The organism is Polynucleobacter sp. AP-Melu-500A-A1, assembly GCF_018882125.1.
GTDB lineage: Bacteria > Pseudomonadota > Gammaproteobacteria > Burkholderiales > Burkholderiaceae > Polynucleobacter.
Genome location: NZ_JACVOZ010000001.1, coordinates 1 through 57,377, shown reverse-complemented (window position 1 = coordinate 57,377; position 57,377 = coordinate 1). Strand labels below are relative to the sequence as shown.

General features: G+C 45.1%; 58 protein-coding genes, 1 tRNA gene and 1 other RNA gene (1 of these 60 running past the window's edge). 31 read left to right on the top strand and 29 right to left on the bottom strand.

The annotated features are described in order from the left end of the window. The 13 genes from ICN38_RS00300 to rnpB all read left to right on the top strand — a co-directional run. Positions 1-190 carry the end of an FAD/FMN-binding oxidoreductase gene (locus ICN38_RS00300; RefSeq protein WP_216253650.1) on the top strand. It extends 3,650 nt beyond the left edge of the window, so the window shows 190 of its 3,840 coding nt (coding positions 3,651-3,840); its start codon lies off the left edge, out of view; it ends in the stop codon at positions 188-190. Next, complete coding sequence (locus ICN38_RS00295; RefSeq protein ID WP_216253646.1) at positions 191-589, top strand: gamma-butyrobetaine hydroxylase-like domain-containing protein; 399 nt, start codon at positions 191-193, stop codon at positions 587-589. It abuts the gene before it with no gap. Then, complete coding sequence (ubiE, locus tag ICN38_RS00290; RefSeq protein WP_216253643.1) at positions 589-1,332, top strand: bifunctional demethylmenaquinone methyltransferase/2-methoxy-6-polyprenyl-1,4-benzoquinol methylase UbiE; 744 nt, start codon at positions 589-591, stop codon at positions 1,330-1,332. The genes ICN38_RS00295 and ubiE overlap by 1 nt, the downstream gene beginning before the upstream one ends. A gap of 67 nt (positions 1,333-1,399) precedes the next feature. Beyond that, positions 1,400-2,314 (top strand): Tim44 domain-containing protein, encoded by a 915-nt coding sequence (locus ICN38_RS00285; protein ID WP_216253640.1) that lies wholly within the window; start codon positions 1,400-1,402, stop codon positions 2,312-2,314. A gap of 53 nt (positions 2,315-2,367) precedes the next feature. Further along, positions 2,368-2,988 (top strand): SCP2 domain-containing protein, encoded by a 621-nt coding sequence (locus ICN38_RS00280; RefSeq protein WP_216253637.1) that lies wholly within the window; start codon positions 2,368-2,370, stop codon positions 2,986-2,988. Positions 2,989-2,991: 3 nt separating this feature from the next. Further along, entirely contained in the window at positions 2,992-4,581 is a 1,590-nt protein-coding gene (gene ubiB, locus ICN38_RS00275; RefSeq protein WP_216253634.1) for a ubiquinone biosynthesis regulatory protein kinase UbiB, read from the top strand. Between the two features lie 40 nt (positions 4,582-4,621). After that, positions 4,622-5,275, top strand: a complete 654-nt coding sequence (locus ICN38_RS00270; protein ID WP_216253631.1) for a DUF502 domain-containing protein — start codon at positions 4,622-4,624, stop codon at positions 5,273-5,275. A gap of 15 nt (positions 5,276-5,290) precedes the next feature. Further along, a complete protein-coding gene (gene aspS / locus ICN38_RS00265; protein ID WP_216253628.1) occupies positions 5,291-7,090 on the top strand; it encodes an aspartate--tRNA ligase in 1,800 nt (599 codons plus the stop codon). Positions 7,091-7,112: 22 nt separating this feature from the next. Continuing rightward, positions 7,113-7,556, top strand: a complete 444-nt coding sequence (nudB, locus tag ICN38_RS00260; RefSeq protein WP_216253625.1) for a dihydroneopterin triphosphate diphosphatase — start codon at positions 7,113-7,115, stop codon at positions 7,554-7,556. A gap of 37 nt (positions 7,557-7,593) precedes the next feature. Then, on the top strand, positions 7,594-9,417 hold the full coding sequence (locus ICN38_RS00255; protein WP_216253623.1) for an ABC transporter ATP-binding protein/permease: 1,824 nt from the start codon (positions 7,594-7,596) through the stop codon (positions 9,415-9,417). A 15-nt stretch (positions 9,418-9,432) separates the two neighbouring features. Then, positions 9,433-10,761, top strand: coding sequence for a glycerate kinase (locus ICN38_RS00250; RefSeq protein WP_255562653.1), 1,329 nt, complete (start codon positions 9,433-9,435; stop codon positions 10,759-10,761). Between the two features lies 1 nt (position 10,762). Then, complete coding sequence (gene pyrC, locus ICN38_RS00245) at positions 10,763-11,818, top strand: dihydroorotase (protein ID WP_216253615.1); 1,056 nt, start codon at positions 10,763-10,765, stop codon at positions 11,816-11,818. 56 nt (positions 11,819-11,874) lie between these two features. Then, positions 11,875-12,181: RNase P RNA component class A (gene rnpB, locus ICN38_RS00240), an RNA gene on the top strand. Here rnpB and ICN38_RS00235 read toward each other — a convergent pair. Continuing rightward, positions 12,182-12,604: an OsmC family protein gene (locus ICN38_RS00235; protein WP_216253612.1), complete on the bottom strand. Its 423-nt coding sequence runs from the start codon at positions 12,602-12,604 to the stop codon at positions 12,182-12,184. Between the two features lie 406 nt (positions 12,605-13,010). Between ICN38_RS00235 and rplM the strand changes: the two genes are divergently transcribed. The 4 genes from rplM (at position 13,011) to erpA (ending at position 15,512) form a co-directional block, all read left to right on the top strand. After that, positions 13,011-13,439 (top strand): 50S ribosomal protein L13, encoded by a 429-nt coding sequence (gene rplM / locus ICN38_RS00230; RefSeq protein ID WP_071466969.1) that lies wholly within the window; start codon positions 13,011-13,013, stop codon positions 13,437-13,439. A gap of 9 nt (positions 13,440-13,448) precedes the next feature. Beyond that, positions 13,449-13,850, top strand: coding sequence for a 30S ribosomal protein S9 (rpsI, locus tag ICN38_RS00225; protein WP_216253609.1), 402 nt, complete (start codon positions 13,449-13,451; stop codon positions 13,848-13,850). 137 nt (positions 13,851-13,987) lie between these two features. Further along, positions 13,988-15,046 (top strand): N-acetyl-gamma-glutamyl-phosphate reductase, encoded by a 1,059-nt coding sequence (gene argC / locus ICN38_RS00220; protein ID WP_216253607.1) that lies wholly within the window; start codon positions 13,988-13,990, stop codon positions 15,044-15,046. Between the two features lie 91 nt (positions 15,047-15,137). Then, positions 15,138-15,512 (top strand): iron-sulfur cluster insertion protein ErpA, encoded by a 375-nt coding sequence (gene erpA, locus ICN38_RS00215; RefSeq protein WP_068319574.1) that lies wholly within the window; start codon positions 15,138-15,140, stop codon positions 15,510-15,512. An 18-nt stretch (positions 15,513-15,530) separates the two neighbouring features. On the opposite strand, the gene ICN38_RS00210 is transcribed toward erpA, so the two are convergent. After that, entirely contained in the window at positions 15,531-16,661 is a 1,131-nt protein-coding gene (locus tag ICN38_RS00210; RefSeq protein ID WP_216253605.1) for an anhydro-N-acetylmuramic acid kinase, read from the bottom strand. Between the two features lie 86 nt (positions 16,662-16,747). On the opposite strand from ICN38_RS00210, the gene tyrS reads away from it, so the two are divergent. Then, the gene (gene tyrS, locus ICN38_RS00205; protein ID WP_216253603.1) at positions 16,748-17,980 is read left to right on the top strand and encodes a tyrosine--tRNA ligase; all 1,233 of its coding nucleotides are present in this window, start codon (positions 16,748-16,750) and stop codon (positions 17,978-17,980) included. A gap of 5 nt (positions 17,981-17,985) precedes the next feature. Here tyrS and ruvB read toward each other — a convergent pair whose 3' ends face one another. The 10 genes from ruvB to ICN38_RS00155 all read right to left on the bottom strand — a co-directional run bounded on the left by ruvB (position 17,986) and on the right by ICN38_RS00155 (position 27,529). Further along, on the bottom strand, positions 17,986-19,056 hold the full coding sequence (gene ruvB, locus ICN38_RS00200) for a Holliday junction branch migration DNA helicase RuvB (protein ID WP_216253601.1): 1,071 nt from the start codon (positions 19,054-19,056) through the stop codon (positions 17,986-17,988). A gap of 17 nt (positions 19,057-19,073) precedes the next feature. After that, positions 19,074-19,655 (bottom strand): Holliday junction branch migration protein RuvA, encoded by a 582-nt coding sequence (gene ruvA, locus ICN38_RS00195; RefSeq protein ID WP_216253599.1) that lies wholly within the window; start codon positions 19,653-19,655, stop codon positions 19,074-19,076. A 29-nt stretch (positions 19,656-19,684) separates the two neighbouring features. Further along, positions 19,685-20,203 (bottom strand): crossover junction endodeoxyribonuclease RuvC, encoded by a 519-nt coding sequence (ruvC, locus tag ICN38_RS00190; protein WP_216253597.1) that lies wholly within the window; start codon positions 20,201-20,203, stop codon positions 19,685-19,687. A 15-nt stretch (positions 20,204-20,218) separates the two neighbouring features. After that, a complete protein-coding gene (purH, locus tag ICN38_RS00185) occupies positions 20,219-21,799 on the bottom strand; it encodes a bifunctional phosphoribosylaminoimidazolecarboxamide formyltransferase/IMP cyclohydrolase (protein WP_216253594.1) in 1,581 nt (526 codons plus the stop codon). A 47-nt stretch (positions 21,800-21,846) separates the two neighbouring features. Next, positions 21,847-22,086: a helix-turn-helix domain-containing protein gene (locus ICN38_RS00180; protein WP_216253591.1), complete on the bottom strand. Its 240-nt coding sequence runs from the start codon at positions 22,084-22,086 to the stop codon at positions 21,847-21,849. A gap of 50 nt (positions 22,087-22,136) precedes the next feature. Beyond that, positions 22,137-23,153 (bottom strand): tRNA dihydrouridine synthase DusB, encoded by a 1,017-nt coding sequence (gene dusB, locus ICN38_RS00175; protein ID WP_216253588.1) that lies wholly within the window; start codon positions 23,151-23,153, stop codon positions 22,137-22,139. A 152-nt stretch (positions 23,154-23,305) separates the two neighbouring features. After that, on the bottom strand, positions 23,306-24,460 hold the full coding sequence (locus ICN38_RS00170) for an FAD-dependent monooxygenase (RefSeq protein WP_216253583.1): 1,155 nt from the start codon (positions 24,458-24,460) through the stop codon (positions 23,306-23,308). A gap of 1 nt (position 24,461) precedes the next feature. Next, on the bottom strand, positions 24,462-25,817 hold the full coding sequence (pepP, locus tag ICN38_RS00165) for a Xaa-Pro aminopeptidase (protein WP_370624340.1): 1,356 nt from the start codon (positions 25,815-25,817) through the stop codon (positions 24,462-24,464). Continuing rightward, a complete protein-coding gene (gene murU, locus ICN38_RS00160; RefSeq protein WP_216253577.1) occupies positions 25,810-26,532 on the bottom strand; it encodes an N-acetylmuramate alpha-1-phosphate uridylyltransferase MurU in 723 nt (240 codons plus the stop codon). Before murU ends, pepP begins: the two co-directional genes overlap by 8 nt. Then, the gene (locus ICN38_RS00155; RefSeq protein ID WP_216253573.1) at positions 26,525-27,529 is read right to left on the bottom strand and encodes an aminoglycoside phosphotransferase family protein; all 1,005 of its coding nucleotides are present in this window, start codon (positions 27,527-27,529) and stop codon (positions 26,525-26,527) included. Before ICN38_RS00155 ends, murU begins: the two co-directional genes overlap by 8 nt. Positions 27,530-27,562: 33 nt before the next feature. Here ICN38_RS00155 and ICN38_RS00150 point away from each other — a divergent pair, with 33 nt between their 5' ends. The 4 genes from ICN38_RS00150 to rsmA are packed head-to-tail and all read left to right on the top strand — an operon-like array spanning position 27,563 to position 33,303. Next, the gene (locus ICN38_RS00150) at positions 27,563-30,067 is read left to right on the top strand and encodes an LPS-assembly protein LptD (protein ID WP_216253570.1); all 2,505 of its coding nucleotides are present in this window, start codon (positions 27,563-27,565) and stop codon (positions 30,065-30,067) included. Then, the gene (locus tag ICN38_RS00145) at positions 30,064-31,542 is read left to right on the top strand and encodes a peptidylprolyl isomerase (RefSeq protein ID WP_216253567.1); all 1,479 of its coding nucleotides are present in this window, start codon (positions 30,064-30,066) and stop codon (positions 31,540-31,542) included. Before ICN38_RS00150 ends, ICN38_RS00145 begins: the two co-directional genes overlap by 4 nt. Continuing rightward, positions 31,520-32,524, top strand: coding sequence for a 4-hydroxythreonine-4-phosphate dehydrogenase PdxA (pdxA, locus tag ICN38_RS00140; RefSeq protein WP_216253565.1), 1,005 nt, complete (start codon positions 31,520-31,522; stop codon positions 32,522-32,524). The genes ICN38_RS00145 and pdxA overlap by 23 nt, the downstream gene beginning before the upstream one ends. Positions 32,525-32,526: 2 nt before the next feature. Further along, positions 32,527-33,303 (top strand): 16S rRNA (adenine(1518)-N(6)/adenine(1519)-N(6))-dimethyltransferase RsmA, encoded by a 777-nt coding sequence (gene rsmA, locus ICN38_RS00135; protein ID WP_216253562.1) that lies wholly within the window; start codon positions 32,527-32,529, stop codon positions 33,301-33,303. A 22-nt stretch (positions 33,304-33,325) separates the two neighbouring features. Here rsmA and ICN38_RS00130 read toward each other — a convergent pair whose 3' ends face one another. From ICN38_RS00130 to ICN38_RS00090, 9 genes are read right to left on the bottom strand one after another with little or no spacing between them, the layout of a single operon-like run. After that, positions 33,326-34,060 (bottom strand): 1-acyl-sn-glycerol-3-phosphate acyltransferase, encoded by a 735-nt coding sequence (locus tag ICN38_RS00130; protein ID WP_216253559.1) that lies wholly within the window; start codon positions 34,058-34,060, stop codon positions 33,326-33,328. A gap of 7 nt (positions 34,061-34,067) precedes the next feature. Continuing rightward, entirely contained in the window at positions 34,068-34,640 is a 573-nt protein-coding gene (gmhB, locus tag ICN38_RS00125; RefSeq protein ID WP_216253556.1) for a D-glycero-beta-D-manno-heptose 1,7-bisphosphate 7-phosphatase, read from the bottom strand. Further along, entirely contained in the window at positions 34,637-36,775 is a 2,139-nt protein-coding gene (gene glyS, locus ICN38_RS00120) for a glycine--tRNA ligase subunit beta (protein ID WP_216253553.1), read from the bottom strand. Before glyS ends, gmhB begins: the two co-directional genes overlap by 4 nt. 13 nt (positions 36,776-36,788) lie before the next feature. Further along, positions 36,789-37,667, bottom strand: coding sequence for a glycine--tRNA ligase subunit alpha (gene glyQ / locus ICN38_RS00115; protein ID WP_216253550.1), 879 nt, complete (start codon positions 37,665-37,667; stop codon positions 36,789-36,791). A 60-nt stretch (positions 37,668-37,727) separates the two neighbouring features. After that, positions 37,728-39,251, bottom strand: a complete 1,524-nt coding sequence (gene lnt, locus ICN38_RS00110; RefSeq protein WP_216862677.1) for an apolipoprotein N-acyltransferase — start codon at positions 39,249-39,251, stop codon at positions 37,728-37,730. A gap of 8 nt (positions 39,252-39,259) precedes the next feature. Next, positions 39,260-40,099 carry an HlyC/CorC family transporter gene (locus ICN38_RS00105; RefSeq protein ID WP_216253546.1) on the bottom strand — a complete coding sequence of 280 codons (840 nt, stop codon included), beginning with the start codon at positions 40,097-40,099 and terminating at the stop codon, positions 39,260-39,262. Between the two features lie 56 nt (positions 40,100-40,155). Further along, positions 40,156-40,626: an rRNA maturation RNase YbeY gene (gene ybeY, locus ICN38_RS00100; RefSeq protein ID WP_216253544.1), complete on the bottom strand. Its 471-nt coding sequence runs from the start codon at positions 40,624-40,626 to the stop codon at positions 40,156-40,158. Further along, a complete protein-coding gene (miaB, locus tag ICN38_RS00095; RefSeq protein ID WP_216253541.1) occupies positions 40,610-41,962 on the bottom strand; it encodes a tRNA (N6-isopentenyl adenosine(37)-C2)-methylthiotransferase MiaB in 1,353 nt (450 codons plus the stop codon). The genes ybeY and miaB overlap by 17 nt, the downstream gene beginning before the upstream one ends. A 56-nt stretch (positions 41,963-42,018) precedes the next feature. Next, positions 42,019-43,281, bottom strand: a complete 1,263-nt coding sequence (locus ICN38_RS00090; RefSeq protein WP_216253539.1) for a putative Na+/H+ antiporter — start codon at positions 43,279-43,281, stop codon at positions 42,019-42,021. Positions 43,282-43,339: 58 nt separating this feature from the next. Here ICN38_RS00090 and ICN38_RS00085 point away from each other — a divergent pair, with 58 nt between their 5' ends. Beyond that, on the top strand, positions 43,340-43,741 hold the full coding sequence (locus ICN38_RS00085; protein WP_216253535.1) for a rhodanese-like domain-containing protein: 402 nt from the start codon (positions 43,340-43,342) through the stop codon (positions 43,739-43,741). A 28-nt stretch (positions 43,742-43,769) separates the two neighbouring features. Next, a complete protein-coding gene (locus tag ICN38_RS00080; protein ID WP_216253533.1) occupies positions 43,770-44,159 on the top strand; it encodes an OsmC family protein in 390 nt (129 codons plus the stop codon). A gap of 50 nt (positions 44,160-44,209) precedes the next feature. On the opposite strand, the gene ICN38_RS00075 is transcribed toward ICN38_RS00080, so the two are convergent. Together ICN38_RS00075 and ICN38_RS00070 are read right to left on the bottom strand one after the other, a co-directional pair. Beyond that, positions 44,210-44,497: a glycine zipper domain-containing protein gene (locus ICN38_RS00075; RefSeq protein WP_216253530.1), complete on the bottom strand. Its 288-nt coding sequence runs from the start codon at positions 44,495-44,497 to the stop codon at positions 44,210-44,212. Positions 44,498-44,543: 46 nt separating this feature from the next. Next, on the bottom strand, positions 44,544-44,906 hold the full coding sequence (locus tag ICN38_RS00070) for a Rap1a/Tai family immunity protein (RefSeq protein ID WP_216253527.1): 363 nt from the start codon (positions 44,904-44,906) through the stop codon (positions 44,544-44,546). Positions 44,907-45,043: 137 nt separating this feature from the next. On the opposite strand from ICN38_RS00070, the gene ICN38_RS00065 reads away from it, so the two are divergent. The 4 genes from ICN38_RS00065 to ICN38_RS00050 are packed head-to-tail and all read left to right on the top strand — an operon-like array spanning position 45,044 to position 48,420. Next, positions 45,044-46,246 (top strand): ammonium transporter, encoded by a 1,203-nt coding sequence (locus tag ICN38_RS00065; protein ID WP_216253524.1) that lies wholly within the window; start codon positions 45,044-45,046, stop codon positions 46,244-46,246. Positions 46,247-46,289: 43 nt separating this feature from the next. Continuing rightward, positions 46,290-46,814: a gamma carbonic anhydrase family protein gene (locus tag ICN38_RS00060; protein ID WP_216253521.1), complete on the top strand. Its 525-nt coding sequence runs from the start codon at positions 46,290-46,292 to the stop codon at positions 46,812-46,814. 3 nt (positions 46,815-46,817) lie between these two features. Continuing rightward, complete coding sequence (locus tag ICN38_RS00055) at positions 46,818-47,747, top strand: AEC family transporter (protein ID WP_216253518.1); 930 nt, start codon at positions 46,818-46,820, stop codon at positions 47,745-47,747. 43 nt (positions 47,748-47,790) lie between these two features. Then, positions 47,791-48,420 carry a trimeric intracellular cation channel family protein gene (locus ICN38_RS00050; protein WP_216253515.1) on the top strand — a complete coding sequence of 210 codons (630 nt, stop codon included), beginning with the start codon at positions 47,791-47,793 and terminating at the stop codon, positions 48,418-48,420. On the opposite strand, the gene ICN38_RS00045 is transcribed toward ICN38_RS00050, so the two are convergent. From ICN38_RS00045 to ICN38_RS00030, 4 genes are read right to left on the bottom strand one after another with little or no spacing between them, the layout of a single operon-like run. Next, complete coding sequence (locus ICN38_RS00045) at positions 48,407-50,005, bottom strand: gamma-glutamyltransferase family protein (RefSeq protein WP_216253512.1); 1,599 nt, start codon at positions 50,003-50,005, stop codon at positions 48,407-48,409. The two genes, ICN38_RS00050 and ICN38_RS00045, sit on opposite strands and share 14 nt — an antisense overlap. Positions 50,006-50,038: 33 nt before the next feature. Beyond that, positions 50,039-51,481 carry a TRAP transporter large permease subunit gene (locus ICN38_RS00040; protein ID WP_370624356.1) on the bottom strand — a complete coding sequence of 481 codons (1,443 nt, stop codon included), beginning with the start codon at positions 51,479-51,481 and terminating at the stop codon, positions 50,039-50,041. Beyond that, entirely contained in the window at positions 51,481-52,023 is a 543-nt protein-coding gene (locus tag ICN38_RS00035) for a TRAP transporter small permease subunit (RefSeq protein WP_216253507.1), read from the bottom strand. The genes ICN38_RS00040 and ICN38_RS00035 overlap by 1 nt, the downstream gene beginning before the upstream one ends. Before the next feature lie 18 nt (positions 52,024-52,041). Further along, positions 52,042-53,127 (bottom strand): TRAP transporter substrate-binding protein, encoded by a 1,086-nt coding sequence (locus ICN38_RS00030; RefSeq protein WP_216253503.1) that lies wholly within the window; start codon positions 53,125-53,127, stop codon positions 52,042-52,044. Positions 53,128-53,462: 335 nt separating this feature from the next. On the opposite strand from ICN38_RS00030, the gene ICN38_RS00025 reads away from it, so the two are divergent. After that, complete coding sequence (locus tag ICN38_RS00025) at positions 53,463-55,133, top strand: MFS transporter (RefSeq protein WP_216253500.1); 1,671 nt, start codon at positions 53,463-53,465, stop codon at positions 55,131-55,133. Between the two features lie 53 nt (positions 55,134-55,186). Here ICN38_RS00025 and ICN38_RS00020 read toward each other — a convergent pair whose 3' ends face one another. Continuing rightward, positions 55,187-55,798 carry an MOSC domain-containing protein gene (locus ICN38_RS00020; RefSeq protein WP_216253497.1) on the bottom strand — a complete coding sequence of 204 codons (612 nt, stop codon included), beginning with the start codon at positions 55,796-55,798 and terminating at the stop codon, positions 55,187-55,189. A 30-nt stretch (positions 55,799-55,828) separates the two neighbouring features. After that, entirely contained in the window at positions 55,829-56,608 is a 780-nt protein-coding gene (locus ICN38_RS00015) for a transporter substrate-binding domain-containing protein (protein WP_216253494.1), read from the bottom strand. 94 nt (positions 56,609-56,702) lie between these two features. Between ICN38_RS00015 and ICN38_RS00010 the strand changes: the two genes are divergently transcribed. After that, a complete protein-coding gene (locus ICN38_RS00010) occupies positions 56,703-57,110 on the top strand; it encodes a hypothetical protein (protein WP_216253491.1) in 408 nt (135 codons plus the stop codon). Positions 57,111-57,164: 54 nt separating this feature from the next. Further along, a tRNA-Met gene (locus tag ICN38_RS00005) sits at positions 57,165-57,241 on the top strand. Positions 57,242-57,377: the final 136 nt, after the last annotated feature.

Sequence of the window (57,377 nt, the reverse complement as noted above, 5' to 3'; positions counted from 1 at the left end):
TACTGGTGAGGTCAAAGTTCTCACCAGCTGCCCTTCTTGCTTACAGGGCCTGACCCGTTTTGATGCGGATAGCGATACAACAGCTGATTATATCGTCGTTGAAATGGCTCAAAAACTGCTTGGTGAGAACTGGATGAAGGACTATGTAGAAAAAGCCAATCAAGGCGGCATTGAAAGGGTATTGGTTTAAATGATTCCAAAAAATGTCGTCGTGCATCAACAGTCAAAAGTGTTAGAGCTGGCCTATGAAGATGGCAATACATATCGTCTGCCATTTGAGTTTTTGCGTGTGCTATCACCATCTGCCGAAGTGCAAGGTCATGGCCCTGGACAGGAAACTTTACAAACTGGTAAGCGAGAGGTCTTAATCGCTAATCTGGAACCAGTTGGTCACTACGCGCTTAAGCCTAGCTTTTCAGATGGACATGATTCTGGTTTATATTCTTGGGATTTTTTGCGTTACTTGTGTGAAAACCAAGAGCAGCTATGGAAAGAGCATTTAGATAAACTGCTTGCAGCAGGTCTGGACCGGGATGCACCGATGTCGAAAACTGGCCACTCGCATGATCATTCTTGTGGAAGTCACTAATGAGTAAAACCCACTTCGGCTATCAAAGTGTTGATGAAGCAGAAAAGGCTGGCAAGGTTGCCGAAGTCTTTCATTCTGTTGCCAGTAAATATGATGTGATGAATGATTTCATGTCATTTGGACTGCATCGACTTTGGAAAAAAATAACGATCGCTCGGGCCCAGGTTCGACCTGGTCAAAAAGTTTTGGATATCGCAGGTGGTACTGGTGACTTGGCGGCTGCTTTTGCGAAAGCTGCTCATTTTGGAAGCAATGCTGATGCGCAAGTTTGGTTAAGCGATATCAACGCCTCAATGTTGGGTGTTGGCCGTGATCGCTTGTTAGACCGTGGCTTAGCTTTGCCTTGTGTTCAGTTCGATGCTGAAAAGATCCCTTTTCCTCAAAATCATTTTGATGTGGTCACCGTTGCTTTTGGATTGCGTAATATGACCCACAAGGATGTGGCATTAAGTGAAATGCTGCGGGTTATCAAACCTGGAGGCCGTGTCCTGGTACTGGAGTTTTCTAAACCAGATGCGTTTTTGCAGCCCGTTTATGATACCTATTCGTTTAAGGTGCTTCCCTGGTTGGGGGAGAAAGTTGCCCAAGACTCAGAAAGCTACCGTTATTTGGCAGAATCGATTCGGATGCATCCTGATGCACAGGCCCTCAAAGAAATCATGCTGGGGGTCGGTTTTGACGAGGTAGAAACCCATAGAATGTCTGGGGGTATCGTTGCCTTACATATTGGTATTAAATACTGATAGTTGCATAGTTTTTAAACTTTTAAAAACTAGAGACTTATAGAAGTTATTAGGGGGGTTAAATAAAATGAATAAACATTTTTTTAAAGCAGTTGTATTAAGCATCAGCTTGATATTTGCATCTATTGCAACTGTGGAAGCTGCTCGTTTAGGGGGCGGAAAAAGTATTGGTAAAGCACCAAGTGCTCCCATGCAGAGGCAAGCTACACCTGCTCAAAAGCCAACCCAACAAGCAGCACCTGCTGCTGCACCTGCTGCAGCGCCAACACCAGCAGCTGCGCCTAGCCGCTTTGGTGGTATGGGTGGAATCTTGGGAGGTTTAGCTGCGGGGCTCGGTATTGGTTATTTACTCTCACATTTTGGTTTGGGTGAGGGAGCCTCTTCTTTGATTACCGGTTTACTAATTGCGATGTTGGCAGGTTTTGCGATTATGTTTGTGATTAGAAGGTTATTGCCAGCAATGTCAGGCGCTGGCAAAGGCCCTAATATGCCTAGTACCGCTACCCTACGTAGCGTGCAAGAACAGCCACGTCAGGAGCCCGCTTTTAATCCTGCTGCTAGCGCATTTAGCAGTGTGAGTGCAGAGCAAGAGAAATTTCAATCAACTCTTCCGCCTGGGTTTGATGAGCACACCTTTTTGGAAAATGCGAAGCAATACTTCGTTGGTCTTCAAAAGGCTTGGGATATAGGCGATCTTGCAGCATTAAGTGAATTCACTACACCTGAAATGTTTGCCACTATTCAACAGGATTTGGCTGGCCGCACAGATGGTTCTAACCAAACTGAGGTTGTGAGCATTCAGGCACAACTGCTAGGAATTGAGACGAGTGATGCACGCTACTATTGCAGCGTTCAGTTCACGGGCATGATTCGTGAGCAGATAGGAGCACCTGCTAGCAACTTCTCTGAAATTTGGAATCTCAGTAAGCCTGTAGAAGGCCCTGGGGGCTGGGTACTGGCGGGTATCTCGCAGTTGGTTTAAGCTTAAGGCACTTTCCATTGGAAAACCCGCACTAGTGCGGGTTTTTTACACTCATGAGCACACCTTTTTCTTCTACCCATACGATTGCAGCTGGCGCTATTTGCCGGGCGATTAACCATGTTCTCAGTGCTGAGCCTTGGGCAATGGGTGAGCTTTCTAAACATTCGGGCAAGTCAATCCTTTTAAAGCTTCCATTTGGTGACTTGTGTTGTGAGATTGCCCCAACTGGTTTACTGCTTGTTTTAAAAGCAGCGGAGAATCCTTCTCTGACTTTGGAAGTGTCATCACAAGCCTTGAGTGATTTGGCAGCCAGCTCTGGAAGTTTGCGAGAGCAGGCATTTAAAGCAGTCAAGATTACGGGTGATGCAGACTTAGCGCAACTGATCGGACGCCTTGCTGGGCAATTACGCTGGGAGTATGAGGAAGACTTAGCGCGTTTACTGGGCGATGCTCCTGCGCATTTCGCAGTGAAGCAGGGTAAGAAGTTTATTTCTGCCACACGCTCTGCTGCAAGTGATTTACTAGACAATGTGCTTGAGTATGTCAGTGAAGAAAAAAAAGTATTACTAAATCAACGGGATTTTAGAGTTCGCAAAAATGAATTAAATGATTTGCGGGACTCTGTAGATCGCATGGAAAAACGAATTCAATTCTTAGAGCAAAAGGCTAAATAAATCGTGCGTCGAATAGCTCGTCTTTGCTATATTTTCTTTACCGCTTGGCGCTTTGGCTTATTACCTCTTTTGCGTGATGCATTAAAGCCAGGCATCCGCCGCAGTTTATTAAGTGTGCTGTGCTCGATCTCCCCGGGTAAGCACCTTCCTAGAGGCGAGCGAATTCGCCTTACGCTTGAGGCACTCGGCCCTATCTTCGTCAAATTTGGCCAAGTACTTTCTACGCGTCGTGACTTGTTACCCGAAGATATTGCCAATGAGTTAGCTAAGTTACAAGATCAAGTGCCGCCATTCTCAAATGAGGAATCGCGTCGCCTCATTGAAGAGGCGCTGGGGCAATCTATCGAGGAAGTCTTTACGAGCTTTGATGCAACGCCCGTGGCCAGCGCATCCGTTGCCCAGGTTCATTTTGGTATTTTGCGTGCCACCGAACAACATCCTGAATGGGAAGGTCGTGCGGTAGCCATCAAGGTCTTACGCCCCGGTATTTTGCCGGTGATCGATGGTGACCTCGCTTTAATGTACGACTTAGCCAAAATTATCGAAAAGAGTTCTGAAGATGGACGTCGTTTAAAGCCGCGTGAGAACGTTGCTGAGTTCGATACTTATTTACATGATGAATTAGATCTCACGCGTGAGGCAGCTAATGCAAGTCAATTACGTCGCTATTTTGTAGATTCTGAAAAGCTGATGATTCCAGAAATGTACTGGGATCTATGTCACACCAATGTCATTGTGATGGAAAGAATGTATGGCATTTCGATTGGGCGCCTAGCAGAATTAAAAGCAGCTGGAGTAGATTTTAAAAAATTAGCGGCTGATGGCGTGGAGATATTTTTTACCCAAGTATTTGAGTACGGATTTTTTCATGCCGATATGCATCCTGGAAATATCATGATTAGTTTGGAGCCAGAAACATTTGGGCGCTTTATTTCTCTCGACTTTGGAATTGTTGGTGCATTAAGTGAGTCGGATAAAAACTATTTGGCCTTAAATTTCTTAGCTTTTTTTAATCGCGATTATCGTCGCGTAGCTGAGTTACATATTGAATCTGGATGGGTTCCTGCTGAGACTCGGGTGCAAGAGTTAGAGGGTGCTGTTCGTTCTGTTTGTGAACCTTATTTTGATCGACCATTAAAAGAGATATCTCTAGGCATCGTCTTGATGCGCCTGTTTCAGACCTCGCGTCGTTTCAAGGTTGAAATTCAGCCTCAACTCACGCTGTTACAAAAAACCTTATTGAACGTAGAAGGATTGGCGCGTCAGTTAGATCCTGACCTTGATCTGTGGAAGACCGCTAAACCTATTTTGGAAAAATGGGTTGATAAGCAGCTGGGCTGGCGTGGCTTAATAGATGGCTTGAAGTCAGAGGCTCCGATGTGGGCCAAGATATTACCCACTTTGCCCCGTTTACTTGCTGACAGCTTGGCTCAGGCTGGTCTGCAGCAAAAAAAGGGAGAAAGTGGTGAATTAGAGGTTCTAAAGGCACTTTTACAAGAAGAAAGGCGTACGCACCGCCTTTTAGTGGGTGCTTTGCTATTTGCTGGTGGCTTTTTGGCAGGAATTTTGATCATTACCCTCGGTGTTCACTAAGTCGACATCTAACCCGTTAAAATAGCGGGTTAGGCAGATCATGAAAAAATACTTTATCGCAGGCATCCTCGTTTGGGCACCACTGGCAATCACTATTTGGGTGATTTCGTGGGGCTTGGGTTTACTCGACGGTGTTTATGGATCCGTGATGCACGCCATTATTGTGGTTCTGCCCAATAACGCTGCTTCAGAAATGCAACACTTCCGTGATCTCCCAGGTGTTGGCATATTGATCGTTATTGCCATCATCATGTTGACAGGATTCTTGGCAATTAGTTTTGCTGGGCAGTGGTGGTTAAAAATATGGGATAAATTTGTTAATCGCATCCCGATTATTCGCTCAATTTATTCTAGTGTTCAGCAAGTTTCCTCTACATTATTTTCAGGAAGTGGTCAGGCATTTAGCAAGGCCCTCTTAATTCGATATCCTCATGCAGATTCATGGGCTATCGCCTTTCAAACAGGTGTTCCTGCACAGGAAGTTACTGCGAAGTTAGGCGAAGACTACGTGAATGTATTTTTACCAACTACCCCAAATCCAACTTCTGGTTTTTTCATGATCGTGCCACGCGCACAAACCATTGAGCTAGATATGAGCGTGGAAGAAGCTTTGAAACATATTGTTTCAATGGGATCTGTTCCGCCAAATAGCTCAAGTAGATTAACAGCTACAGGGCCAACCAAACATTTTTGATTTATAGGAAATATTATGTCGATGCGAAGTCATACCTGTGGCCAGGTTACTGATTCACTGATTGGTCAAGAAGTTACTCTCTCTGGATGGGTGAATCGCCGTCGTGACCACGGTGGCGTTATTTTTATTGACTTGCGTGATCATCAAGGTTTTGTGCAGGTGGTGTGTGATCCTGATCGCCCAGAAATGTTTGCGCTGGCTGAGCAGGTTCGCAATGAATTTTGTATTCAGATTAAAGGCTTGGTGCGGGCACGTCCTGCTGGCACGGAAAATACTGATTTAGTTAGTGGCAAGGTAGAAGTTCTTTGCCATAGCTTAGTCATTTTGAATGCCTCTATTACTCCTCCATTCCAATTGGATGATGACAATTTGTCCGAGACCACCCGCTTAACCCATCGTGTTTTAGATTTACGTCGTCCACAGATGCAAAAGAATTTACGTCTGCGTTATAACGTAGCAATGGAATGCCGTCGTTATTTAGATGATGCTGGCTTTATTGATATCGAAACACCGATGTTGACTAAGAGTACGCCTGAAGGTGCCCGCGACTATTTAGTGCCATCCCGAGTTCATGACGGTCAATTCTTTGCATTGCCACAATCCCCGCAACTCTTTAAGCAATTATTGATGGTAGCCGGGTTTGATCGCTATTACCAAATTACCAAATGCTTTCGTGATGAAGATCTGCGCGCTGATCGTCAGCCTGAATTTACTCAGATCGACTGTGAAACCGCCTTTTTAAATGAAATAGAAATTCGTGAGCTCTTTGAAAACATGATTCGTCATATTTTCAAAAAGACCATGAATGTAGAGTTGCCAAATCCATTTCCAACTATGCCTTATTCAGAAGGTATGGCGCGCTTTGGTTCTGATAAGCCAGATTTGCGCGTGAACTTTGAGTTCACAGAATTGACTGATTTGATGAAAGATGTGGATTTCAAGGTCTTCTCAGGCGCCGCTAATCAGGCCGGTGGTCGGGTAGTTGGCCTATGCGTTCCTGGCGGTGCTGCAATTAGCCGTAGCGAAATCGATGACTACACTCAGTTCGTTAGTATCTATGGCGCTAAGGGGTTAGCGTGGATTAAGGTGAACTCTGTTACGGAAGGGCGCAACGGTTTGCAATCACCGATTGTGAAGAACTTGCATGATGCGGCGATTGAAGGCATCTTGAAACGCACTGGCGCTAAAGATGGCGATATTATTTTCTTCGGTGCTGATAAAGAAAAAGTAGTGAACGATGCGATCGGTAATTTGCGCTTACGTATTGGTCATTCCGCTTGGGGCAAAGAGCATGGTCTCTTTACCGAAGGCTGGAAACCATTGTGGGTCGTTGACTTCCCAATGTTTGATTATGATGAAGGTGAGGCACGTTGGGTTGCTTGTCACCATCCATTCACTAGTCCTAAAGATGAGCATATGAAATATCTGGAGAATGATCCAGGTAAGTGCTTGGCTAAAGCCTATGACATGGTATTGAATGGTAGTGAGATTGGTGGCGGTTCTGTACGTATTCACCAAGAGGCCGTTCAGAGTCAGGTATTCCGCGCTTTGAAAATTGGTGCTGAAGAAGCGCAAGCCAAGTTTGGTTTCTTGTTAGATGCTCTCCAATATGGCGCGCCTCCACATGGCGGCATAGCATTTGGTTTAGATCGCATTGTGACTATGATGACTGGCGCAGAATCGATTCGTGATGTGATTGCCTTCCCTAAAACACAACGTGCACAATGTTTATTGACTCAGGCTCCTAGCCCAGTGGATGAGCGTCAGTTGCGGGAATTGCACATCCGTTTGCGCCAAGCTGCACCAGTTGCGTAATACAAGCTAAGTAATATCACCCTTGAAAATCCCTATTTCGGTTCTCGTAGTTATTTATAAATCGAATAGGGATGTTTTATTAATAGAGCGCGCAGATCGTGCCGGCTTCTGGCAGTCTGTAACGGGTAGCTTAGATGCACTCGACGAAGATTTTGCGCTTGCTGCAGCCCGAGAGGTTTTTGAAGAAACGGGTATCGCAGTAAACCAATTGCCGCAGGGTGCTTTGAGAAGTATGCACCATCACATTGAGTATGAAATCTATCCCGAGTGGCGTTTTCGTTATGTACCCGGAGTTACTAAAAATGTTGAGCACTGGTTTGCGCTAGAGGTTCCTGACAATACCTCTGTTCAATTAGCACCACGAGAGCATGTTGCCTACGAATGGTTGCCTTTCGCAGCGGCAGCAAAGAAATGTTTTTCACCAAGTAATGGCGAAGCAATTATGAAATTGTTTTCAGCTACTTGAAAAATCTGAAAAAAAGAATAAGGAATAAGATAGGGCGATGAGACATTCATCGGGAAGCCATCACGGTAGCGTAGATTCAAAAACACCAGGGCGAGGCGATTGGCGTGTCATTCGCGATCTTTTACCTTATCTGTTGGAGTATCGTTTTCGAGTCATTATTGCGCTGAGCTGTTTAATTGCTGCAAAAGTTGCCAACTTAGGCATTCCAATTGTGATGAAGGAGTTAATTGACTCCTTAGACATCAAGGCAAGCTCACCTCAAGCTCTTTTAATCGTTCCCTTGGGGATTATTTTCGCTTATGGCTTATTGCGAATTTCCGCATCTCTATTTACGGAGTTACGCGAAGCCTTATTTGCAAAAGTGACACAGAATGCAGTTCGTAAAGTAGCCCTGCAAGTTTTTGAGCATTTACATTCATTAGCGCTAAGCTTTCATTTGGCGCGTCAAACTGGTGGCGTGAGTCGAGATATAGAGCGCGGCACGCGAGGTATTCAATCGCTGATTTCTTATTCTCTGTATAGCATCTTGCCTACACTGATTGAGTTCTGCTTAGTGCTTGGTTACTTTGCTTACTCCTATGACATCTGGTTTGCAGCTATTACTTTATCCGCCTTAGTGCTTTACATCAGTTTTACGATTGTGGTGACAGAGTGGCGAACGCATTACCGCCGTACTATGAATGATATGGATTCCAAAGCCAATCAAAAGGCGATTGATTCTTTACTGAATTTTGAGACGGTTAAGTATTTTGGTAATGAAGCCTTTGAGGCTAGTCGCTATGACGAAAACCTATTGCGCTATCAGACGGCAGCCGTTAAGTCACAAAAGACATTGGCGGTTCTTAATTTGGGTCAACAAATTATTATCGCAACTGGATTGATGTTGATTCTATGGCGAGCCACTGTTGGGGTTGTGAATGGCAGCATGACCTTGGGTGATTTGGTCTTAGTGAATACCTTGATGATTCAGCTCTATATTCCACTGAACTTCCTTGGTGTTATTTATCGTGAAATAAAACAGGCCTTAACCGATATGGATCGGATGTTCTCATTACTGAATACTGAGAAAGATATTGCTGATTCACCAGATGCCAAAGTTTTGGAAATTCATAATCGTGCGCTTGGTCCGGATGTACGATTTGAGCATGTGTCTTTTCATTACGAAAGCAAGCGTGAGATTCTGCGCGATGTCAGCTTTAATATCCCCGCCGGCACAATCACTGCGGTAGTGGGTCAAAGCGGCGCAGGTAAGAGCACTCTTGCTAGATTGCTGTTCCGTTTTTACGACGTACAGACTGGAACAATATTCATTGATGGTCAAAATATTGAAGATGTGACCCAAGCTAGTTTACGCAAGGCCATTGGTATCGTTCCGCAAGATACTGTTTTGTTTAATGACACTATTGGCTACAACATTGCTTATGGCAATCCTTCGGCCTCTATCGAAGAGGTTCATGAAGCTGCTAGAGCCGCTCAGATTGATAGTTTTATAAAACGCCTGCCAGATGGGTATGACACTCAGGTTGGCGAGCGAGGCCTGAAACTTTCTGGTGGTGAGAAACAACGAGTTGCAATTGCGAGAACTTTATTAAAAAAACCCGCTATGCTTATCTTTGATGAGGCTACTTCAGCTTTGGATTCCAAAACAGAGCGCGCCTTCCAGGAAGAATTACTAAGCTTAGCCAAAAATCGTACTACCCTGATCATCGCCCATCGACTCTCAACCATTATTCATGCTGATCAAATATTGGTAATGGAACATGGGCAAATTGTTGAGCGTGGAACCCATTCAGAACTCCTGATAGCCAATGGGAAATATGCAGAAATGTGGCAAATGCAAGAGCGAGCAGCGATTGATTAGAATAAGTAAATGACGATGCCCTCGACTACCGAAGTGATCTTGAAAAATGCCTTTGCAGCAGCAGTGGCAGTCGCAGATCCCCAGGTCATTGTTCCCCAGCATTTAGCAAAGATTTTTATGGCTGGACAAGAACCAAAGGGTAGATGCTTAGTGGTAGGTGCAGGTAAAGCCAGCGCCTCTATGGCTAGCGCCTTAGAAGCTTATGCAAAAATCCATTGGCCTGATGTTGTGCTTGAGGGTGTAGTGCTCACTCGCTACGGACATAGCTCACCTACCTCCCACATTCGCATTATTGAAGCAGGTCATCCAGTGCCCGATCAGGCTGGAATGGATGGCGCAAAAGAGATCTTGGCTTTAGCTAAAACTTTAAAAGCAGGTGATGTATTGATTGCGCTGGTTTCTGGAGGAGGTTCTAGCTTACTGACTCTACCGCAAGAAGGTATCAGCATTGATGATATGCGTATCAGCACTGAAGCACTTTTACGAAGTGGTGCGCCGATCGAAGAAATGAATGTCGTGCGTAAACATCTGTCTGCTATCTTGGGTGGAAACTTAGCGAGAGTAGCAATTGCGCAAGGCGCTCGTGTTGAAGCGCTATTAATTTCTGATGTTACAGGCGATCAGCCCGCAGACATTGCTAGTGGACCATGTGCTGCCGACTATTCTACTTATCAAGATGCACTCGATATATTGCGCAAATATAAGCTTGGTAAAGAGCTCATTCCAGCAACCGTACTCAATCATCTTGAACACGGCGCCATTGGTAAAAAGTTAGAGACTCTAAAAGAGGCAGACTTAGTAAATACTCAAGTTACCAATCATGTCATTGCAACGGCATATAAAAGCTTAGAAGCTGCCGCCGACTATATTCGTACACAAGGTTATGAGCCCAAGATATTGGGTGATACGATTACTGGTGAGGCACAAGAAGTGGGGATGAGCCAAGCTCAGCTTGCACGCGAGTATTTAACAAAAGAAAAAACAGCTAAACCCCTAGCGTTGATCTCGGGTGGTGAGTGTACGGTTACCATTCCAGCCGGTCTCAAAGGCCGAGGTGGTCGTTGTAGTGAGTATTTGCTTTCCCTGTTTGCTGCCACTCCAGACTTGCCATCAATAGCGGGCTTGGCGGCAGATACCGATGGTATTGATGGTAGTGAAAAAAATGCCGGGGCTTGGTTTACGAAGGATATTCGCGAAGCAAGTCAGGCGCAGGGAATTTCACCTGAGCCATTCTTAAAGGCCCATGATTGCTATGGCTTCTTTGCAGAATTAGGGGCTTTAGTGGAAACTGGCCCTACACTTACTAATGTGAATGATTTCCGGATTATCTTGCTCAATAAATAATATGCCCAATAGCCCTACGCAACTTCAGATCATTCAGCCTGATGACTGGCACTTGCACATTCGTGACGGCGAGGTAATGAAGGATGTACTTGCGGATACCGCTCGGCAATTTGCGCGTGCCATCATCATGCCGAACCTTAAGCCGCCAGTTACTACAGTGGCTTTGGCTCATGCTTACCGCTCCCGTATTGAATCGAATCTCAATGCGCTTGGGATTAATCACTTTACTCCCTTGATGACTTTGTATCTGACGGATAACACCTCAGCGAATGAAGTGCATAAAGCTAAAGCAGAAGGCATTGTCGGCTTCAAGTTATATCCTGCTGGCGCTACAACGAATAGTGATGCTGGAGTAAGTCACATTAAGCATTGCTATAAAGCTTTTGAGGCTATGCAAGAGCTTGGTATGCCTTTGTTGGTGCATGGTGAGGTTACCGGTCATGAGGTTGATGTATTTGATCGTGAGGCAGTATTCATTGATGCTGTATTAGACCCATTGCGCAAACTTTTTCCTCAGCTCAAAATTGTGTTCGAGCACATTACGACAAAACAAGCAGCACACTACGTACGAGATGCAGCGGCAGTTGGTAACTCCTTAGCAGCAACCATTACTCCACAACATTTGCTCATGAATCGCAATGCTATTTTTGCTGGTGGTATTCGTCCACACAACTATTGTTTGCCGGTCTTAAAGCGTGAAGAGCATCGAGTTGCTTTATTAGATGTCGCTACGAGCGGTAACCCCCGTTTCTTTTTGGGAACTGATAGTGCGCCGCATGCGAAAGGCGCTAAAGAAGCTGCCTGTGGTTGCGCTGGTTGCTACAGTGCTTTTAATGCTTTAGGTTTATATGCTGAAGCATTTGAAAGTGTCGGTAAGCTGGATAAATTAGAAGGTTTTGCGAGCTTCTTTGGCCCCGACTTTTATTCTTTGCCGCGCAATACTCAAAAAATTACTTTGGCAAAGCATGCAGAGAAAGTTCCATCAGAACTACCATTGGGTGATGCCACCATTGTTCCGCTGCGTGCAGGCGAAACGATTGCTTGGTCCCTGATTTAAATACGCACTAATTTTTTACAAGCCAATTTTCTGTGACTGCGTTAGACTGCAGGCGCAGAGTCAATTGGGCAATCGCCGCCTCTTTATTGAGGGGGAGGAAAGTCCGGACTCCATAGGGAAGGGTGATGGCTAACGGCCATCCACGGCGACGTGAGGAATAGGGCCACAGAGACGAGCGTATTTAGTTACGGTGAAACGCGGTAACCTCCACCTGGAGCAATCCCAAGTAAGCAGGCGATGAGGCGTCCCGCTGAGTCTGCGGGTAGGGAGCTTGAGCCGTCAGGTAACTGACGGCCTAGAGGAATGATTGCCCCTAGATGCAAATCTAGGCGACAGAATCCGGCTTATCGATTGACTCTGCACTTATTCTGAAATGACATCAACGCTATAAGTGAGTTCGGCTGTTTTGGACAACATCGCAGTGGCTGAGCAATATTTGTCATGCGATAACTTCACAGCCCGATCAACTTTCGCCTGATCCAAGTCTTTGCCTTTGACCGTAAAGTGCAAATTGATTTTCGTAAAGACTTTCGGGTCTTCAGAAGCTCTTTCGGCTTGAAGACTCACTTCGCAAGCAGTAATCGCCTGCCGAGACCTTTGTAGGATTAAAACGACATCAAAGGCTGAACAGCCTCCAGCACCTGCCAAAAGCAGTTCCATTGGCCGTGGGGCTAGATTTCTTCCCCCTGCTTCAGGTGCACCATCCATGTTGACCAGGTGACCACTGCCTGTTTCAGCTGAAAAAGCCATTCCACTATTGCCCAACCAAGATACTTGGCATTCCATATTAGTACCCTTAAATTTAGAAATTAATCAATATTATCAACAGTTTACATACTTATAAACGCTAATAGTTGTTGCATAGCAACATAAAAGTCTTGATTTTGGTCAAGATTCTTGCACTGCAACAAGATTTATGTGTAGAATGACCATATTGGTAGTCAGTCTTATATAAGACTGCGACTTACCACCCAGTGTCTCCTCCACCCAAACAAAGGTGGATTCCAACCCAGGACTCGTTCCTGGGTTTTTTTTAGGTTACAATTCAAGGCTTTACTGAATTATCGAACCAGTCAGCGGTAATTGTTTTACCAGTGAAATTGCAGAATCTGCGAGCTTGCAAATATAAGCAGGGCCAAGGTGGACGTAGTTTTATTGGGGTAATTTTTTGACTATAACAATTTGAGAAATCATGAAAACTTTTTCTGCAAAATCCCATGAGGTAGTGCATGAATGGTTCGTGATTGACGCTACGGACAAAGTCCTCGGTCGTGTCGCCAGTGAAGTGGCACTCCGTCTACGCGGCAAGCACAAGCCTGAATACACCCCACACGTTGATACTGGCGACTTTATCGTTGTCATCAACTCTTCTAAGCTGCGTGTTACAGGCACAAAAGGCTTGAACAAAATTTATTACCGTCACAGCGGATACCCTGGTGGTATCAGCTCGACTAACTTCGACAAGATGCAAGATCGTTTTCCAGGTCGCGCTTTGGAGAAGGCTGTGAAGGGTATGTTGCCAAAAGGCCCACTAGGCTATGCCATGATTAAGAAATTAAAAGTCTATGGCGACGCCAATCATCCGCATTCGGCTCAACAGCCAAAAGCGTTAGAGATTTAAGGAAACCATATGGCTATTAATTACGGAAATTGGAATTACGGTACTGGTCGTCGCAAAAGTTCTGTGGCGCGTGTATTCATTAAATCTGGCAAAGGCGACATTATCGTTAACGGTAAGCCTATTGACACTTATTTTGCTCGTGAAACATCGCGCATGATTGCTCGTCAGCCTTTGGCTCTCACAGCCCACTTAACGACCTTTGATATCAAAGTAAATGTTTCTGGTGGGGGTGAAACTGGCCAAGCTGGTGCAGTTCGTCACGGCGTTACTCGTGCATTGATTGACTTCGACAATGCATTGAAGCCAGCCCTGTCTAAAGCAGGCTTGGTTACTCGCGATGCTCGTGAAGTTGAGCGTAAAAAAGTTGGTCTGCACGGCGCGCGTCGTCGTAAGCAGTTCAGCAAGCGCTAATTCTTTCAGTCGCTTAAGTTTTATCGAAAGGGTCGCGCAAGCGGCCCTTTTTGTTTCTACAATTAAGCATATTGTAAGAATGTTGTATTACCCTACAAAATTAGATGTATTGAGAATGCGGTAATTTGGAGAATGACATGATTAAGGTTGGCATCGTTGGTGGCACTGGATATACCGGAGTGGAGCTCCTACGTTTGTTGGCGCAACATCCTGAGGTACAAATTACTGATATTACTTCTCGGACAGAAGCTGGTATGCCAGTCGCTGAGATGTTCCCATCTTTGCGTGGCCGTGTTGATCTCAAATTCACTACGCCTGATGAAGCCAATTTAAATGACTGCGATGTCGTGTTCTTTGCAACCCCACATGGTGTAGCCATGGCGCAAGCAAAAGAATTGCTTGCGCATAATGTCAAGATTTTGGATCTGGCTGCAGACTTTCGCCTTAAAGATGTTCAAGAATTTGCTCAGTGGTACGGGATGGAGCACACTTGCCCAGATATTTTGGCTGAGGCAGTTTATGGTTTAGCAGAGATCAATCGTGAGGCTATTAAGAAGGCGCGCGTGGTTGGTTTGGCAGGGTGCTATCCAACATCAGTGCAGCTTGGCTTAGCGCCTTTGCTTTCGCCAAAGTCGATTGGCAGTAAACAGTTGATTGACGGCAAGCATATTATTTCTGACTCAAAGTCTGGCACTTCTGGTGCTGGGCGTAAGGCTGAGATTGGCACTCTATTGTCAGAGGCAAGTGATAACTTCAAAGCTTACGGAGTAAAAGGCCATCGCCATCTTCCAGAAATCGTCCAAGGTTTAAAAGCCATTGCTGGTCATGATCAGATTGGTCTGACATTTGTCCCCCATCTCACACCGATGGTTAGAGGCATTCATTCGACGCTTTATGTGCGTTTGACTGAGGCAGGCAAAGACGTGGATTACCAAAAGCTCTATGAAGATTTTTATCAAGGCGAGCCATTTGTTGACGTTATGCCAGCAGGCAGCCACCCTGAGACACGTTCTGTACGTGGTAGTAATGGCATTCGGATTGCGATCCACCGTCCAGGAGGCGGCGATACTTTAGTTATATTGGTAGTTGAAGACAATCTAGTAAAAGGGGCCTCAGGGCAGGGCGTGCAGTGCATGAACCTCATGTTTGGCCTGCCGGAAACTATGGGACTGACCCAGATTGCTGTTTCCCCATAATTGGGCGGACCTGCTTCTATTAATACCCCTTCAGCAAGCTCGGCATTTAAAGCCTAAAATAAGTTCTACCCTTTTGAATTAGGAGTAAATCATGACCGAATTAGCTACGCAACCCGCACAAGATTTAGCCGAGCCACCAACCCCTTTGGTGTTCACGGATAGCGCTGCTGCCAAAGTGGCTGACTTGATTGCTGAAGAAGGCAATCCAGAGTTAAAGCTACGCGTGTTTGTTCAAGGTGGTGGATGCTCAGGTTTTCAATATGGCTTCACCTTTGATGACGCTGTCAATGAAGATGACACTTTGTTTGAAAAGAATGGCGTTACGCTTTTAGTAGATTCAATGAGCTTCCAGTATTTAGTTGGTGCTGAAATTGATTACAAAGAAGATATCAATGGATCACAGTTTGTAATTAAAAATCCGAATGCACAGACAACTTGTGGATGTGGATCTTCTTTCTCTGCTTAAAGAAAAAACGAAGCATATTTAAGCAGGGTAACAAGCACCTAGAATTCTAGGACCCTTCGCTCCCGTAACGGCTGGCAAATTTGCTGGCCGTTTTTCTTTATGGGCCCAAGCAAGCCATGCAAATGCGAGACCTTCAACAAGTTGTGGATCAATCCCTGCGGTATCACTTGTCATAACTTCTAAAGCGGATTTAAAAAAATCACTCGCTTTAGTTTTCAGCAAATTCATCAAGGCAGTATTTTTGGCGCCGCCTCCACAGACAATCAGCTTCTGGGTTTGCGGGGCATTAGCTGCCAACGATTCTAAGATTGTGTGAGCAGTTAAATGCAATAAAGTCGCTTGTATATCTTCAGTAAGGAAATTTTCATTTCCTATTTTTTCTTGTAACCATCTTAGATGAAAGTCATCACGACCTGTACTCTTGGGAGGTGCTTTTGCAAAGAATGGATCAGCAAGCATCCTCTGCAGTAGCGCTCCATTTGATTTTCCCTGCGCTCCCCAAGCGCCACTTTTATCAAAGAGATTTCCCTGTTGATCAAAGATCCACGCATCCATCAACATATTGCCAGGGCCACAATCAAAACCGCTCACTTCACCATTTTTAGGAAGTAGCGTGAGATTAGCAATCCCACCAATATTTAAGATCGCTAAATTTTCAGTAGAAGAAAATTGCTGTGCATGAAAAGCGGGTACTAGCGGTGCGCCATGACCACCTGCTGCTACATCACGACTTCTAAAATCCGCAATGACATCAATCCCCGTTTTTTCAGCTAATAGCGCCGCATTGAGAGTTTGATGGGTGTAGGCCAGGTTGTCACCAAGATGCGGTTGATGGCGAATCGTTTGACCATGAGCGCCTATGGCACTTATTTCCTCGGCTTTAAGACCAGTTTTTTCGAGGAGTAAATTTACAGCTTGGGCGTAAGCGATGGCCAAAGCATTGGCAGCCTGCTTCTCTCGATGTAATTCATTGGGGCCTGGGCTTTGGAGGTCAAGCAAGGCTTGATGGAGTTCTCCTGAGAAAGGGGTGCTTACGGCACCTTGAGCGCTCGTTTCCCCATTAGGTCCAATCTTGGCTAAAACAGCATCGATCCCATCTAGGCTCGTGCCAGACATTAGGCCAATATAGAGGGAATGGGGTTTGTTCATGCGGTTCTGGGTTCTGCTCTCAGGAATGCGACAATTATGCTTTAGCAATTTAAATACTAAATAACTGTATCAGCATCCGAATCAGCATGACGGCTAAACCAGAACAAAAATACCCATTGACCCCTGAAGTATTTGCGGCCCTCGAAGTGACCAAACGTGGCTGCGATGAGCTATTGGTAGAGGCTGATTGGGTCCAAAAGCTTGCACGTAGTCAGGCTACTAAGACTCCCTTACGAATTAAGTTGGGCTTAGATCCCACTGCGCCGGATATTCATTTGGGGCATACCGTTGTTTTAAATAAATTGCGCCAGCTACAAGATTTGGGTCATACGGTTATTTTCTTGATTGGTGATTTTACCAGCATGATTGGTGACCCCTCCGGTCGCAATGCGACTCGTCCACCGTTAACTGCGCAAGAGATTGCAGTCAATGCAAAGACTTACTATCGTCAGGCAAGTATGGTGCTTGATCCTGCTAAAACGGAAGTACGTTACAACAGTGAGTGGTGCGATCCTTTGGGTGCACGCGGCATGATCCAGTTGGCAGCAAAACATACTGTTGCTCGAATGTTAGAGCGGGATGACTTTACTAAGCGTTATCGCAGTGGTGTTCCCATCTCCATTCATGAATTTTTATATCCACTGATGCAAGGCTATGACTCTGTCGCACTCAAGAGTGACTTAGAGCTTGGTGGAACAGATCAAAAATTTAATCTCTTGGTCGGTCGCGAGCTTCAACGTGAGTATGGCCAAGAGCCTCAATGTATTTTGACTATGCCTTTATTGGTTGGTTTGGATGGCGTTGAGAAGATGAGTAAATCCAAAGGTAATTACATTGGCATTAGTGAGCCTGCTGGTGAGATGTTTGGCAAGCTGATGAGCATCTCGGATGATTTGATGTGGGATTACTTCACATTACTCTCATTCCGCCCTATGGCAGAAATTGATTTGATGAAACAAGAAGTTGCCGCTGGCAGAAATCCGCGTGATTGCAAAGTACTGCTTGCCCAAGAAATTGTTGCACGCTTTCATTCACAAGACGCTGCTGAAAAAGCCCTAGACGACTTCAACCATCGCGCTAAAGGTGGTGTACCTGAGGATGTTCCAGACGTGAGTTTGACTGGAGCGCCAATGGGGATTGCTAATTTCCTTAAGGCTGCAGGCCTTGCCCCATCTAGTTCAGAGGCCAACCGTAATATTGAACAAAATGGTGTGAAGATTGATGGTGCTACTGTTAGCGACAAGCAACTAAAGATCGAGGCCGGTACTTACTTAGTACAGGTAGGTAAACGCCGCTTTGCAAAAGTGACACTCAGCTAAGGATTTTAAATATCTAAGCTGGTGTTGTTGCTGGGCGGTGTTAAACCAAAGTGCTCATACGCCTGACGCGTTGCCACTCTTCCCCGCGAAGTTCTTTGTAGATATCCCTGCTGAATAAGATAGGGCTCCAAAACATCCTCAATAGTGTCACGCTCTTCGCCAATGGCGGCAGCTAAGTTATCAATACCTACGGGGCCACCATCAAATTTATGCAAGATCGCTTCTAAGAGTTTTCTGTCCATGACATCAAAGCCGCTAGGGTCGACATCAAGCATCTTTAAGGCAGCATCCGCCATTGCTTTTGTAATAGTACCTGTGCCTTTTACTTCAGCATAGTCACGTACTCGACGTAATAGGCGGTTGGCAATACGAGGTGTACCGCGTGCACGCTTAGCAATCTCTACAGATCCTTCAGGATCAATATCTGCTTTAAGAAGATTTGCTGAGCGCTCAATAATCTTGGTGAGTTCTTCGGTAGTGTAAAACTCGAGCCTAGCAACAATGCCAAAGCGATCGCGCAATGGATTGGTAAGCATGCCAGCACGAGTAGTTGCACCAATCAACGTAAAAGGTTTTAGGTCAATCTTGACACTACGGGCTGCAGGACCTTCACCAATCATGATATCGAGGCTGTAATCCTCCAATGCAGGATAAAGAATTTCTTCTACAACTGGAGAGAGGCGGTGGATCTCATCAATGAAGAGCACATCATTGGTTTCAAGATTGGTGAGCAAAGCAGCTAGATCACCTGGCCTATCTAATACAGGGCCACTGGTTTGGCGTAGATTGACGCCAAGCTCTCGAGCGATGATATGCGCAAGGGTAGTCTTACCAAGCCCTGGAGGGCCAAAGAGTAGAACGTGATCTAAAGCCTCTTGGCGTGCTCTTGTGGCCGAGATAAAGATTTCTAATTGAGCGCGTGCTTTAGTTTGGCCTACGTATTCATCTAGCTGTTTAGGGCGCAATGCTCTTTCAAATACGGCCTCAGCATTACCTACTGAGCCGCTAACGATCCGATCCTCTCCCTGTGGTAAATCTTCAGGAATAGCGCTAAGGTCGTCTGTGTGAATTGCCATACTGCAAGTTTAGTGCTTTAAGCCTTAGATAGATACTTCAAGCCCATACGAATACCATCAGACACTGTACTGTCTGGAGGAATCTGCTTTAGGGCAAGAAGCGCTTCTTTTTCAGAGTAGCCCAAAGCTAATAGGGCTTGCAGTACTTCGCTACTTGCTTCAATCACATGGGGTTTACCGCTGCCAATGCCAAGGTCTGGCGCCAATTTACCTTTGAGTTCCAGGCAAAGGCGTTCAGCAGTCTTCTTGCCAATACCGGGAACTTGAGTTAAGCGACCGGCCTCTTGTAAGGCAATAGCTTGAGCTAATTCATTAACGCTCATGCCAGAAAGCACAGCCAGAGCTGTACGTGAACCCACGCCACTAATTTTGATGAGTGCTCTGAAAGCTTCACGCTCTGTTTCAGTGGCAAAGCCAAAAAGTTGTTGCGCATCTTCACGAACCTGAAAGTGAGTTAGTAAAGTAATTTTTTGATTGACCTCTGGCAATTGATAGAGGGTACTCATAGGCACATCAATTTCATAGCCAACACCTTGGCAATCAACCAAAAGCCGAGGAGGGTGAACAGAAACGAGAGTACCTTGTATGCGACCAATCATGTAGAGATCTTAACCTGTGATGGGTATTTTTACTTGCTGCATTTCTTGGGGGCTAATGCTGCGCTGATTGCTTTTGGTATTTGTGCGTGATGAGCAGCGCAAATAGCAACACCCAAGGCATCTGAGGCGTCAGTTCCTGGTGCGCGATTGAGTCTAAGTAGACGTTTAACCATTTCTTGTACTTGGGGTTTTGCAGCACGACCAGTACCCACAATCGCTTGCTTGACTCGCAGGGCACTGTATTCAGCTACAGAGAGTTTCTCAGATACAAGTGCGGCAATGACTGCGCCTCGTGCTTGACCCAACATCAGGGTAGATCGAGGATTTACATTTAAAAAGACTTCTTCGATAGCTGCAGCTTCTGGATGGTAGGTCTCTAGAACTTCTTTTACGCCGGCATAGAGAGCCCCTAAGCGCTCAGGTAGACCCTTGGCAGGATCACCACTCTCAATCGTTCCTGAAGCTACGTAGGTGAGCTTCTGACCATCAACATCGATGATGCCAAAGCCAGTAGTGCGTAAACCGGGATCAATTCCTATCCAGCGCATGCTTACTTAGTTATCTTAATGGCGGAAGTGACGGGTGCCGGTAAAGATCATGGCAATTCCATGTTCATTGGCTGCAGCAATGATTTCATCATCACGCATGCTACCACCAGGCTGAATGGCACAGCTTGCTCCACCATTCACCACGACATCTAAGCCATCACGGAAAGGGAAGAAAGCATCACTAGCAACCGCAGAGCCTTGAAGGCTCAGACCAGCGTTCTCAGCTTTGATGCTTGCCATTCTGGCGGAATCCACACGACTCATTTGGCCTGCGCCAATACCGAGAGTCATACCATTAGCGCAATAGACAATGGCATTGGATTTAACAAATTTCGCTACACGCCAAGCAAACATCATGTCATTCATTTCACTTGGGGTTGGAAGACGTTTACTCACAACCCGCATTTCATTTTCAAGTACGTTCTTGGCATCAGGAGACTGAACCAGCAAACCACCGCCTACGCGTTTGAAATCAAATGTATTAAATGCATTGCCTAATGGGATCTCTAAGAGGCGCACATTTTGTTTAGTAGCAAAGATGGCTTTCGCTTCATCGCTAAAGCTTGGCGCAATCAGTACTTCGACAAACTGTTTAGAAATGGCTTCTGCTGCTGCACCATCACAAGGAACATTAAAGGAAATGATACCCCCAAAGGCTGAGCTCGGATCTGTTTTGAAGGCCTTTTGATAAGCCTCAAGTGCATTAGCGCCAACTGCTACACCACAAGGGTTAGCGTGTTTGATGATGACGCACGCTGCAGCACCGCCGGCATTATTAGAAAAGCTCTTGACGCATTCCCAGGCGGAGTCTGCATCCGCAATATTGTTGTATGACAGCTCTTTACCCTGTAGTTGCTTGTAATTAGCTAGCGCACCTTCAACTTGGGAAATATCTTTATAAAATGCTGCAGATTGATGTGGATTCTCACCATAGCGCATCTCTTGGACCTTTTCAAAAGCGAGATGCAATGTTTCTGGGTAAGCAGAGCGTGTCTGATGATCAAGCTTATCGCCTAGTGCTGAGAGGTAGTTTGCAATAGCACCATCGTATTGGGCTGTGTGTGCAAATACTTTCTTGGCTAAAGCTAAATTCGTTTTATAAGACACAGTATTGTTATTCGCTTTCATTTCAGCCAATACGGGTGCGTAATCTCCGGGTGAAATTAATACAGTGACATCTTGGTGGTTTTTAGCAGCAGCGCGCAGCATAGCTGGCCCACCAATGTCAATATTCTCAATGGCATCTTCAAATGAGCAACTGTCTTTAGCCACTGTTTCATTGAACGGGTAAAGATTGATCACGAGCATATCGATGGTATCGATACCATGCTCTTTTAGAGCCGCCATGTGTTCTGGAAAATCTCTGCGGGCTAATAAACCACCATGCACCATGGGGTGCAAGGTTTTGACCCGACCATCTAGCATCTCTGGAAACTTGGTCAATGAAGACACTTCCACTACCGGTAATTGATTCTCAGCCAAGAGCTTTGCAGTGCCACCTGTAGAGATGAGCTTGATGCCTTGCTCATGGAGTGCTTTGGCAAAAGGCACGATACCATTTTTATTGGAAACAGAGAGAAGGGCTGTACGGATCATTGAAGGATTGAGATAAGAATAAAGATTGAATGAAGGAATAGTTTTGATTATTTTAGAAGTTGATGTTCAAGCAATTTCTTATGCAGCGTATTGCGATTCATGCCCAGATAATGCGCAGCCAAAGATTGATTTTGCTTAGCATGTTGCATTACCAATTCCAGCATTGGCTTTTCAACTACAGCTAAGACCATTTGGTAAATATCGTTAGGCGCTGTGCCTTTAAGGTCATCGAGGTAACCTTGTAACTGAGTCTCAATACATTCAGTAATAGGGTGTTTAGTGGTCATAAAAGTCTATCAATACAAAAAACAAAAAAGAAAAAAGCAATACGAAAAAACTACGCCGCTTCTAAAAGGAGTAAGCGGTCTGAATGGAATTTCATTTCATCAAAATAATCATTCACCATCTGTAATTGGGTTTTGCAATCGTCAGCTGTATTCATGCGCTGACGAAATGCATGTGAATCTCGTAAACCCTTGCAATACCAGCCGATATGCTTGCGAGCCGTACGCAGGCCAATATGCTCACCGTAGAATTCGTAGTGATCTAAAAGATGGGCATTCATAATGCTTTGAATTTCATTGATCTCGGGTGCTGGAAGTTTTCTGCCAGTTTTAAGATAGTGATGAATTTCACGAAAGATCCAAGGGCGGCCCTGGGCTGCTCGACCAATCATGATTGCATCAGCGCCAGTAGTCTGGAGTACAAACGCTGCTTTTTCTGGGCTGGTGATATCGCCGTTCGCAACAACTGGTATTGCCACACTATTTTTCACGGCAGTAATCGTGTCGTATTCTGCGTCACCCTGATATAGGTCGGCTTTAGTGCGGCCATGCACTGTCAACATCGTGATGCCAGACTTTTCAGCGAGCTTAGCAATATCGATCGCATTTTTATGTTCACGATCCCATCCAGTACGAATTTTTAGCGTTACTGGAATCGCATTAGGACCAATGCCCACTGCTTGTACAACTGCTTCTAAGATTTTTTGTACGAGCGGCTCATCCCGCAACAGTGCTGAACCGGCAGCAACATTACAAACTTTCTTTGCTGGGCAGCCCATATTGATATCGATAATTTGCGCGCCATGATCTCGATTGAGTTTGGCAGCAGCTGCCATCATCGCGGGATCAGCACCAGCAATTTGCACTGCGATGGGATTGAACTCGCCGACATGATTCGCGCGACGCTGGGTCTTAATGCTATTCCATAATAAAGCATTAGAAGCGACCATCTCCGAAACAGCATAGCCAGCACCCAACTTCTTACAAAGTTGCCTAAATGGACGATCGGTTACGCCAGCCATAGGGGCTACGAATAGTCGATTTGCGAGGTGGTGAGAGCCAATCTGCATTGATAGGGGCTGAGCGCTAAAAGATAGTGTTGTTTTTCTAGGAAAGCCTGACACTTTAGCACATTTAGGCCTAAATCTGCCTATTATTTAGGCAGATTGCATGATTCAAGTCAATTGAACTGCAGGCTAACTAAGGAGCTGTTTTAAGCGTCTTAGCGCCTGCCAAACATCATTTGGCGAGCTAAGGCTGTCTTCGCTGGGGGAAGCCACTGAAGGGCGGATAAAGCTAATCCACGGGCAAGCACTACGGGGGCTAAATTCGAGGTAAATACCCTGGCCATAAAGTCAGTGAGTCCAATAGTAGTGGTGCGGTCTACTTTACGGCTTTGCGCATAATTCTCAAGCGCATTTTGAATATTTGCCAAAGAATGTTCTGCTGAAGGCCTTGCAAAAACTTCAACCAATTTTTCAGCCAAAAGGTAGGCATCACGCAAACCTAAGTTGAGACCTTGTCCAGCAACAGGATGCAAGGTTTGCGCAGCATTACCAATCCAAACTTCATTATCTTTAGTGATTTGTTTGCGATAGTTCAAACCGAGTTCATACAGTCGACGATCTTGAATTTTCAAGAAGCGACCAATGCGGGTACCAAATTCACTTTGCAAGCTGCTTAAGAATTCTGCATCACTTAATTGGAGGCGATCCCCAGAAGACTCTGGAGATCCGCACCACACGAGATTCAAAATCTGGGGACCGTAGTGACTTGGTAAAACCGCTAAAGGTCCTTCTGTAGTGAAGCGTTCCCAGGCTTGGTGGGGCGCAGCATTCTCAACTTCAACCAATCCCACCAAAGCAGATTGTCCGTAATCGCGACCCGATTCAACCCAATCTTGGGTTTTAAATAAGCCCCCTTCAGCATGCACGATACATTTGGCATCGATATGAGTTGGCGCATCATCTTTAATGTGCTGCCAAATGAAGTGAGGGCTTATTTTGTGGATAGCCCTGAGCGCTTTACGCAGCGTAAGATGAATATCGCGATAACGAACGATGTGACCTAAGGCATCTTGATTAAGTTCTTCTCGTGTCATGAGTGCACGACCAAAACGGCCTGTCTGAGAAACATGTACACGATGAATATCAGCACATTCACTTGGCCATGCATTAATAGTATCTAGCAAAATTTTGCTGCCGTGAGAAAGAGCAATTCCTCTGCTATCAGCGGCTACCATATCTGCATCATCTACTGGGTTGCGATCAAGTAAGGTGATCTTTGCTTCAGGATATTTTTGCAAACACCAAGCTGCGCAGGCGAGGCCTACAGGGCCACCTCCATGAATCACAATATCGCTATGGGGTGAACTCATCTCAAGACTTCATCAGTGCTTCGATTTCATCGGCTTTGACAGGCACACCGCGAGAAATCAATTCGCATCCAGAATCATTGATGACGGCATCATCTTCAATCCGAATACCGATATTCCAGTAACGCTCATCGACATCATCGGCTGGCCTGATATATAAACCCGGCTCAACGGTGATGACCATGCCACTTTGAAGAATGCGCCAAGGCTTTTCTTCTTTAAGGGGATTTTCAATCGGTTCTCGATAAGAGCCTACATCATGTACATCCATCCCCAACCAATGTGAGGTGCGGTGCATATAGAAGCGACGATATGCAGCACTTTCAATCGCGTTCTCTAGCGAGCCTAATTCAGCAAGTTTGAGCAATTTCTCATCTAGTAAGCCTTGAGTTAACACTCGGAGCGCCGCCTCATGAGGTTGCATAAAAGTGTTGCCTGGTTTCGTCATGGCAATTGCAGCTTCTTGAGCGGCTACGGTAATGTCGTAGAGGGCAAGCTGCGGGCCGGTGAACTTTCCATTTACTGGGAAGGTGCGTGTGATATCCGATGCATAGCCATCTAGCTCACAACCTGCGTCGATTAAGCAAAGCTCGCCACTACGTAGCTCGGTAGCGCCAGCACGATAGTGCAGAATGCAAGAATTTGCTCCACCAGCAACGATGCTGTTATAGGCCACGCTTTGGGCGCCACTATTACGAAATTCATGAAGTAACTCGGCTTCTAATTGGTACTCACGCATTCCGGGCTTGCACATTTGCATAGCGCGTACGTGCGCGCGAGCAGAGATGGCAGCCGCTTTACGCATGATGTCAATTTCATGAGCATCTTTGAATAAGCGCATTTCATGTAGGAGGGCTTCAACATCATGAAACTCTGAAGGTGGGTTGATGCCAGATCGCGCCTGCCCACGTACTTTTTTCATCCAGTGACGTAAGCGACGATCAGCCTCAGCACTTTCCGCTAAGCGGATATAAATCGCCTCTTGATCTGCTAGTAAGTCACTAAGCTTTTCATCGAGCATCTGATTGCTGTGCGCAAATTCCACTCCCAAATGCTGGGGCGCCGCTTCTGGCCCCAGACGAATACCATCCCAAATCTCGCGTTCAGGATCTTTCGGTCTACAAAATAAATGGGATTCAAGTTCACCATTAGAGGCGACCTTTAAAACGAGGCTTGCATCAGGCTCTTCGAAACCACACAAGTAAAAAAAATCGCTATCGTGGCGGTAAGGAAATTCGCTGTCGCGATTGCGAGAGACTTCAGGCGCAGTGGAAATGACAGCAATACCCCCGCCCGTTTTGGACAGCATCTGTTTTGCTAGTGCAACTCTGCGTTGTTGGTAGATATTTGTTTTATTCATAGACTGCATTGAGTTCTTGCAAGCGCTGTGGCGTTCCTACATCGTGCCACGGACCCAGATATTTTTCACCAGTCACCCTATTTTCACTCATTGTTTGTCTCAAGAGGGGTGCTAATTTTGCTGAGACACCCCTTTGCAAGTTCTTAAATAGGTCTTTGTGATAGATCCCAATTCCTGAAAAGGTCAGTTTTTCAGCCCCTACTGACTCTTGGTCAGCCACTTTAGCGTCTTTTAAATAAAAGTCTCCATTGGGGTGCTGAATCGGATTTGGCACCATCAGTAGGTGTGCCAAAGTCTTGCTGCCGTTCAGGCGAATTTGGTCTACGGTTGCTAAAAGACTAGAAATCGGCAGATGAGGGCTGAAAACATCTCCATTAATCACAAGGAAATAGTCGTTTGGATTGATAAGGGGTAGTGCCTGGCAAATCCCTCCGGCTGTTTCTAAGGCAGTTTCTTCTGGGGAATATTGAATATGCATCCCAAATTGCTCGCCTTGGCCTAAGGCTGCTTCAATTTTTGAACCCAGCCAAGCATGATTAATCACCACGCTCTGCACACCTGCATTTGCAAGCGCCTCTAAATGCCAAGCTAATAAAGATTTATTTTGTATGGTGAGTAGTGGCTTTGGTAAATCATCCGTAAGAGGGCGCATGCGCTCACCTCTTCCAGCGGCCAATAAAAAACAGGGAAGGGCATTGGTGGAAGTCTTAACCATTCTGTTGTTGACGGGTTGATTCCAAAAGGCGCGCTAAGGGTTTTAATTCAATATAACGATTAGCAGTAGCAATGGCATATTCAAGCACCAGTGGAATATCTTTCAGGTAAGCATCTTTACCATCACGATGAAACAGCCTTGCAAAAATTCCGAGAACTTTGAGATGTCGTTGCAAGCCCATCCATTCAAAATCTCGATAGAACTGCCCAAAATCATTTGGCATTGGTAATCCTAATTTACGCCCTTCTTCCCAAAACTTAATTACCCAATCAATCACTCTTTCTTCTGGCCAGGCAATGTAAGCATCACGCCATAAAGAAGAGGCATCGTAAGTAATCGGTCCATATACGGCATCCTGAAAATCAATTACTCCAGGAGTATTGTTTGTAGTCAGCATTAAATTGCGCGAATGATAGTCACGATGTACATATACTTTGGCCTGTGCCAAGTTGTTTTCAATAATGTACTCGAAAGCCTTTTTGAGCTGCGCTTCTTGTTGTGAACTCAATTCAATATGAAGATGCTTCTTTAAGTACCATTCGGGAAATAAATCTAATTCATGCTGCAGGAGCGCTTCATCATAGTTTGGTAATACATTGGGTTTGCTCGCTAGCTGGATGAGTACCAAAGCATGGGTAGCATCTTTATATAGCGCATCTGCTGTCTCATCATTGAGCTGCGCAAGATAGGTTTTATTGCCAAGATCATTGAGTAAAAGAAAGCCCTCAGTAATATTTTTTTCTAATATTTCTGGGACATTAACCCCTGCCTTCGAGAGCAATAAATCTACCTCGATAAAGGCATCTAAGGGCTCGTGTTGAGGAGGGGCATCCATCACAATTAACGTAGCAAATTTAGGATTTTTGCTATCAATTCGGAAATACCTCCGGAAGCTCGCATCGGCAGAAGCAGGCACCAGGGAGCTAAGATCCAATTGCCAGCTAGGCTCAAGGCCTTTTAGCCATTGAATGAGGGTGTGTAGGCGTACGTCAGTCATGGTCGATTCGTATAATAAGACGGGTCTGGAACTATGAGTCATTATCGCCGTTGCGCTGGTCTTTGCGCCCCTCTTTTTATAGCTGTAACCCTGCGCGCAATGATAGGGGGGGCATTGCTCCAATTTACATCCCAGTTGAGTGCGCAAACACCCCCTCCCTTACCGACAGTTTTTAAGCCCTCAGAGGCTCCACCACTCTTACCTGATCGTGGCAATGTCACCGTTCTAAAGTTGGATGATCAGTTACGTATAGGTCAACCAATTGAAGATAGTAAGGCCCTTACCTTTACTGCTAGCGACTCTATTAATGGCGTGGTCGATCGTGAGATGCGCCTAAAAGATCGCGCTCAAATTCGTCGCAATGGAACAGTAGCCAAAGGCAATGAAATTATTTATAACCCCGATACTGACGTTGCAGACTTAATTGGTAATGCAGAATTAATTAAAGGGAATGCAAATTTCAAAGGACCGAAAGCGCGTCTAAAAGTAGATGCACGTGATGGAGAAATGGAATTACCGGTTTATGAAATTGGTGATAGCCGAGCAAGTGGAAAAGCAAAAAAATTAACCATTGAAAGCGGAGATATTTTTGCTTTTGATAATGCAACTTACACTACTTGCACTCCTGAAAATTTAGATTGGTATTTCACTGCTAATAAAATTGAAATTGACAACGAGCAAAAAGAAATGCGGGGGCAAGACGGGGTGATGCATCTTTTTGATGTTCCTGTCGCTTATGTTCCTTACTTTAGTTTGCCTACAGGAAAAGAGAGACGCTCCGGAATTTTGCCTCCGATTGCTGGATACAACTCTAAGAATGGCGTTGATATTACGCAACCGTATTACGTCAATATTGCGCCCAATCGTGATTTAACAATTTTGCCGCGTTACATGAGTCAGCGTGGCGTGCAGTTGGGTATGGGTTATCGTTTTATCGATACGACCTATTCGGGTAACGTAATGGGTGACTACTTGCCAAGCGATCAAAAGGCAGGTGGCATTAATCGTTGGCGATATGACTGGCAGCAGCGTCAAACTTTAGTTGGGTCTCAGTTGGGTGGTCCAGGTTCAGTGAATGCCTATGTCAATGCTGCCAAGGTATCGGATAACCTATATCCCACAGACTTCTCACAAACCGTTGCCGGCGCCGTGACAAGTCAGTTCCGCCAAGAGGTAGGTGCGGTATCGCAACTTCCTTCTAGATTGAGTAATTGGACAGTTTCTGCCAAGGCGTTGACATTCCAGACCCTGCAGCCCAATTTACCTAGTACGGTTGGAGCGCCTTACAACATTTTGCCTCAGGTGACAGCGGTCTATCGCAGTAACTTAGTACCGCCGGCCTCAGGGACTGATGGGCGCTACATCACCTTACCTACTGGCCCTACTACGACCTTGTCTACTGATTTCTCGCGGTTTTCGTACAACATTGCCAGCAGCATTCCCAATACGGCGCCAGGTATTTTCAGTCAAGCCGATCGTACGGTAGTTAAGGGAATTTTGGAATATCCAACGATTACGCCTGGATACTACATTCGCCCAAAGTTAAGTTTCCAGTCAAATACCTATAGCGCCACTGCCTATCAGGCTGGATATTTGCCTGCTCAAGGCTTCTTAATTCCTACTGCAAGCTTGGATACAGGCTTAGCATTTGAAAGAGATGCTTTGGAGATGGGAAGCTTTTTTGGTCAAAACATGTTGCTTAGCATGGAGCCACGTGCCTTGTATGTGTATACGCCTTATGTAAATCAGGCTAATACACCTTTATTCGATACCGCCGATGCGGGTTTTGGTATTAGCCAGATCTTTAGTGAAAATACCTTTATTGGTAACGACCGTGTATCTGATAGCAATAAGATCACTGTGGGTTTAACCAGTCGAATTACGGAAGCAAATACGGGTGCCGAAAGAGCGGTGATTACGATTGCTCAGCAGCAGCAGTTCAGTCCACAGAAAGTGGGTTTGACGGGAAATATTGTGAGCCCTACAGCCTATTCCGATACCTTAGCAGCTGCCTCCATTCGATTAATGGGAAATTTCAATGCCGACGTTTTTGGGCAGTACAATACCCAGCTAAACCGTTTCGTGCAGACTACGGTGGGCGGTAGCTGGCGTCCAGCACCAGGTCGCAGCTTAAACTTTGGTTATCGAAATGTTTGGCAACCGCCTATTCAGGCAACCCCATTCAATCCAATCGGAACGCCATCTGGAACAACGACCGATCAATATAATCTTTCTGGTCAGTGGCCCCTTACAAGGGAGATTTCTTTAGTAGGTCGTTGGGGGTATGATTCACTTACAACCAAGACTTTGAATACCTTAGTGGCGATTGAGTATGTACGTGACTGTCTTGTTTTCCGAAGTGCATATTCTCAACTTCTGTTGAATAACAACACTACGACTCAAATCTTGTTTCAGATCGAGTTCAGAGGTCTTGGTGTTGCGGGAGACAATCCTGTGGATTTGATGAAATTAAATGTTCCTGGTTATATGCCTACACCCAAGCCTTTACCTGTTTCAACCTATGAGAATTACCAATGAACTTTTGTAAGAAAAATCTGAAGCGCTTTATTACTTGCGCATTTTTGCCGATCAGTTTGGCGCTGTTCGGTTTAGCTCATGCACAAGATGTAAATCGAAAAGCTGCGCCTACAAGTGTCACTGGTGCAGATAATAAAATTCGCAATATTGATGGGGTAGCAGCAGTTGTCAACACTGGCTACATTACACGCAAAGAAATTGATGATCGCGTTGCCGCTTTACAAAAGCAGGGTGTAAAGGCACCGGATGCAGCTGAATTTAGAAAAGCTGTGCTAGAGCGCTTGATTATAGAAAAAATTCAAATGCAAAATGCAGAGCAAGAGGGTATAAAGGTTACCAATAAAGACTTAGATAGAATTATTGGAGACATTGCAGCAAAGAATAAATTATCCTATGCAGAGTTCAGGTCAAAAGTGAACGCCTCAGGAACCTCATTTGAGCGCTACAAAGAGTCTCTCCGAGAGGATGTGCTCCTTACTCGTTATCGTGAGCGAGAAGTTGATGCCCGTATTAAGATTTCTGATGCAGAAATTGATAACTTTATTGCAGAGCGTGCACGCGTCATTTCCGGTAAGGGTGCTGCACCTCGTTCAGCGGCGCCTGGCGCTGGTGGCGGCCCAGAAGAAATCGATGTAGCACAAATCTTTATCCCTGTAGATCCTGGTGCAGGTGTTGGTACTCAGGCAGAGGCGAAGAAGAAGGCTGAAGCCCTATTGGTAGCTGCTAGTGGCGATGTTGACTTTATGCAATTGGGTGAGATAGCAGCAAAAGAAAATCCAAAGATTAAATTTCAGGAGCTTGGTTATCGCACCCCTGATCGTTTACCTCAAATATTTTATGAAGCAGTACGAAATCTCGGTAGTGGCCAAACAGCTAAAGTGGTTCTGAAAAGCCCTGCAGGTTTTCACGTGCTAAAGGTTTTAGATCGTAGGACCATGATTGCTGGTGGGGCACCTCAACAAGAGGCACCTCCACTAGAAGTAGCGTCATCAACTCCTCAAGCCATCACCATTATTCAAACAAATTCACGTCATATTTTATTGCGTCTACGTTCAGGATTAACTGACCAGGAAGCTGAAAGACGCCTGCAAGGTTTTAGGGATCAGATTCGAACAAAGACTGCTGACTTTGGTGAATTGGCTAAGAAATTTTCGGAGGATGGCTCTGCCGCAGCGGGTGGCGAGTTGGGTTGGATGAGTCCGGGTGATTTAGTTCCAGAGTTTGAGCAGGCAATGAACCGCTTACAAATTGGGGAGGTAAGTAATCCTGTGAAATCAGAATTTGGTTGGCACTTAATCCAAGTGACTGATCGTCGCGATGGACAGCTCACCGTGGAGAAGCAACGTCAGTTCGCTCGTGCCAATATTCGTGAACGTAAATATGAACAAGCTTTCCAAGATTGGATTCGTGAATTACGCGATAGCGCTACTGTGAAAATTCTTAACGCAGAAGATGGCGCAACTAGCACCCGTTAATCTGGTTGTTACTACTGGCGAGCCAGCCGGTGTTGGCCCAGAAGTCTCCCTCAAGGCTGCTCTAGCTTTTTTAGCGGAGCAAGAAAATGCAGACATTACTTTACTTGGGGATAGGAATTTAATCCAGATACCTCAAGGAGTAAATCCTAAGTTACTAGATCGTCTCAAGCTCGAGTCAGTTGAATTGGTACAGCCTGTTATTCCAGGGGTCTTAAACTCTGCAAATGCCCAATACGTTCTCAGTCTTCTCAATCAAGCAGTAGAGGCTTGTTTGAAAAAGCGTTTTGATGCGATGGTTACTGCTCCAGTGCAGAAAAGTATCATTAACGATGCTGGCCTTATATTTACGGGGCATACGGAATATCTCGCGCAGCATTGTGATGTCCAGCATGTAGTCATGATGTTGTGCGCCCCCCTGCCAAAAGGTTTCTTAGGAATGAATCAGCCCCGTGATCTCAGGGTTGCTCTCGTTACTACTCATCTTCCATTGCAAGCAGTATCTGCTGCACTCAATCAAGATTACGTTTTAGAAACGATTCAAATTGTTGCAAAGGATTTGCGAGACCGATTTGGAATTGCTAAGCCTGTTATGCGAATAGCTGGACTGAATCCTCATGCAGGAGAATCTGGTTATTTGGGTCGCGAAGAAATTGAATTCATTACGCCAGCTATTAAAGCAGCTCAGAACTTAGGAATCGATGTCACAGGCCCTTTTCCAGGGGATACGATGTTTGATATTGCGGCTCTAGAGTCTGTAGATGCATTTATTGCGATGTATCACGATCAAGGTTTAGCACCATTTAAATTTGTGACTTTTGGAGGCGGCGTTAATGTCACGCTGGGTTTGCCAATGATCCGTACCTCTGTAGATCATGGGACGGCTTTGGATATTGCCGGTAAAGGCTTGGCAGATTCTGGAAGCATGCTCGAGGCTTTGCGCTTAGCCTATCAATTGGCAATGAACCAAAGAAATCCATCCTAAGCATGCATCGTGCTCGTAAACGTTTTAGCCAAAATTTTCTGCAAGACGATGGCATCATTTATTCGATTGTTGCCTTAATACAGCCAAGCGCTCAGATGCATGTGATTGAGATTGGTCCTGGTCTAGGTGCCTTAACCAGACCCTTGCTTAAAAATTTAGATCAACTAGATTTATTAGAAATTGACCGTGATTTAGTAGCTTATTGGCATCAAGAGAACTTGCAGGGCCTCAAAGTCATTGAGGGAGATGCACTGCAGTTTGATTTTTTAGAGTGGGCCAAGAGTTGTGATGGGCGTACTGGTCTTTGTAAAGTTGTTGGAAATCTTCCTTACAATATTTCATCGCCTTTATTGTTTCATTTAGTTGGTGCCGCCAAAGAGATTGATGAGCAAGTCTTTATGCTACAGGCTGAAGTTGTTGAACGTATGGTAGCTAAAGCAGGCAGCTCAGATTTCAGTAGATTGTCAGTCATGCTGCAAGCTCGCTATGACATGGAACAGGTATTAGAGGTGCCTCCTGAGGCCTTTGATCCTCAGCCCAAAGTGAACTCTGCTGTAGTGCGCATGATTCCTCGAAAAGACTTCAACTTAAATGATGCGCAATGGAGCGCGCTAGAGAAAGTAGTTGCTGCTGCGTTTTCCCAAAGAAGAAAAATGCTCCGAACCAATTTACAGGCTTTTGCCGACCGCATCCATTTAACGGAAATAGAGCTTAAGGCGAGGGCGCAAGATATTTCAGTAGATCGTTATATGGAGTGGGCTAGGATCCTAGCCGCTTAAGCAAGTAAATCTAAGTTGAGATTTACTGATACGCGCTTGGATCAATCACACGCATTTCTGCTTCAATCCAACCTTCTACTTCTTGCTGTAATTCTTCTCCTGATTTTCCTTCGGAACGAATCACGGGACCAATGGAGAAAATCACAGTCCCAGGTTGTTTAAGAAAACTATTCTTAGGCCAAAAGCGCCCTGCATTGTGGGCAATCGGAATCACCAGTGCACCAGTGGCACTAGCGAGGCGTGCACCACCTTTGCGATAGGGTTTATTCGATCCAATCGGGGTTCTGGTGCCTTCGGGGAACAACATAATCCACTTGCCTTCGCTTAAGCGTTTTCGGCCCTGGCTAGCGACTGACAGCGCAGCAGTTTGTTTGCTAGCCCGATTGATATGAATCATTTTAAGTAGTGCTAATGCCCAACCAAAGAAGGGAATCCAGAGTAATTCACGTTTAAAGACAAAGCATAGCTGTTTAGGTAGTAGGGCAATATAAGCAATGGTTTCATAGGCAGATTGGTGCTTACTTAGAATCACCACTGGCTCATTTAACACAGCCTCCATATTTTCCATGCCGCGAATTTCATAATGAATCCCGCAAAGATGTTGTAGAACCCAGATTACTACCTTGTTCCATAAGCCAATAAAGGTATAGCGATTTTCTGGACTCAAAAAGGGGAAAGCGATCATGCAAAGCACAGACCAAATCGGAGTAAAGATCAGTAAAAATAAAGCAAAGAGTGTGGAACGAATAAAAGTCATATTTGCTTTATGCCTTGTTTTCTAGAATTGCACTAGCAAAAGCCATGAGATCAGCATGAATTTGCGTACCCTCTGGCAAATTTCCTGCTTCCAGAGTCTTTTGACCTTTGCCAGTAAGTACTAGGTGAGGCATTGCGCCTAGGGTGATGCCAGCTTGAAGATCGCGCAAAGAATCGCCCACAATAGGGACCCCAAGTAATGGGGTCGTGCTATCTGTTCTTTTGTAACGTAGCGCAATTTCTTTCATCAACCCAGGAAGTGGTTTGCGGCAATCGCACCCATGAGAATCAATGTGTGGGCAAAAGAAAATACCATCAATATGACCACCTAATGGCTTGAGCAACTTATCCATCTTGTCATGCATGGCATGCAAATCGGTGATAGTGAAAAAACCTCTGGCTAAACCAGATTGATTGGTTGCAATTGCAATTTGGTAGCCAGCTTGATTGAGGAGAGCAATTGCCTCTAAACTACCTGGCAGCGGAACCCACTCATCTACTGATTTCACATAATCATCACGATCTTCATTGATCACGCCATCACGATCCAGAATGATGAGTTTAGAAGAGCTTAGGCTCATGCTAATTTGCCGAGATCGGCAACGAGATTCATTTTCTGGTGCAGTTGTTGCAGGAGCGCTAGACGGTTATCACGTAGTTCAGGATTTGGGTCCATCACCATCACATCGGCAAAGAACTGATCGATGGGCACACTCAAAGCGACTAGCGCTTTAAGAAGTTCAACAAACTGACGTTTTTCATATGCCGTATCTAGTGCTGGTGTGGCTGCTTCGAGGGCTTGGTAAAGTGCAGACTCTGCAGGAATCTGCAATAGTTTGCTTGAGCAAGCCGCAGGAATCTTTGTTGTCGTTTTCTTCAAGATATTGCTAATACGTTTATTGGCTGCCGCTAGTTGAGCAGCTTGAGGTAATGCATTAAATTCGCGTAAGGCGGCTAAACGCGCAATCAGATCATTAATCTGCGCCGGGGATTGACTTAATACCGCATCGATCTCTGCACTGGTAAAAGGTTTTCCAGCCATTGCCTGATCACGTAAGTAGGCGCGAAGACGATCAATGATGAAGGCATCAATATCAGCCGTTTGCGCTTTTTCTTGTACTTCTTTTTGTGGAAACTGCGCACGAGCCAATTCAATTAACTCTGGCAAGCTTAAGGATAGATTTTTTTCCAAGAGCAAGCGACAGATGCCTAAAGCATGACGACGTAGCGCATAGGGGTCTTTATCCCCTGTTGGTGCAAGACCAACACCCCAGATACCGACTAATGTTTCGAGTTTATCGGCAATCGCCAAAATCGTACCTGTTTGAGTTTGTGGCAAAGCATCGCCTGCAAAGCGCGGCATATAGTGCTCACTACAAGCAGCGGCCACCTCAGCATTTTCACCATCGTGTTTAGCATAGTAGTTGCCCATAATGCCTTGCAGCTCTGGGAATTCGCCAACCATATCGGTAAGTAAATCGGTTTTGGCAAGCTCAGCTGCACGCTCAGCCAGCTTGTGATCTGCACCTAATTTTTTAGCAATTCCGGCGGCAATACCTTGAACGCGTTTGGCACGCTCTAACTGATTACCCAGTTGATTGTGATAAACCACTCTGCCAAGATCGGCGACTCGTGAAGCTAGCGGGCGCTTTTGATCTTGCATAAAGAAGAAGCGTGCATCAGAAAGGCGTGGACGCACGACGCGTTCATTACCAGAAACGATGGCATGCGGTTTATCGGTTTCAATATTGGAAACAATCAAAAAGCGATTGCGTAATTTTCCTTGCTTATCGGTCAGGGCAAAGTATTTTTGATTTGTCTGCATGGTCAGAATCAAACATTCTTGAGGTACCTCCAAAAATTCTTGATCGAAATGACACTCATAAATTGCTGGCCACTCTACAAGCGCAGTGACTTCGTCGAGAAGACTATCTGGCATCAGTACTAAGTCATCGCCAGCAGATTTGAGAAGAGCAGCTTCTATCTTGGCACGACGCTTATTAAAGCTTGGAATAACTTTTGCTTTTGTCTCTAAGTCCGCTTCATATTGATCAGCGACTGTAATGGCTACTATGCCTGGCGCAAGAAAGCGGTGCCCTTCCGTTTGATTGCCCGCATCAATACCAAGGCTAGTGAGTTTGAGAGTCTTGTTGCCATGCAGTGCAATGATGCGGTGTGCTGGACGGGCAAATTGCACATCAGCCAATTGACCATTTTTTTGTTGCACCTGATAGTGCATCATTTTGGCAATTGGTAATTTGTTTAAAGTTTGCTCAAGTGCTGCTTGAGCAGTTTGCTCAAGTGCTGCACCTTTGGCGATGACATTGAGATACAGAGCTTCATTTTTACCTTCGCCTGATTTTTCTAGAGCTGCAAGATCAATATCTGCATAGCCTAGAGATCCCAATTTCTTGAGTAGGGGCGGCGTTGCTTTGCCATTGGCATCAAATGCAATGCTTGTTGGTAATAATTTTTCACGCACCGGGTAATCAGGCGCTTGATCTAGAACATTTGTAATAAATACTGCAAGGCGACGTGGCGTTGCAAAACCAGTCACCGTAGAGGTATCTGAGGCTAGTCCTGCAGACTTTAAAGAGGCATAGATGCCTTCGCTAAAAGCATCACCTAAACGACGTAGTGATTTAGGGGGTAGTTCTTCTGTAAAGACTTCAATCAATAAATTAGCTGATTGCGAAGGAGAATTAGATGTACTCATAAATAGGTATTACTTAGGCTTGGCGATGGCACATTGGGAATCCCAGCTTTTCTCGGGACTCAAAATACGCTTGTGCAACGGCGCGCGAGAGATTACGAATGCGGCCAATATACGCAGCACGTTCTGTAACAGAGATGGCGCCACGGGCATCTAAAAGATTGAAGGTATGGGCAGCCTTTAAGACCATTTCATAAGCAGGCAATGCCAAAGGCACTTCCATTAAGCGTTTTGCTTCGCTTTCATAGTTTGCAAAGTTTGCAAATAGTAAGTCTGCGTTGGAGTGTTCAAAGTTATAGCAAGACTGTTCAACTTCATTCTGGTGATACACGTCACCATAAGAAATACCGTCTGCCCAAACAAGGTCATATACATTCGAACAATTTTGAATGTACATTGCTAAGCGCTCGATGCCGTAAGTAATTTCGCCAAGCACGGGTTTGCAATCTAAACCACCAACTTGCTGGAAATAAGTGAACTGGGTTACTTCCATGCCATTGAGCCAAACTTCCCAACCCAATCCCCAAGCACCCAAGGTTGGATTTTCCCAATCATCCTCAACAAAGCGCACATCATTTTCTTTGAGATTAAGACCAAGAGCGGATAGCGAACCAAGATAGAGTTCTAGAATATTTTCTGGGGCGGGCTTAAGAACAACTTGATATTGATAGTAGTGCTGCAAGCGATTTGGGTTCTCGCCATAGCGCCCGTCTTTGGGTCTACGTGAGGGCTGAACATAGGCTGCTTTCCAAGGCTCTGGACCAATAGCGCGCAAGAAGGTGGCGGTATGAGAAGTACCAGCGCCTACCTCGAGGTCGATAGGTTGTAATAGGGCACAACCTTGTTGGTCCCAATAATCTTGGAGTTTGAGAATGATTTGCTGAAAAGTAAGCATGATTAACCTGGCTAAGCCATTGATTTTACATGGCTAGGATGGTCCAGGAGTTAAATCTAGCTAAAAACGTCTGTGACGAATCAAGCCCCAGATCAGCAGAATGCAAGAAATACTCAAAATCGGTAAATTTCCCCAGCGCACATAGGGTGTTTTGCCTTCATAAGCTTGTACTTGGGTAATGAGGCTGGCTTGGCTAAATTCAGGAAGAGAAGACAACACCTTTCCGTCGGGACCTAAAACAGAGGTAATACCAGTATTGGTTGCCCGGAGTGCCGGAAGACCAGTTTCTAGTGAGCGCAGTTGAGATAAGCGTAATTGCTGAGAGGATGCTTGAGAGTCTCCGAACCAAGCCAAGTTGGTGAGATTAATTAATACATTGGTCGATGTAGAGCTGTTTCGAATGCGACTAGCTAGCTCTCCGCCAAAGACATCCTCATAGCAAATTGTAATTGCGGCCAAGAGAGGCTTTTGATTCGGCCTTTGAATCAAGAAATTTTCTTGATTCATTCCGCCTCTAGCAAAGTCGCTTAAGGGAACATTAAAGGCATTTACAAACCAATGGAATCCTGGGGGAATAAATTCACCAAATGGAACTAGATGGTTTTTGTCATAGAGGTAAGGTGGATTTGCGGGTGAAAGACCTAATGCGCGATTAGAAAACTCCCGACCATCTTTTGTATTGGTATGCCTACCAATCACCCCAAATAATAAATTGTTACCTTGCTGATTAATCTGTTTTTGTAGAGCATCTATGGTCCCACTGGGTAAATTACTTTCAGGCCATGGAAAAGCTGTTTCTGGGGCAATGATGAGTTCAGCATGAGATTTAGACATCGCAGCAAAGTAAAACTCAATTTGCTTGAGCACGCCTTCTGGTTTGAATATCAGACTTTGAGCAAAATTGCCTTGAATTAGTTCTACTCTAAGAGGCGCCCCAATAGGCTTAGTAAAGCTCCATAAACTTGAGAGCGCGGTTAATACTATGACAAAGATGAGCGTGAGAGTGCTGACTAAAGGATCTTTCTTTAGTTGCAAGATTTGCCATGAAGTAAAAACCACCAGAAAGGTGCAGGCCAGACCACCAAAGTAAGGGGCAATAACTGAAAATGGTCCGTTGACTTGGCTCTCTGCCAAGCCCATCCAGGGAAAACCTGTAAAGATATAGCCACGCAAGAATTCCATTACAACCCAGCTGGCTGCCAGGAAGAGGCCAGTAAAGCGTGAGTTGTGAAGCAGAGTCAGTGTGAGTGTGGCAAGTGCAAAGTACAGCGCCATATAGGCAGACAATAAAAATACTGCCATGCAAGATAGCGCTGCATTCATACCACCTACATCATGAAGGCTGATATAAATCCACCACAGACCGATCACAAAGTAGCCTAAGCCAAATATCAAACCAGATAAGAGCTGATGCTTTATAGAAGAGTGGTTTTCTAAAGTGAGTTGCCACCATATCACGCTCAGTATGGGAATTTGAATCCACCCACCATAGGACAACTCAGTCGCACCAGCTAGGACTGCGCCCAATATAAATAGCGTTAAATAATGAATTGCTGATCGACTACGAGAAAGCGGATGAATCAAGATCAGTCTCAGTCAGTTTTCTTAGAAGTTTGACGCGCTAGCAAGATATGGATTTGACGAGGATCAGCACGCAAGATTTCGAATTCAATACCATCTATTGAAATGCGTTCACCTACCTTTGGAACTCTGCCCAGATGTTGAATTACAAGACCAGCAACAGTTTCAATATCCTCTTCTACAAAGTGGGTGCCAAGCTTCTCGTTAAATTGCTCTAGCTCGGTAATGCCTTTCACCCTAATATCCCCATTATCAAGCGTAATCAGGTTATCAGCTTCTTCATCAATGTCATGTTCATCTTCAATATCACCAACGATTTGCTCCAATACATCTTCAATCGTGATGATCCCGGCAACGCCACTGTATTCATCCACGACAATCGCTAGGTGATTGCGATTATCTTTAAAGTCGCGCAATAAAACGCTAAGGCGTTTTGATTCAGGAATGAAAACTACTGGCCTAAGCCAATCGCGCACTTGAAAATCTTTTTCTGTTGCATGTCGTAATAGATCTTTTGCTAATAAGATGCCAATCACATTATCTTTACTGCCTTCGTAGACCGGAAAGCGAGAGTGGGCTGCATCTATCACGCTTTGAATGATGACAGCTAAGCTGCAGTTGATATCAATCCAATCAATCTGTGCCCTAGGTACCAAGATATCGCGTGCACAAAGTTGCCCTACTTGAAAGACGCCCTCAATCATTGAGAGTGCATCAACATCAATCAGTCCTTCAGTTTGAGCCTCTCGTAAGGTCTCAATGAGTTCCTGGCGGCGCTCGTTTGGACTAACAGGTTTTGGCGTTAAAAAATCGGTTAGCCGATCTAGTAGTGATTTATTGGGGTCAGGCATATAGGAAGAATAGCTTAGAAATATGTCAATTTTTCAATTGAGCAGGTAAATGAGGCCTAGGATTCGAGGTAAGGATTAGAAAACCCTAATTTTTCTAGAATTTGTACTTCTAGTGACTCCATCTTTTTTGCATCTTTCGCAGTTTGATGATCATAGGCTTGAGCATGAAGGCAGCCATGCACGATCAGGTGGGCAAGATGCGCTTTAAGTGTTTTTCCTTGTTCTTTTGCTTCATTTTGAACAATCGGCAGACAAAAAATAATATCGGCCAGTACATTTGTTTTTGATGACTCGTATGGAAAAGTTAAAACGTTGGTCGCCTGATCTTTGTTTCGATAAGCCAGATTTAATTTCTTTCCTTCTGCGGCATTCACAAAGCGCAGAGTTAGTAGCCCTCCCTGGTGTGTAGCTGCTTTCACCCACTTCTTTATGACATTCTTTGACGCTTGCTGAGTAAGCGCCGCTTCAATAGCGGGACTCGCGTATTGAAGCTCAATGAGTAATTTAGATTTAGTGGGAGTTTGCATGGGTATTTAAGAGTTCGCCTCTTAAGGTGTAGTTAAGTACTTCCGTTACTTCAATATCAACCATATTGCCTATGAGTGATTCCATGTCTTGTTCTACTGCCGTGAAATGAATGACGCGATTATTAGCGCAGCGTCCTTGCAGATTCACGCCATCTTTGGCTAGCCCTTCTACTAATACTTTTTCGATATTACCAAGCATTTTTTTACTGATTTGATTGGCTTGGCTCTCTACGAGGGCTAATAAGGTTTGTAAACGCTTGAGTTTGACTTCGTAAGGAGTGTCATCACTTAAGTTAGCGGCAGGGGTGCCGGGGCGAGGACTAAAAATAAAGCAGAAGCTATTATCAAATTGAAGATCTTGAACCATCTTCAGTAGCTTTTCAAAATCCGCTTCAGTCTCCCCAGGAAAACCCACAATAAAGTCGCTCGATAAAGTAAGGTCAGGCCTGACGGCACGCATCTTACGAATAATGCTCTTGTACTCGAGAGCGGTATAACCACGCTTCATGGCTGAGAGCATGGCATCCGAACCATGTTGTACGGGTAAGTGCAGATGGCTGACAAGCTTGGGTACTTTTGCGTAGACATCAACGAGTCGCTGTGTAAATTCTTTTGGATGGCTGGTGGTAAAGCGGATGCGCTCAACGCCAGGTATCTCTGCAATGTATTCAATTAACAAAGCGAAGTCTGCAATCTCATCAGTAGCACCCATTTTGCCCAGATAAGCATTGACGTTTTGACCAAGCAACACAATTTCTTTAACACCTTGACTAGCAAGGCCCGCTACTTCAGTTAAGACATCATCAAAAGGTCGGGATACTTCTTCGCCGCGGGTATAGGGAACAACACAGTAGCTGCAATATTTTGAGCAGCCTTCCATGATGGAAACATAAGCTGAACCCCGAGTCTGGCGTGAGGCAGGTAAGTGATCAAATTTTTCAATTTCTGGAAAAGATATATCTACTTGTGAAATTCCGGTCTGACGACGCTTTGCAATTAAGTCAGAAAGACGGTGCAATGTTTGCGGCCCAAAGACGACATCGACATAGGGGGCGCGGCTGACAATTTGCTGACCTTCTTGGCTAGCAACGCAGCCGCCAACGCCGATCAGTAATTCTGGCTTGAGTTTCTTGAGCTCGCGTAATCTACCCAAATCAGAAAAAACTTTATCTTCTGCTTTTTCTCGAATTGAGCAAGTATTGAGGAGAACGACATCCGCATCTTCAGGCGAATCTGTCATGACCATGCCTTCATTGGCATGTAAGAGGTCGGCCATCTTGCCCGAGTCATACTCGTTCATCTGACAGCCAAAGGTTTTGATGTAAAGCTTTTTCATATGCCGTTCTCAGGTTTATAGCTGGGGGCGAAGCTCAGATTTTACGGGATATGGACTTAGATCAGTCGATAAGCGGCAATAGCTACCAAAGTAGGCGGTATTGCTGCTATTAATAGATATAGCGCTGAAACCGCAGCATTTGGAAAATAGGCACGCAAAATCGCAATACCTGCAGGATTAGGAGCATTAGCAATAACTGTAAGCCCACCCCCAGCTACTGCACCGCCCACTAAGGCAAGCTTAAATTCAGGAGAAGTGCCGGTGACTAGTGAGCCTAGGTAAGTTAATGCGGCATTATCTGTAATGGCAGTAAGCGCAAGGCTGCCATAGAAAACTGCGGTAGGGCTCATCATCTCCAGTATCGGTTGTAACCACCAACCTTGAAGCGCACCCAAGACAACTAAACCACCCAAGAAAAATCCTACCAAGAGCGCTTCTTTCAGGATGAGTGGGCTTTGATGTATTGGATATGCGGTGGTATAGCCAATAAAGAAAAGCAAAAGCCACATAAAAATAACAGGGTCATGAGCAAATATCACTACCCCGAATAAAAACAGCAGATGGACTGCCGTGACAGCTAAAGGAATTTTGGTGGGTTTCTCAAGCGATTGCGAGTCGGTTAACTGCCGATGAAATATCAGTGTGACGCCTAGTGCATTTACAAAAATAGCGATGCAAGATTCAATACCGAAGTTCGCAAACATAAATGCCGAACTCCATTCCCAAGTGGTGGCGACCATCAATACAGGGGGTGCTGCAAAATTTGTCAATGTTCCGCCAATAGAAATATTGACAAAAAGCACACCTAAGGTAGCGAACATCAAAGTGATGGAAGGTTTATTTTTGTAAACTAAGTCACGTAATAAAAATGCGGCTAAGGTCATTGCAGCTGGTTCAGTAATCAGCGATCCCAAGAGAGGAGTTACGGAAAGCGTTAAAAAATACAGTGCTGGAGCACTTCGAATGCGAAGCAAAGCTTGTAAAACAGTACCTAGGACGTGCAAAATTTGGGTAGCAAAGAAAAGAATAGGTTTACTACCCGCCACAATCATGATGGCAAATACAAAGAGTGGCTCTGTGAAATTGCGTTGATCTAAAAAAGATTTAGCGGCATTTAAACTTTCGCTAAAGCTCATAAAAATAATGAGAATCGCAGCCCAAAAACCAAAAACGATCTCTACTTCACCAAGGAGATGCCACAAGCCTGAATGCTTGGGTGATTTGCTAGCAAGGGTTTCAAAATAACCAGTACAAAAGGTATGCAATACGGCAATGGCAAAAATAATGCTTGCGCCAAGTTCAGTCGGGGTAAAGTTCATAGCAGAATGGTAGCAGGTGCTTGAAAATATTAAGACATTGTTACTTTGGGAGATTTTAGTGAAATTGAAGATTGGCTATCAAGAACTCATTGCAAGCGCAATGGTGCAAATTGAAACGGTTCCACTAGAGGAGGCGCAGCAATTGTTAGGTGATCCCAATACGGTTTTTGTGGATATTCGGGATGTTCGAGAATTGGAGCGCGAAGGCATGATCCCCAATGCTTTGCATGCACCTCGGGGAATGTTGGAGTTTTGGGTTGATCCTGATAGCCCTTATTTCAAACCTATTTTTGGTGAAGGTAAGCGTCTAATTCTGTATTGTGCTTCTGCTTGGCGCTCAGCCCTTGCAACGGAGACGCTACAGAAAATGGGCTTGCCGGGAGTTAGTCATCTAGAAGGTGGTTTTACTGCCTGGAAAAAAGCGGATTTACCCACTCAAGACAAAAGTCAGAAGAATTAATTATTCGTCATTTAAACAAAAGGTAATCATGAGAAAAGTAGTGTCGCAGTTTGGAGAAGGACCACTCCAACAAAAATTAAGGACAGGGGATATACATCATGTATCGGATGCAGAGCTGTCTAAAGGTGGCGATGGTACTGGGCCTTCACCCCATGAATATTTGGGTGCAGCATTAGCAGCCTGTACAAGTATGACATTAAAGATGTACTCGGAAAGAAAATCCATTCCACTTAAAAATGCGATCGTGACAGTAGATATCGAACGTCAAAATGATATTGAAATCTTTACACGACATGTTGAATTGGTGGGCGATCTAGATGATGAACAAAGAGTACGTCTTTTAGAGATTGCACAAAAATGCCCAATCCATAAAGCATTGGCTGGTGAGATCCAAATAAAAACCCAGCTGGTAAATTAATACGAGCTGGGTTTTTTAAAACAATTACTAAGGCGACAACTAAAAACAGCTTAGTTAGGTGCTGTAGCTGGCTTACCAGTCTTGCCGGCGTTGTAACCAGCGTTGTACTCAGAGCCCTGTTCTTTCTTGTATGCATCATAGATATAACCAGATGCCGCGCCAACTGCTGCGCCACCAACTGCACCCCAGATAGGATTGCCATGGAAAATCGCTGTGCCAATAGCACCAGCAGTAGCGCCGATAGCGGCACCAGAAACAGTGCGTTGTTCTGTATTGCTCATGTTTGAGCAACCCGCTATTGCGAATGTTGCTGCAGTAATTGCGATAATTTTTTTCATATCAACTAATCCTTTGTATGTAATTTGAATAAGCTATTGGCTCTAATTATTTTTTGCCACAAGGAAAGCGCATTGCTAGGAAACCTAGTGCAGTACCAGCAGCAGGCTTGTCAGCAGTTTGTGGATTATCACCAGCCCATTTCACAAAATCAGCAATGACTTCATCACGTTTAGGAGCAGGTTGATTGACGCAAATAAATGGCTTAGCACGTTGTGGATGACGTGTAGCTAAATAGGTTTCATAAATAGCACTGGTGTAACCCACACAAAAGCTGCGTGATTCCGGACTTCCAGGAAGCTTGCAAGTTGTAACAAGCTCCTGAGTGCTCAATACTTTGATTTGTTCCTGGGCTTGAACAGCTCCAGAAATTGCGCCAAGGGCAGCTAAAACAACTAGGGTTTTTTTCATGGGTTTTCCTTAGGGTGTATTCAAATCAATGATAAACCATCATTTGTACTCAATATGTGCACTAATATAGTGCAATTTGCACCTAAATAGATTTTTTTGTTCCCCATAATGATGCATAAAAAAGAGGGGGAATTTTTATGGAAATCTTGAAATCCGGAAGCGATACTTTATTCATCTTGCTTGGCGCCATCATGGTTTTGGCTATGCATGCGGGCTTTGCATTCTTGGAGTTGGGCACAGTTCGTAAGAAGAACCAGGTCAATGCTTTGGTCAAAATCCTGGTGGACTTTGCAGTCTCTACAATTGCTTACTTTTTTATTGGCTACAGCATTGCTTACGGGGTGAACTTTTTCTCCGGTGCAGAATTGTTGGCCGAAAAGAATGGCTATGAGCTAGTCAAGTTTTTCTTCTTACTGACTTTTGCTGCAGCGATTCCTGCGATTGTTTCTGGTGGCATTGCTGAGCGCGCTAAATTTAATCCTCAACTCATTGCTACGTTTATTTTGGTAGGCTTTATATATCCCTTCTTTGAGGGCATTGCCTGGAATCAACATTATGGAATTCAGGCATGGATCAAGGGCTTAACGGGTGAAGAATTTCATGACTTTGCGGGTTCAATCGTGGTGCATGCTGTTGGCGGTTGGATTGCCTTACCTGCAGTGATTCTTCTGGGTGCGCGTCGTGGTCGCTATACCAAAGAGGGTCAAATCTCGGCACATCCACCTTCAAGCATTCCATTCTTAGCATTAGGTGCTTGGATATTGGCAGTAGGTTGGTTTGGTTTTAATGTCATGAGTGCACAAACGATCGATAAGATTAGCGGCTTGGTTGCAATCAACTCTTTGATGGCAATGGTTGGCGGAACTTTGGCAGCATGGGTTGTTGGACGAAATGACCCGGGTTTTACTTACAATGGACCTCTTGCTGGCTTGGTGGCGGTGTGCGCTGGTTCCGATTTGATGCATCCAGTTGGTGCTTTATTTGTTGGCCTAGTTGCCGGTGCTTTGTTTGTCTACATGTTTACCTTAGTACAAAACCGCTGGAAGTTAGATGACGTGTTAGGTGTTTGGCCCCTGCATGGCTTATGCGGCTTATGGGGTGGCTTGGCGGCGGGTATTTTTGGAACAAAGGCGCTAGGTGGTCTGGGTGGAATTACCTTTACTGGCCAACTCATTGGTAGCGCGTTAGGAGTGGGTGTCGCGCTAGTTGGAGGATTTGCAGTTTATGGAACCCTCAAAGCATTGATCGGTATTCGCATGTCACAAGAAGAAGAATATGAGGGTGCCGATTTAAGCGTGCACCGAATTTCTTCATCACCTGACCGTGAACCAAACTGGTAATTGTTGATCAGATATCAGCCATGATTCATCCCTATAATGAGTCATGGCTATTTATGAACTAGACGGAAACGCTCCTCAGTTATCTGAGGGTGCATGGGTTGCTGATAGTGCCGAAGTAATCGGCAAAGTAGAGCTCCATCAAAACGCCAGTATCTGGCCCAAGGTAGTGATCCGCGGCGATAACGACCTCATTCAAATCGGTGAAGGCAGCAATGTTCAGGACGCTTCTGTTCTGCATACTGACCCTGGCTATCCACTCATCATTGGCAAGCATGTCACGATCGGGCATCAAGTCATGCTGCACGGGTGCCAGATTGGTGATGGCAGCTTAATAGGAATAGGCGCTGTCATTTTGAATGGCGCCAAGATCGGTAAACATTGTTTAGTCGGTGCTGGTGCACTCGTGACTGAGGGAAAAGAATTTCCGGAGGGCTCCATGATTTTAGGATCGCCAGCAAAAGCAGTAAAAATCTTAACGCCCGAACAAATGGCTGGTATCGAAGAGATTGCTGGACGCTATGTCAAAAATGCTCAGCGTTATATCAAGACCCTCAAAAAGATTGCCTAAGCATTGCTCTACGTATTTAATGTCGTTCTGCCAGTATTTGTTCTCATACTGATTGGGTATGTCTGTGGGCGCACTGGCAAGTTGGGCGTCAATGCATCAATTGAGTTAAATCGTTTTGTAGTGTGGTTGGCATTGCCTGCGCAACTATTTAACTTTGCCTCTAATAGCGGCTGGCAAATGCTGTGGCAACCTGGCTTTATCACGGCATTTTTCCTGAGCTGTATTGCAGTTTTTATTTTGGTATTACTTATCAGTCGCTTGCGTGGCGAAGATCTAGCTGCGGCAAGCTTTAACGGCTTAAGTGCTTCCTACTCCAACACCGGTTATATGGGAATCCCCCTCTGCGCTCTAGCGCTTGGGCAAGATGGTTTAGCTCCTGCGATTATTTCTACATTTATCGTCTTTGTGATGTTTGCATTAGCAACGGTGCTTATTGAAATTGGCATTTTGTCGCATAAGAAACCTCATGAGATTTTCTGGAGCGCGACTAAATCCCTTTGTACTAATCCATTATTGATTGCTCCAGTTGCAGGATTGTTATGGTCTGCTAGTGACATGTCTTTATATGATCCGCTTGCGCAAGTCATTGCCTTCTTGGCGGCAGCAGCTACACCATGTGCTCTGGTATCCATTGGATTATTTTTAATGCAAAAGAGTCAGGCCTCTCCAGGGCAAACTTGGAGTATTACTTTTGCTAAGCTCATCATCCAGCCGGCGATTGCTTGGGTCATTGCTGGCCCCATTTTGAACTTGCCTGCTTTATGGGTAAGTGCTGTGGTGATCTTAAGTGCGCTACCAACAGGTACTGGCCCTTTTATGTTGGCGCAGTATTACAAGGCTGATGGGAGTGTGATTTCTCGAGTGGTCCTCTTAAGCACTATAGGCTCCTTACTAACACTCTCTTTATTCCTTTGGTGGAATAGCGGGGTTTAATCCCTCAGTCTTGTAATGCGTAAAGTGCTTTAGACTTATTGCCATGGAAGAGATTAATTTTTGGATTGGCATCATTGCAACAATGGCTTTTGCGGTCACGGGGGTACTAGCGATCACTGATCGTGGTGTTGATCTCTTTGGCGTATTGGTGCTTGGTTTAATTACTGCTATTGGTGGCGGAACGATTCGCGACATTATTTTAGAATCTCCCGTTTTTTGGTCAGAGAACCAAATTTATGTATGGCTTGCCTTAGGTGCCAGTGTCCTCACCTTCTTCGCGGAATCTTTTTTTACACAGCCCCAAATTTACCGTTGGATGCTTTATATGGATGGATTTGGCGCTGCACTCTTTGCGATCCAGGGGGCTGATAAGGCCTGGAATATGCACTATGGTTTGCCAGTCGCCCCAGTCATTTTAGGTGTGGTGACTGCGATCGGAGGCGGGTTATTGCGTGATGTATTGGCCGGTCGCAAAACCCTCATCATGTCACATGAACTCTATGCTATTCCGGTAAGCTTTGGTTGTATTGCCTATGTACTGATACTGAATTTTTTTCCTCAATACACGATTGAGGGTTCAGTCATCTGTATGTTGGGAATATTTGGTTTACGCGCAGCCGCCATTCATTGGGATCTGCGCGTACCCAAAATGTTTATTTCTAGAACGCGCTAACTGCACCATCGCTGCGTGGATCCCAGCCGCCACGAAGTGTGCCTGATGGGTCGCGGATGATGCAGCCTGCATGACCAACGGTCTCATCAAACGAATCTAACATTTCAACATCATGACCCATGGCGTGCAATTCTTTTGCAACCCATGGACTAAAGCGCGATTCAAGTTTTAAGCTGTCACTGGTTTGACCCCAGGTACGACCAAGCAGCCAGCGTGGGCGACTAATGGCATCTTGTGGATCTAGACCATAAGTGGCCGTGCGAGTAAAGACAGCACATTGGGTTTGAGGTTGACCGTCACCACCCATCGTGCCGTACACCATCGAGCGACCGTCTTTGAATAAAGCCATCGCTGGATTTAATGTGTGGAATGGTTTGCGGAAAGGCTCAAGATGATTGAGTGTTTTTGGATCTAAAGAAAAACTGCAGCCGCGGTTTTGCCAGTTCACGCCAGACTTGGGCAAGACAATGCCTGCGCCAAACTCGTGATAAATACTTTGTATAAAGGAAACACAATTACCATCACCATCAATCACGCCCATCCAAATAGTATCGGCTGGTCCTTTGCCTTGGCCCCAGGGAAGTGCTTTATCAGGATCAATATTTTTGGCTAGTTTTTTGAGAAAGGCAGGCGATAAGAATGACTGCGCATGCTTTTTCATATACGCAGGATCAGTCACAAACTGATCGCGAATCTTAAAGGCCTGCTTGGTTGCTTCTACACAATGATGAACATACTCAGTACTATCCACCTTGAAGCGTTTTAAGTTGAGCTGATCTAGGATGCCGATGATCATGAGTGACACCACACCTTGAGTAGGCGGCACCATGTTGTAGACATTTCCTAGGCTATGTTTGAGTTCTAGCGGGTCAATCAGTTTTGCATGATGACGGTGCAGATCACTCAATCTTAAGGGTGTGCCAATCTCAGTAAGTTCTTTTGCTATTAAGTTGGCGAGATCACCACGGTAGTAATCTTCTGTTCCTTTGCGAGCGACTTGTCGTAAAGTTTTACCGAGTCGATCTTGTTTGAAGATGCTGCCAACGGCTGGCGCTTTGCCATTGACTAAAAAAGTTTCTGCAAAGCCAGGAATTGGGGAAAGCTCTACACGCTTCTTGGCAGTTAGACTAGATTGACTGAAGGTAACTGGAATACCTGCCTCAGCATAATGAATGGCGTCGGCAAGCAGGCGAGAGAGGGGAATCTTCCCACCAAGTCCTTGTTTAGAGAGTTGAAGCGCTGCGCCCCATCCCGAGATTGTTCCAGCAACCGTATTAGCTGCAACAGGCCCACGAAATGGAATCGCTTTACTAATGCCACGGTCTGCATACCATTGCTTGGTAGCAAGTTCTGCAGCTGCGCCACAAGCATCAATGCCGCCCATAGCTTTGCCGGGGGAGTGAATCACCCAAAAGGAATCACCACCAATAGAGTTCATGTGGGGATATACGACGGCAATTGTTGCAGCAGCTGCCACCATGGCTTCTAAGGCATTGCCGCCTTCGCGGAGCACCGCAAGCGCGGACTCAGATGCGAGGGAGTGCGGTGCTACCGCCATCCCCCGAATACCCCATTTTGATTGCATTACTACCCCTTTGTTTTAAGCCCTATCAATTGCTTATTTATTTTCTCGCAATTGACGTTCGATCTCAGAGCTAGAGTCTACTGTGATTTCATTTTGCTCGACTCCAGCTAGTGGATCAACAGAAGGGCCATTCGCATCAATGGCAACAGTGGGTTTATCAACGAAGTAAGTCACTGTCTCTGGAATGAAGATGATGATTGCAACCAAAATCAGTTGCAGACCAACCCAGGGAAGTGCCCCATAGTAAATATCCGAGCTTTTGACGGATTTATGAGCTACCCCTCGCAAGTAAAACAAGGCAAATCCAAATGGCGGATGCATGAAAGAGGTCTGCATATTGGCGCCTAGTAATACGCCAAACCAGATTAAATCAATGCCTAGTTTCTCAGCAACAGGGGCTAACAATGGAATGATGATGAAGGCAATTTCAAAATAGTCTAAGAAGAAGGCTAAGAAGAAGACAAACAAGTTCACCACAATCAAGAAGCCAATCTGACCGCCTGGCAAGCCAGTGAGTAAATGCTCAATCCATAAATCTCCATCAACACCACGGAAAGCTAAGCCAAAAACAGTAGAGCCAATCAGAATAAAAATTACCATGGCGTTGATGCGCATAGTGGAGGTCATCGCCTCCCAAACTAAAGGCTTATGTAGACGCTTATTCATTGCCGCGAGAACCAATGCTCCTACAGAACCCATCGCGCCACCTTCAGTCGGTGTGGCTAGCCCCATTAAGATGGTTCCGAGCACCAAGAAGATCAGTGCGATAGAAGGAACGATGCCCCAGAGGATTTTTTTAAAGAGCTTCCAGTCAATAACTGGACGTGCCTCTGGCGGTAGTGCCGGCACATCTTGAGGTCTAAAGATAGATAGAAAGAAGATGAACAAGCAAAACAAGGCTACTTGAATGATGGAAGGGCCAATAGCACCGGCATACATATCACCAACCGACTTACCTAATTGATCAGCCAACACGATTAAGACCAGTGATGGTGGAATCAATTGGGTAATCGTGCCAGATGCTGCAATCACACCAGTGGCAACCCGTGGGTTATATCCATAACGCAACATGATTGGCAGTGAGATCAAGCCCATGGCAATCACGGATGCTGCAACGGTCCCAGTAATCGCCCCAAGAATGGCGCCAACAATAATGACGGCATACGCTAAGCCACCACGAATGGGGCCAAACAACTGACCTAAACCTTCGAGCATATCTTCGGCTAAGCCGCACTTCTCCAGAATGGCACCCATGAAGGTGAAAAATGGAATCGAGAGCAATAGGTCATTCGAGAGAATGCCAAAGACGCGATCGGGTAGCGCTTGCAAAAAGGTGGGCTGGAACATGCCCATCTCGATACCAATAAAAGAAAAGAATAAGCCAACAGCACCAAGAGAAAACGCTGCGGGATATCCAAGTAATAAAAATACAATGAGACCCCCAAACATGATGGGGGCCATTAAATCCTGGCTAATCATTGGAGTGGTCTTTCGTACTTAGGATCGATTTGAATCATGCCGGTGATCGCTGCATAGCGCTTGATAATTTCAGAGAGACCTTGGAGTGTTAACAAGAAAAATCCCAAGGTAATCACACCGCGCACAGGCCAACGAATTAAGCCGCCTGGATTGCTAGAAGTTTCACTCTGAATAACCGAAGTGATAAAAAATTCCCAGGAGTAATAACCAATGATGGTAGTCATTGGCAGGAAGAAAACAATGCCACCCCAAAAATCAAGCCAGAGGCGTAATTTATTGGGGTACATTGCATATAGCACGTCGACTCGCACGTGCTCATTGAGGCGAAAGGTAGTTGCTGCGCCAAGCATCACCATGCCTGCAAACAAATACCATTGCGCCTCTAACCAACCATTCGAGCTGATATTAAAGCCGTACCGAATTAGCGCATTCGCTGTGCTAACCAGTACGGCAATTAAGACCATCCAACTTGCTAGTACACCAAAACGATCATTTAATCGATCAACGAAACTTGCAAAAACTAAAAATTGTTTTGGCATATCAGCCTCTCAGTTGGGTTATTTGACCGGGTTAGTCAACATGAAGCTCATGAGAGTTTGCTCAGCAACTTTGTTCCACAACATTTGGTCGTTGCGGAATTTTTTCCAAGGTTCATAAATCTTCTTGAATGATGGATTTTTTGCCGCCTCTTCTTCATACATATCAAAAGCAGCGTTGGAAGCTGCTTTCATAATGTCTGTTGAATAAGACTGCAACTTGACACCGTTTTTAATCAGACTTTGAAGAGCAATTGGATTCTTATAGTCGTATTCCGCCATCATATCGATATTGCATTCTGCGCAAGCTGAGATTAAAGCCTCTTGGTATTGCTTCGGAAGTTTTTCCCATTCTTTAATGTTGACGTACATGGAGTACATCGAACAAGCTTCCCACCATCCTGGATAGTAGTAGTAAGGTGCAATTTTGTAGAAGCCTAATTTTTCATCGTCATAAGGACCAACCCACTCGGCTGCATCAATCACCCCTTTTTCAAGTGCTGGATAAATATCACCACCAGCAATTTGTTGTGGAATTGCGCCAAGGCGTGACATCACTTCGCCACCAAGGCCAGCAATACGCATCTTGAGGCCTTTTAAGTCAGCAACTGTTTTTACTGGCTTTTTAAACCAGCCGCCCATTTGGGTTCCAGTATTTCCTGCGGGGAAGGAGATGATGTTGTAGTCACGTAAAAACTCGCGCTGTAATTTCAGTCCACCACCCCAGTACATCCAAGCATTTTGTTGGCGTTGGTTCATGCCAAACGGTACGGTAGTATCAAAAGCAAAAGTCTTGTTCTTACCGACAAAATAGTAGCCCGCAGTATGAGTACATTCCACAGTACCTTGCTGGACGGCATCCACTGTTCCAAAGGCCGGAACGATTTCGCCGGCGCCAAAAGTACGGATCTGAAATTTGCCATCCGTTAGGGCAGCTACCCGTTTTGCAATGTATTCACCACCACCATAGATCGTATCTAAGCTTTTGGGAAAGCTAGAGGCACAGCGCCACTTTACTTCCGGCATGGATTGGGCAATTGCTGGTGCGGCCAATACACCCGCAGCAGCACCAAGTGCAGTCTTACCTAAAAAGTCACGTCTTTTCATTTGAATCGCTCCTTAATTAATATTTATTGAAGGGGCATTTTTAGTAATGCCTTTTTACTAACGTCTGACACTATTAAAGCGAAGAACAGAACGGCTAATCCCGTAGTTTGCACTCGTAATCAAGGATATGCACCCATCTTGGGCAAATTGCTACAAAGTAGTGCTAATCCTTATTAGCATCAAGGATTAATTACGTTGCGTTAAATGCACAATTCTCGGGAAAACCCCGAGTCAAATTGATGAGGAATTACCCTAAGTAATGGATTTCTTTGATTTTTTTCCAAGCATAATCGACCAGTTGTTTTTTATTTATTAAAAATAGTTAGGAGCTACTGATGTCAACATCAACTAAAGCAGCCCCAATGACCCCTGAAGAGCGCAAAGTTATTTTTGCATCCTCATTAGGTACGGTTTTTGAGTGGTATGACTTTTATCTTTACGGTTCTTTGGCTGCTGTTATTGCCAAGCAGTTCTTCTCAGGCTTAGATGCTGGCTCTGCCTTCATTTTCGCTTTATTAGCGTTTGCTGCTGGTTTCATCGTGCGTCCATTTGGCGCATTGGTGTTCGGTCGCTTAGGCGATATGATTGGTCGTAAATATACCTTCTTGGTTACCATCGTTTTAATGGGTGGCTCAACCTTCATCGTGGGTATCTTGCCTAACTATGCAACGATCGGGGTTACTGCTCCTGTGCTCTTAATTGCCTTGCGGATGCTACAAGGTTTGGCTTTGGGTGGTGAGTACGGCGGCGCTGCTACTTATGTTGCAGAACATGCTCCCCAAGGTAAGCGTGGTGCTTACACATCATGGATCCAGACAACAGCTACTCTTGGTTTGTTCCTCTCCTTGCTGGTGATTTTGTTCACACGTGAATTCACAGGACCAGATTTTGACGTTTGGGGCTGGCGCGTTCCTTTCATCGCTTCTATCGCTTTGTTAGCGGTTTCCGTTTACATCCGTTTGTCGATGAACGAATCCCCAGCTTTCAAGAAGATGAAGGAAGATGGCAAATTATCTAAAGCACCTTTGACCGAGTCATTTGGTCAGTGGAAAAACTTGAAGATTGTTATCTTGGCATTGTTTGGTCTGGTTGCAGGTCAAGCGGTGGTTTGGTATACAGGCCAGTTCTACGCATTGTTCTACCTCACTCAAGTATTGAAAGTGGATCCTAAGGCTGCGAACTTATTGATTGCTGCTTCACTGGTAATTGGTACACCATTCTTCGTGGTGTTTGGTAGCTTATCTGACAAGATTGGTCGTAAAGTGATCATCATGGGTGGTTTGTTGTTTGCCATCATTCTGTATATCCCTAATACTCCAGTTTCCATATTTAATGGCTTAACTCACTTTGCTAACCCAGCATTGGAAAAAGCAATGGCAACATCACCAGCAACTATTACTGCTGATGTGAGCGAATGTACTTTCCAGTTCAACCCAACTGGTACTGCAAAGTTCACTAGCTCTTGCGATATTGCGAAGCAGGTGATGGCTTCTAACTCTGCAAGCTACACAACTATTCCTGGCCCAGCTGGCGGAACTGCAGTTGTGAAGATTGGCGACACAGAGATTCAAGGCTACTCTGCTAAGGGTATGGCTCCAGCGGATGCCAAAGCAAAAGATGCTGAGTTCAAGAAAGCCATTCGGGATGCATTGAATGCTGCTGGTTACCCTGCTAAGGCTGATCCTGCTGCAATTAACTATCCTGCAGTTCTTGGCCTCTTGGTGATCTTGGTGATCTTGGTAACCATGGTTTATGGTCCAATCGCTGCGATGTTGGTTGAGATGTTCCCAACCCGCATTCGTTACACCTCGATGTCCTTGCCATATCACATTGGTAACGGTTGGTTCGGTGGCTTGCTGCCAACGATCTCCTTCGCCTTGGTAGCGCAAAACGGTAATATTTACTACGGTCTCTGGTACCCAATCATCATCGCTGCGATGACATTGGTAATCGGTACACTGTTTGTTAAGGAAACCAAAGACGTCGATATCTACGCACGTGACTAAGCTTCTTTAGTCTGCATCAAATAAGAAACCCGATCAGAAATGGTCGGGTTTTTTTATTCCCACAAATCTTGTTGATTGCGGCGCCCTAGAAGGTTTTGGTTTTGCCCAGCAATGGAGATCTCTCTTGCTCCTGGGATCAATGTGATGGCGGCGCCTGCTGACAGCAGACCTGTTTGATTGACTCGGAGATACCAGCCAGAAAAGCCAGACTGCAACATGGCCTTAGCTGCGCCCTTATATTTCATACGGGCATTGAACTTAAAGCAGGGTTCACGTAGCTTAACTACTGAGAATTCCAACTCACCAATGCGCATTAAATCACCGACAAATACTTCAGTTTCTAGTAATCCTTCGATCGTGAAATTCTCGCCGAAGGCCCCATATTGGAGATCAACTACTTGTTTAGTTTCTCGGGTGAGTAGGGTATTCCAAAACGCATAGTGTTCTACTGGATAAACGTAGATCGCTTTTTCAAGCCCACCATGAACACTTAGATCGGCTTGTTCATCACCCCTCACCCCAAGCTTGGTAATTTCTATTGGTGTGGGTGTTTGTAAATCACTCACTGGGGTTTTGACAATCGCCGAAGCAACCGATTTGTAATTAGGGTGATGATTACCAAATAAGGGCGCAACTTTACCGCTGGAAATAGATAAAAGTCTCACTGAGCTTACATCAATGAACAGTAATCAAAATTACTTACTCCATTTCGTTTCCATGGCCAGAATTTTTTCTGAACCTAACTCTGCGAGATATTTATTAAACTCTTCTCTAATGGGCGAGCCTTTGACAAATGCAAAGCCCAATTTATCAGAGTAAGGAATTTCATAGCTACTAGTCAAAGGCATCTTCATCTTGTTGACGTAAGTGAGTAGCATGGAGCTATCCACAAAAACCAGGTCTAGGTTGCCATTGCTAAGGTCCGTCAAGGCCTCGCTCATGGATGGATAGAGTTTGACTTTGTTAATAGGATAAATGCCTGTGGGCACCCATTCTTTCTCAATGTAACCCATGAAGACTGCGCCTGTAGGAAAGCCAATCGAGTATTTTTTGATTTGCGATAAATCGGTGATTTTGATATTACGCTTAGTAAGGCTGACTAAATTCCAGCCATTTTCTACGTAAGGGTTTGAGAAATCCATGACCTCTTGGCGTTTTGGAGTGATGGATATTCCGGAGAAGGCAACATCTGCTTGTCCGCTCGCAACTGCGCCAAGCATGCCTTGGAAGTCATAGGCTTTCAGATTGTAGGTATAGCCACGTGATTCACAAAATCCTTTAAAGATTTCGATATCAACACCCACCACTTGACCATTCTCTTCAAAAGTAAATGGTGGAATAGAAGGCGATATAGCAGCTTGCAAAACCTTTGATGTTTTGTTGTCGGATTTAGAGCAGCCAAGTGAAAATAGGCTTAGCAAAACGCAGGCGCTCAGAATGAGTGTTTTTGTGACTGATGATGAGTTCTTGATCATGTTGAATTTCGCTATAAGAACGACGTTAGGATAAGTGGGAAGTATCAAAGGCTTAGACTGCTAAGATCACATCATAAATCGAAGAGAGTGATATATGCGTTTTTATATAGTAGTGATTCTAGGACTTCTTTGCGCGCTGGGCAGCCAATCTGCATTCGCTAAATGGGATGAGGAACGCGATCGCACTGGGAGTGGTAATCAGGACCTGGTCTACTACTCTAAAACAAATGCAGAAGGCCAGAAATTAGTCTTAGATAAATATATGAAGCGGCTGATTTTTATTCAGCAAGACCGTTTGCATAAGCGCACTATCAAGCAAATCAAAATTGATGGGGTCCCAGTGGATGTGATGAGCGACCCCTTTTCGCATTACCCTGAACAAACAGCCATTACCTTTGAAAACAAGGATGAGGTGCTCAAAAAGCTATTTTTAGCCAAGAAAATAGAGATTGAGCTTCGGTATGGTCGGGAACCGGGGCTGGCGGTTTTTCAGATTAAGTAGGCAAAGGCAGTCTATTGAGACAGGCAGACGCCTATCATTTATAATTTCCAGTTCGGCGAATTAGCTCAGCTGGTTAGAGCGACGGAATCATAATCCGCAGGTCCGGGGTTCAAATCCCTGATTCGCCACCATATTGAAAGGGTCCGTACCGGACACATGGTTTACATCCGGTACCGACCACATGGTTTACACCTTTACCAATCACATCCCCAATACTTTGGGACCAAATGGATTCTCTAGGGCGCTAACCTTATGAGACTCCATATC

Coding starts and splice junctions, on each gene's coding strand:
- ICN38_RS00295 (WP_216253646.1), top strand. CDS start 191: ATGATTCCAAAAAATGTCGTCGTGCATCAACAGTCAAAAGTGTTAGAG.
- ubiE (WP_216253643.1), top strand. CDS start 589: ATGAGTAAAACCCACTTCGGCTATCAAAGTGTTGATGAAGCAGAAAAG.
- ICN38_RS00285 (WP_216253640.1), top strand. CDS start 1,400: ATGAATAAACATTTTTTTAAAGCAGTTGTATTAAGCATCAGCTTGATA.
- ICN38_RS00280 (WP_216253637.1), top strand. CDS start 2,368: ATGAGCACACCTTTTTCTTCTACCCATACGATTGCAGCTGGCGCTATT.
- ICN38_RS00270 (WP_216253631.1), top strand. CDS start 4,622: ATGAAAAAATACTTTATCGCAGGCATCCTCGTTTGGGCACCACTGGCA.
- aspS (WP_216253628.1), top strand. CDS start 5,291: ATGTCGATGCGAAGTCATACCTGTGGCCAGGTTACTGATTCACTGATT.
- ICN38_RS00255 (WP_216253623.1), top strand. CDS start 7,594: ATGAGACATTCATCGGGAAGCCATCACGGTAGCGTAGATTCAAAAACA.
- ICN38_RS00250 (WP_255562653.1), top strand. CDS start 9,433: ATGCCCTCGACTACCGAAGTGATCTTGAAAAATGCCTTTGCAGCAGCA.
- pyrC (WP_216253615.1), top strand. CDS start 10,763: ATGCCCAATAGCCCTACGCAACTTCAGATCATTCAGCCTGATGACTGG.
- ICN38_RS00235 (WP_216253612.1), bottom strand. CDS start 12,604: ATGGAATGCCAAGTATCTTGGTTGGGCAATAGTGGAATGGCTTTTTCA.
- rplM (WP_071466969.1), top strand. CDS start 13,011: ATGAAAACTTTTTCTGCAAAATCCCATGAGGTAGTGCATGAATGGTTC.
- rpsI (WP_216253609.1), top strand. CDS start 13,449: ATGGCTATTAATTACGGAAATTGGAATTACGGTACTGGTCGTCGCAAA.
- argC (WP_216253607.1), top strand. CDS start 13,988: ATGATTAAGGTTGGCATCGTTGGTGGCACTGGATATACCGGAGTGGAG.
- erpA (WP_068319574.1), top strand. CDS start 15,138: ATGACCGAATTAGCTACGCAACCCGCACAAGATTTAGCCGAGCCACCA.
- ICN38_RS00210 (WP_216253605.1), bottom strand. CDS start 16,661: ATGAACAAACCCCATTCCCTCTATATTGGCCTAATGTCTGGCACGAGC.
- tyrS (WP_216253603.1), top strand. CDS start 16,748: ATGACGGCTAAACCAGAACAAAAATACCCATTGACCCCTGAAGTATTT.
- ruvB (WP_216253601.1), bottom strand. CDS start 19,056: ATGGCAATTCACACAGACGACCTTAGCGCTATTCCTGAAGATTTACCA.
- ruvA (WP_216253599.1), bottom strand. CDS start 19,655: ATGATTGGTCGCATACAAGGTACTCTCGTTTCTGTTCACCCTCCTCGG.
- ruvC (WP_216253597.1), bottom strand. CDS start 20,203: ATGCGCTGGATAGGAATTGATCCCGGTTTACGCACTACTGGCTTTGGC.
- purH (WP_216253594.1), bottom strand. CDS start 21,799: ATGATCCGTACAGCCCTTCTCTCTGTTTCCAATAAAAATGGTATCGTG.
- ICN38_RS00180 (WP_216253591.1), bottom strand. CDS start 22,086: ATGACCACTAAACACCCTATTACTGAATGTATTGAGACTCAGTTACAA.
- dusB (WP_216253588.1), bottom strand. CDS start 23,153: ATGCAGATTGGCTCTCACCACCTCGCAAATCGACTATTCGTAGCCCCT.
- ICN38_RS00170 (WP_216253583.1), bottom strand. CDS start 24,460: ATGAGTTCACCCCATAGCGATATTGTGATTCATGGAGGTGGCCCTGTA.
- pepP (WP_370624340.1), bottom strand. CDS start 25,817: ATGAATAAAACAAATATCTACCAACAACGCAGAGTTGCACTAGCAAAA.
- murU (WP_216253577.1), bottom strand. CDS start 26,532: ATGGTTAAGACTTCCACCAATGCCCTTCCCTGTTTTTTATTGGCCGCT.
- ICN38_RS00155 (WP_216253573.1), bottom strand. CDS start 27,529: ATGACTGACGTACGCCTACACACCCTCATTCAATGGCTAAAAGGCCTT.
- ICN38_RS00150 (WP_216253570.1), top strand. CDS start 27,563: ATGAGTCATTATCGCCGTTGCGCTGGTCTTTGCGCCCCTCTTTTTATA.
- ICN38_RS00145 (WP_216253567.1), top strand. CDS start 30,064: ATGAACTTTTGTAAGAAAAATCTGAAGCGCTTTATTACTTGCGCATTT.
- pdxA (WP_216253565.1), top strand. CDS start 31,520: ATGGCGCAACTAGCACCCGTTAATCTGGTTGTTACTACTGGCGAGCCA.
- rsmA (WP_216253562.1), top strand. CDS start 32,527: ATGCATCGTGCTCGTAAACGTTTTAGCCAAAATTTTCTGCAAGACGAT.
- ICN38_RS00130 (WP_216253559.1), bottom strand. CDS start 34,060: ATGACTTTTATTCGTTCCACACTCTTTGCTTTATTTTTACTGATCTTT.
- gmhB (WP_216253556.1), bottom strand. CDS start 34,640: ATGAGCCTAAGCTCTTCTAAACTCATCATTCTGGATCGTGATGGCGTG.
- glyS (WP_216253553.1), bottom strand. CDS start 36,775: ATGAGTACATCTAATTCTCCTTCGCAATCAGCTAATTTATTGATTGAA.
- glyQ (WP_216253550.1), bottom strand. CDS start 37,667: ATGCTTACTTTTCAGCAAATCATTCTCAAACTCCAAGATTATTGGGAC.
- ICN38_RS00105 (WP_216253546.1), bottom strand. CDS start 40,099: ATGCCTGACCCCAATAAATCACTACTAGATCGGCTAACCGATTTTTTA.
- ybeY (WP_216253544.1), bottom strand. CDS start 40,626: ATGCAAACTCCCACTAAATCTAAATTACTCATTGAGCTTCAATACGCG.
- miaB (WP_216253541.1), bottom strand. CDS start 41,962: ATGAAAAAGCTTTACATCAAAACCTTTGGCTGTCAGATGAACGAGTAT.
- ICN38_RS00090 (WP_216253539.1), bottom strand. CDS start 43,281: ATGAACTTTACCCCGACTGAACTTGGCGCAAGCATTATTTTTGCCATT.
- ICN38_RS00080 (WP_216253533.1), top strand. CDS start 43,770: ATGAGAAAAGTAGTGTCGCAGTTTGGAGAAGGACCACTCCAACAAAAA.
- ICN38_RS00075 (WP_216253530.1), bottom strand. CDS start 44,497: ATGAAAAAAATTATCGCAATTACTGCAGCAACATTCGCAATAGCGGGT.
- ICN38_RS00070 (WP_216253527.1), bottom strand. CDS start 44,906: ATGAAAAAAACCCTAGTTGTTTTAGCTGCCCTTGGCGCAATTTCTGGA.
- ICN38_RS00065 (WP_216253524.1), top strand. CDS start 45,044: ATGGAAATCTTGAAATCCGGAAGCGATACTTTATTCATCTTGCTTGGC.
- ICN38_RS00060 (WP_216253521.1), top strand. CDS start 46,290: ATGGCTATTTATGAACTAGACGGAAACGCTCCTCAGTTATCTGAGGGT.
- ICN38_RS00050 (WP_216253515.1), top strand. CDS start 47,791: ATGGAAGAGATTAATTTTTGGATTGGCATCATTGCAACAATGGCTTTT.
- ICN38_RS00045 (WP_216253512.1), bottom strand. CDS start 50,005: ATGCAATCAAAATGGGGTATTCGGGGGATGGCGGTAGCACCGCACTCC.
- ICN38_RS00035 (WP_216253507.1), bottom strand. CDS start 52,023: ATGCCAAAACAATTTTTAGTTTTTGCAAGTTTCGTTGATCGATTAAAT.
- ICN38_RS00030 (WP_216253503.1), bottom strand. CDS start 53,127: ATGAAAAGACGTGACTTTTTAGGTAAGACTGCACTTGGTGCTGCTGCG.
- ICN38_RS00025 (WP_216253500.1), top strand. CDS start 53,463: ATGTCAACATCAACTAAAGCAGCCCCAATGACCCCTGAAGAGCGCAAA.
- ICN38_RS00015 (WP_216253494.1), bottom strand. CDS start 56,608: ATGATCAAGAACTCATCATCAGTCACAAAAACACTCATTCTGAGCGCC.
- ICN38_RS00010 (WP_216253491.1), top strand. CDS start 56,703: ATGCGTTTTTATATAGTAGTGATTCTAGGACTTCTTTGCGCGCTGGGC.